The organism is Inquilinus sp. CA228 (assembly GCF_052078665.1).
Lineage (GTDB): Bacteria > Pseudomonadota > Alphaproteobacteria > DSM-16000 > Inquilinaceae > Inquilinus.
Genome location: NZ_JBQJIK010000024.1, coordinates 1 through 54,552, shown reverse-complemented (window position 1 = coordinate 54,552; position 54,552 = coordinate 1). Strand labels below are relative to the sequence as shown.

Here is a 54,552-nt window from a genome sequence, read left to right as displayed (position 1 = left end):
GGGCCCGAGGCCGGGAACAGCGTCGCCCCGTCATGCAGCGAGTCGAGATACTCGCAGATCACCGGGCTGTCGTAGAGCGGGCCGAACTCCGTCTCCAGCACCGGGATCTTGTTCAGCGGGTTGCGTGCCGACAGGCCGCTGGCCGAGTCCTCGGTGCTGGTCGGCACCACCTCGATCCGGTCCTGCAGGCCGGTCTCGATGGCGGCGATGCGGACCTTGCGGGCGAAGGGCGAGAACGGGCTGTAGAGGAGCTTCATGATCGTCCTGGTTGGAAATCGGCCGGCGAGGCGGTCAGGGCCTGTGACCATAGGTCAAGCCGCGGCTCCCGGCAAAACCATAGGACATCCGGAGGCAGGCCTCGGCGCGGCCGGGGACAGCAGGTCGAGATAAATTCGGCACGAAATGTCCCCTTAACCGAAACGTCACATGCTGCCTCTACAGTGCATTTTTTCGCCATCCAATCGAGGGGGAGGTGGCGTGCCTGCTTTCAGCCGCATTCGCCGGCCCGGTGTCACGCGCCGTCTCGCCATCATGGCATCGGCCGTCATCGCCGCCGCCGCCGTGATGACACTGGCTTCGACCCATGACGCGGCGGCGCAGCGCGTGCAGGGGTCGGGCTCGACCTTCGCCTTTCCGGTGATCAGTGCCTGGGCGAAGGGATTCCTGGAGTTCCGCTCCGGCGACGGCGATTTCCTGGTCGACGACCGCGGCATCGACTACGAGCCGATCGGCTCGCTCGGCGGGATCATGCGCCTGGCGCAGCCGGAGGTCGACTTCGCCGCCTCGGACGCGCCCCTTCCACCCGCGGACCTGGCCGCGCGCGGCTTGGCGCAGTTTCCGGTTGTCATCGGCGGGCTCGCCGCCGTGGTCAACCTGGACGGCATCCGGGCCGGCGAGCTGAAGCTCGGAGGGGATGTGCTCGCCGGGATCTATCTCGGCAGGATCACCCGTTGGAACGATCCGGCGATCGCCGCCCTCAATGACGGGGTTGCCCTGCCCGACCAGGCGATCGCGGTGCTGCACCGCGCCGACGGATCGGGGTCGACGCTGGTCTGGACGCGCTATCTGTCGGCCTCCAGCCCCGAATGGAAGGACCGCGTCGGCAGCGACACGCTGATCCGGTGGCCGGCCGGCGCCGGCGCCGAGGGCAGTTCGGGCATGCTCGACGCCGTCAAGCGGACCAAGGGTGCGATCGGCTATGTCGAGTTCGGCCAGGTCGGACGGGCCGGGCTGATCTTCGCGCAGCTCGGCAATGCCGGCGGCCGCTTCATCACGCCCAGCCCCGAGGCGTTCGCCGCGACGGCGGCCCGCGCCGCATGGGACCCGGCCAAGGGCTTCTACCTGCATCTGACCGACGCCGCCGAGCCGGATGCGTATCCGCTCACGGCCGCCACCTTCGTGCTGATGCACAAGACCCAGCGGTCGGCCGCGCGCACCCGGCGGACGCTCGCCTTCCTGGACTACGCGCTCGGACAAGGCGGCCCCCAGGCGACCGCCCTCGGCTATGTGGCGCTGCCGCCCGAGCTGGTCGACCGGGTCAAGGACTACTGGCGCGCCAACCTCCCCGGGGCGGAGGCTTTTTGAAACACCGGGCCGAAGAGGGAACAGGACGATGAACATCGATTATTTCCGCGAGATCATCGTCCCGGTGATCGGGGGCCTCGGCATATTCCTGCTCGGCCTCGAGTTCATGTCGAACGGCATCCAGGCGCTGGCCGTCAACCGGATGCGCGAATTGCTGGCCAAGTTCGCCGGAACGCCGGTGAAGGGTGTGCTGGCGGGCACGGTGATCACCGGCGTCCTGCAATCCTCGACGGCGATGACCGTCATGGTGGTCGGGCTGGTCAATGCGGGCGTCGTCGCCCTGCGTCCCGCCATCAGCGTGATCATGGGCGCCAATATCGGCACCACGCTCGGCAACGGGCTGATCGCCCTGCCGCTCGGCCCCCTCGGCCTGTTGTTCGCGGGCGTATCGGCCCTGATCTACGTGTTCGCGAAGGATGAGCGGGTCCGGAACATCGCGCTCGCCTGCATGGGGTTCGGCCTGATCTTCTACGGCCTGAACCTGATGACCGGCGGCCTCAAGCCCCTGCGCAACATGCCCGAGATCATGTCGCTGATCTCGAGCCTCAATGCGGAGGGCTTCCTGGGCCTGATCAGCTGCGTGCTGGTGGCCGCCCTGATCACGGCGCTGATCCACTCGTCATCCGCCACGATCGGCATCGTCATGGGCCTCGGCGCGGCCGGCATCCTCGAATGGCAGACGGCCGTCGCCTTCTCGCTCGGCGCCGATCTCGGCACCACGATCACGTCCTGGATGGCCTCGCTCAACCTCTCCAAGAACGCCAAGCGCGCGGCCTACGCCCACATCTCGTTCAACTTCCTGGGCGTCGCGGTGATGCTGCCGCTGTTCTTCCTCTCGATGCAGCTGCTCGAAGTCGCGATGCAGTGGTTCGGCGGCGATCCCGGCATCCCCGTCATCGTCGACGGCAAGGAGACCTTCCCGCTGGTGCCGGTGGCCATCGGCCTCTATTCGACGGCGTTCAACATCTTCAACACCCTGCTGCTGTTCCCCTTCACCGGGGCGTTCGAGAAATACCTGTCCCGTGTCGGCCATACCGAAGCCGACGACATCGAGGACTATTCGACGCCGAAATATCTCGATCGCGCCTTCTCGGGCGACCTGTTGAAGGCCGTCCCGGCCGTGCAGCAGGAGACGCTGCGCGACCTCGAGGCCGGCGCCGTGTTCCTCGACATCGCGCGCGGCGCCAAATCCGCCCCGAAGGACCCCGGCGAGCACTTCATCGCGGTCGACATCCTCAACCGCGATATCCGCGCCTATTCGGCCTCGCTGTTCCGGGAGGACATGCCCTACGACCAGCTCGACCTGGTGGCGAGCCTGATCGAGGAGGCCGATTTCACCGCCAGCCTCGCCGAATCGCTGCATCAGGTCGCGCGGCGCGTGAAGCGCGAGACCTTCGGCAAGCAGGCCCGGGAGATCGTCGACGCCGCGCTGCTGAAGCTCGACCACGCGATGCGGCAGATCATGCCGAACGGCGGCGTGAAGCCCCCCAGCATGCCGGCCGGCCATGTCACCATCCCCGCCGTCGAGGATCTGCGGACGCGGGTCCTGAACGCCGGCGCCGGCATCGGCGCGGTCGAGCGCGGCGCCCTGCTGGCCATCCTCGGCAGCGTCGAGCGGGCGGACCTCCTGATCAACCGGATCGACGCCGAGCGCAAATCGGTGAATCGCGCCGATGTGCTGGCCCGGATCACCTCGGCGGCGACGAGGGGGCAGGGCCGCTCCGGCTATGCCGAGCCTGAAGCGGTGCCGGCGCAGTAGCCTTTCAAAACCGGTCCTTGCGGCCGCGGATCTCGGCGAAGACGGCGACGGGATCTGCCCCGGCCATGCCGATCGCGGCCTGCAGCTCCGGCTTGTCGGCGCGCAGGAAGGGGTTGGCCAGCTTCTCGCGGCCGAGCTGGGCCGGAATGGTGGCGGCGCCGCTCTCGCGCGCGTCGTCGACATCCTCGGCATAGGCCTGCAGCACCGGGTTGGCGCTGTCGACCGTCAGCGCGAAGCGGGCGTTCGACTGGGTGTATTCATGGCCGCAATAGATCCGGGTGGTGTCCGGCAGCGCCCGCAGCTTCAGCAGGCTGGACCACATCTGCTCGGGCGTGCCCTCGAGCAGCCGGCCGCAGCCGAGGGCGAACAGGGTGTCGCCGCAGAACAGCACGCCGGCATCCTCGAACCAGAAGGCGATGTGGCCGGCGGTGTGGCCGGGCACATCGATCACGGAACCCCGGGCGGCGCCGACCATGACGTGGTCGCCCTCGGCCACGCCGCGGTCGAGGTCGGGGATGCGCGCCGATTCCGCCGCCGGCCCGACGATCGAGGCGCCGTAGCGCTTCGCCAACTCGTGGTTGCCGCCGACATGGTCGCCGTGATGGTGGGTGTTCAGGATCCAGTCCAGCCGGCCGCCCTTGGCCTCCAGCTTCGCGGCCACCGGGTCGGCCTCACCGGGATCGACCACCCCGATCATGCCGGTCGAATCATCCTCCAGCAGATAGGCGTAGTTGTCCTTCAGGACGGGAATCAGCGTGACGCGAAGCGAGGCCATGCGTCCTCCTGGATCAGCGGGATCGGGTCGGGGCAGCATAGCCGCTCCCGACCATGTCCGCGACCCAATCCCAATCAGAGCTCGATATCGGCCAGCGTTTCGATCAGCGTCACCCGCGGCAGGGCCTCGGCCACGCCGCGGCGGCCGCGCGCCGGGCGGACGGGCGCCGCCCGGTCGTCGGCCGCCTTGAGGTCGCCGAAATCGAGCCCGGTGCGGCTTTCCAGCTCCGCGATCGGCAGCTGGTACAGCCGGAACGGCTCCAGCCCCAGCACCTCGATCCGGTTCAAGAGGTCCTCCTGGGTCAGCAGGAAGGCCTTGGCCTTGAGCGCCCCGGCCTCGACATAGGCCACGATCTTCCAGAAGTCGCGCGGGATGGCGGTGTCGCGATAGACCGGGTCGTCGTCGCGGAACACCGGGCCGCCCAGCACCGAGACGCGGAGCTGCTCGACCTCCACCTCCTCCAGGATCGCGTTCTCCAGCAGGCCCCAGAGCCCGTTCAGCCCAGACTGGTTGTAGGCCTCGTGCTGCGGCGCGATGTTGGTGAAGTAGAAGGAGTCGCGGTTGGCCCGCGCCGCCTCTTCCGGCGGTCCCCAGACTAGGTCCTGGCGCCGAGCGATATGGCCGCGGTCGAGACGGTTGGAGGCGTAGAGCGCGTCGCCGGTCTGCCATTTCGCATCGACCAGCGGGTCGACCGTGAACTTCAGCCCGTTGCGGCTGAGCAGCCGGATCTGGCCGCCATCGACGTTCCAGGCCACCCAGCGGGCCAGGCGGCGCGACTTGCTGAGCACCAGCGAGAAATGGGTGTGGCGGATGATCGGAGAGCCGCCGGCCTTGGCGGCATCCGTCTCCTGCGCCTTCGACATCGTCGGCAGCGGCACGGGCTTGCCGGCCAGGAACTGCGGGTCGAAGCCGCCGCCGGTGGCGGCCGGCGCGGCCTGCGCCAGCTCCGGCGGGGTCGGCTCGATCTCCAGCTTCTTGAACACGGCGTCGGCGGTGCAGGCCAGCGCGAAGTCGCCCTCGCCGGCGTCGGCGCCATCGGCCTCGCCGCCGAAATGCAGGCCGAGCATGACGTCGGTCGGGTTGCCCTTGCCGTCGAGGCCGAGCCAGACCGAGCCGGAATCGCCGCCCTTGCTGATCTCGTTCTCCGCCGCCGGGCGGTCCGGGTCGGGGCCGATCTCGAAGCCGCCGATGCGCTTGGTGCCGACCCCGTCGCCATAGGACAGCTTCACCGTGGTCTCGATCCGGGTGACGATGCCCCAGGTGACGCCGGTGGTGCGGCCGGACTTCACCGCCCGGTCGCCGAGCTCCGGCCGGCCGAGCCGGGCGACCTGGACGCCGAGGTCGAGGATCTTCGGATCGATGCCGCGGCCCTCGATCCGGGCGATGGCGCAGTCGCCGGCGAGGCCGAGATGGCTGCGCACCAGCACGCCGCAACCGTTGCTCTCGACCCGGTTGTCGTCGAACGGCCCGGGCTGGACGATGGTGTCGCCCAGCCGGCCCTGCTCGCCCTGCAGCACGTGCCAGTTCGACAGGATGTGCGCCCGCCCCTCCTGCCGGTCATAGACGATGCAGCCGAGCGTGCCGGCCGTGCCCGCGGGATGGCTGACGCTGATGCCGGGCAGCAGCGGGTCATGCCGCAGCTTGCGCTCGTCCTTCACCACCTGCGGCACCAGTTGCCAGGACGGCTTGTAGCGGCGCTCGACCACGTCGGTCGGGATCGTGACGCCGTCGACGGTGATGCTGTTCGGCAGCGGCGGGATGCCCTCCTCCACCAGCCCGTGGGGCGCGATCTTGCGGCCGACGGTGAACTGGATGCACAGCTCGCCGGTCGGCTTGCCGCCTTCGATCTTCCGGCCGATGCCGACCGAGGTCACGTTGGGGTGGTCGAGATAGAGGTCCGCGGCCTCGCGGGCGGCCTGCTTCAGGCGTTCCGGGTCGATTCCACGAGGCTCGGTCTTGCGGGCCATGAAGCGACTCCTGAAATATCCTGTTGTGTGGCAGCCGGATTCGCGATGGCTCAAACCTGCCATCGATGCGTTATCCTATCGTGACTTTGCCCATAGGACGACGGGCGCCCATAGGACAACGGGCGGATGTACAGCGACGTCATCGATCTGCGCGAATTCTACGAGACCAGCCTGGGCCTGGTGGTGCGCCGCATGGTGCGCCGCCAGATCCGCATGCTGTGGCCGGACACGCAGGGCCAGATCATCCTCGGCCTGGGCTACGCCACGCCGTTCCTGCGGCCGTTCCTGGGCGAGGCCGAGCGGGTGATCGCCTGCATGCCGGCCGAGCAGGGCGTGGCCCATTGGCCGCCGGACGGCCGCGGCCTGGTGGCGCTGAGCGAGGAGACCGAGCTGCCGCTGCCCGACATGTCGGTCGACCGGGTGCTGCTGGTGCACGGGCTGGAGGCCACCGAGCAGCTGGGCGAGCTGATGCGCGAGATCTGGCGCGTCCTGAACGGCAGCGGCCGGCTGCTGGTGGTGGTGCCGAACCGGCGCAGCCTGTGGGCGCGGTCCGACCGCACCCCGTTCGGCCACGGCAAGCCCTATTCCTCGAACCAGCTGAACCAGATGCTGCGCCAGCACCAGTTCGTGCCGGAGCGGGTGGCCCGCGCCCTGTGGCTGCCGCCGACCCGGTCGCGCTTCCTGCTGTCCACCGCCCCGGTGTGGGAGGAGGTCGGCGCCCGCTGGTTCCAGCGCGTCGCCGGCACGGTGATGGTCGAGGCGTCGAAGCAGATCTACCAGCTGTCGCGCGGCAAGAAGCTGCGCGCCCGGCGGCCGGTGCTGGTGCCGGTCGGAGCGGCGCAGCCGGCCCTGGGCGTACGGCGCGAGGGCGAGGAGCAGCCGGGCTAGGCGGGCTGGGAAATCGGGACGGACATGTGCGGTCCGGGGTTGCGGCGTGTCGATCCCGGATAAGCGAAAGCCCACGTCCGAGATGCGTAAAACCCCAGATGTTTCCTTTGCTTTCGCCCCCTGCCCGTTCTACATCTGATCGCCCTCGACCCGGCAGGTTCCAGCCCGCTCCAGACGATGCCAGACACCCCCCAGACGCTCGACTCGTTGCGCCGGCAGATCGACGAGATCGACGAGGCGATTCATGACCTGATCATGCAGCGGGCCGGGGTGGTGCAGGACGTTGCCGTCGCCAAGAACGGCGACCCGCTGGCGATGCGGCCGGGCCGCGAGGCCGCGATCCTGCGCCGGCTGGCGGAACGGCACAGCGGCAGCTTCCCGCTGCCGGAGCTGACCCGGATCTGGCGCGAGCTGATCGCCGGCTGCACCCGCATGCAGGCCCCCTTCGCCGTCGCCGTGCACGCGCCCGAGGCCCGGGGCGAGCTGTGGGACCTGGCGCGCGACCATTACGGCAGCCACACCCCGACCACCGCGGTGGCCGGGCCGATGCAGGCGATCCGCGCCGTCTATGACGGCAGCGCCGCCGTGGCCGTGGTGCCGTGGCCGGTCGAGTCCGACGCCGACCCCTGGTGGCAGACGCTGCTGTCGGACGACCCGCGCACGCCGCGGATCGTCGGCAGCCTGCCCTTCGTGGTCACCGAGCGGCACCGCGACGAGCCGCTGGCCCTGGCGGTCGCCCATCTCGACCCCGAGCCGACCGGCGACGACCACGCCCTGGTCGCGGTCGAGGTCACCGGCGACATCAGCCGCAGCCGGCTGAAGCAGATCTTCGAGGCCGCCGGGCTGCCGCCGGTGGCGTTCTGGACCCGGCCGGCCCGCAGCGCCGAGGATTCCGCCGTCCATCTGGTCGACGTGGCCGGCTTCGTCGCCGTCGGCGACGCCAGGCTCGGCACCCTGGGCGGGCGGCTGGACGAGCTGGCCCCCCGCATCCGCCTGATCGGCGGCTTCGCCACCCCGATCGCCATCGGCCGCCGGAGCTGACAAGAGCCATGACGACCATCCAAGCCCCGCGCCCGCGTCCGGGCCTGCTCGACATCGACCCCTATGTCGGCGGCGAGGCCAAGGCGGTGCCGCATCCGCAGCTGGGCCGGCCGATCCGGCTGGCCTCGAACGAAGGCGCCTTCGGCCCGAGCCCGATGGCGACCGCGGCCTATCGCGAGCTGGGCGGCGAGATCCACCGCTATCCGGACGGCGGCTGCAGCGCCCTGCGCGAGGCGCTGGCCGCCCGCTTCGGCCTGGATGCGGAGCGCATCGTCGCCGGCGCCGGGTCGGACGAGCTGATCGCCCTTCTGGCCAAGAGCTATGCCGGGCCGGGCGACGAGGTGCTGTACAGCCGGCACGGCTTCCTGATGTACCCGATCGCGGCCAAGACGGTCGGCGCCACACCGATCGCGGCGCCCGAGGCGGACCTCAAGACCGATGTCGACGCGCTGCTGGCGCGGGTGACGCCGCGCACCCGCATCCTGTTCCTTGCCAACCCGAACAACCCGACCGGCTACCTGCTGCCGCAGGCCGAGGTCGAGCGGCTGCACGCCGCCCTGCCGCCGGATGTGATCCTGGCGCTGGACGCCGCCTATGCCGAATACATCGACGACCCGGAGTACAGCGCCGGCGCCGAGCTGGTCGACCGGGCCGGGAACGTCGTCATGCTGCGCACCTTCTCGAAGATCTACGGCCTGGGCGCGCTGCGGCTCGGCTGGGCCTATGCCTCGGCCGGCATCACCGACATCCTGCATCGCGCCCGCGGGCCGTTCAACGTCAGCGCCGCGGCGCAGGCGGCGGGCGTGGCCGCGCTGGCGGACGAGGCGTTCATCGAGAAGAGCCGCGCCCACAACGCCGAATGGCGGCGCTGGACCGCGGCGGAAGTGGAAAAGCTCGGCCTGTCGCCGCTGCCCTCGTCCGGCAACTTCCTGCTGGTCGATTTCGGTGATCGCGACGCCGAGGCGGCGCGGCTGCACCTGAAGGACAGCGGCATCCTGGTGCGCCAGATGAGCGGCTACGGCCTGCCCGGCTGCCTGCGCATCACCATCGGCACCGAGGAGGAGATGCGGGCGGTGGTCGCGGCACTGGCCGAGCATCTGCGCAGCCGATGAGCGCGCCGGCGACCGACACGGGCGCGCCGATTTTCCGGCGCCTGGCCCTGCTGGGCATCGGCCTGATCGGCTCCTCCGTCGCGCGCGCCGCCCGCAAGCACGGGCTGGCGGGCGAGATCGTCGGCCACGCCCGGCGCCAGGAGACCCGCGACGAGGCGATGGCGCTGGGCTTCCTCGACCGGGTCGAGGCCGACCCGGCCGCCGCCGTGGCCGGCGCAGACGCGGTGATGATCTGCGCCCCGATGGGCGCCTATGAGCAGCTGGCCAAGGCCATCGCCCCGGCCCTGGCGCCGGGCGCGGTGGTCACCGATGTCGGCTCGGTCAAGGGCATGGTGGCGAAGACCATCGCCCCCTATCTGCCGGCCGGGGTGCATCTGGTGCCCGGCCACCCGATCGCCGGCACCGAGCATTCCGGCCCCTCCGCCGGCTTCGCCGAGCTGTTCATCGACCGCTGGTGCGTGCTGACGCCGGAGCCGGGCGTCGACCCTGCCGCCGTTGCCAAGGTCGAGGCGCTGTGGCGCGGCATGGGCATGATGGTCGAGAAGATGACCGCCGAGCACCATGACCGGGTGCTGGCCATCACCTCGCACATCCCGCATCTGATCGCCTACACCATCGTCGGCACCGCCTCGGACATGGAAGAGGCGACCCAGGCCGAGGTGATCCGCTTCTCGGCCGGCGGCTTCCGGGATTTCACCCGCATCGCCGGCTCCGACCCGGTGATGTGGCGCGACGTGTTCCTGACCAACAAGGGCGCGGTGCTGGAGGTGCTGCAGCAGTTCACCGAGGATCTGGTGCGGCTGCAGCGCGCCATCCGCCGCGGCGAGGGCGACAAACTCGAGTCCTGGTTCACCCGCACCCGCGCCATCCGCCGCGGCGTCGTCGACGCCCATCAGGAGGAGATGGAGCCGGAGAAGGCGGCGCGGCTGACCAAGGAAGAGGACTGACCGGCCCTGCCGGCTACTGCTGCCACCGGATCTCCGGCAGCTTGGCCACCTGCAGCGGGCCGAAGGAGACCTTGCCCTTCTGGATCGTGATCGGGGCGGTGACGGTGCGGGTGCCGTCCGCCGCCGGCTGGCCCGCCATCAGGTCAAGCCCGACCTTGGCGAAGCCGGCGTCGCGCTCCTTCACCGCACCGGCCTTCTGCAGATCCTCGATCACCGGGCCGTAGCCGCGAATCTTCGCCGTCAGCGTGCCCTGCGGCTGCAGCTTGTCGTCGAGGTCGAGGGTGCCGTCGGCATCGATCACCAGCGGCCCCCAGCGCAGCGACAGCTTGTCGACCCGGAGCTTGCCGCCGGCGGCGCGCCAGGCGGTCAGCTCGGGCGCGGTCGCGGCCTTCGGCAGCGGGCCCAGCACGGTCAGCCGCGCCGCCACCATGTCGACCCGCCGGCCCATCGCCTGCAGGCCGAGATCCGGCGTCTCCAGCCCCTCGATGTCGAGCGACGCGGCGGCGCCGGCCCCGGCCTCCTCCGGCGCCCGGTCGACCGAGCCGTTGACCCGGGCGATCGGCAGCGGCGCCTGCAGCAGCCCGCCGGAGAGCTCGACCTGGGACAGGGTCAGCAGCACCCGATTCGGCTTGCCGTCGCTGCCGATCCGGGCGCTGCCGCTGCCCGAGCCCTTGACCTCGGCGATCAGGGCCGGGCTGCCCGGCAGGGTGATGCGCTGCGGCGGCGCGATGGTGAAGCCGACCTCCGGCAGGGTCCAGGGCCTGGCGGTGGCGACCACCCCGGCGGCGTTCCAGGTCAGCCCGTCGATCCGGCGCAGGCTGGGCGCCTGCGATTCGACGGTGAAGGCCAGCGGGAAGCCCTCGACGCTCAGCGTGCCGGGATCGACCGTGACGCCCGGCGGCGGGTTGGCGGCGAAGGCCTGCGCCTGGGCCTCGACCTTCCCCGCGGCCCAGTACCAGCCGCCGGTCCAGCCGGCGGCGAGCAGGGCGACGAGGGTGGTGGGAACGACGACGATACGGCGGCGGCGACGCATGGCGGTCCCGGATGGTGGCGCGAGCAGGGCACGTGGCCGCGACCGGGCCCCGGAGTCAAGCCGAAGCAGCAAAACGCGACACGACGCCCCTCCCTTTCGCATCTGCAACACGCTACATGGTGTGGATGGCCGATGGTCATCACGATTGGAAGACGCCGAACCTGCCGCTGATCCCGGGCGAGCCACTCTGGGTGTTCGGCTACGGTTCGCTGATGTGGAATCCGGGCTTCCCGCATCTCGAGCGGCAGCCGGCGGTGCTGCACGGCTATCACCGCCGCTTCTGCGTCCTCTCCCACCGCTACCGCGGCACGCCGGAACGGCCGGGGCTGGTGCTGGGCCTGGACCGCGGCGGCTCCTGCCGCGGCATGGCCTTCAAGGTGGCGCCGGAGCATGTGCAGGAGGTGGTCGCCTATCTCTGGGAGCGCGAGATGGTGACCGGTGTCTACCGCCCGAGCCTGAAGCAGATCCGGCTCCCCTCTGGCCCCGCCACCGCCTGCTGCTTCCTGGCCGACCGCCGCCACCACCAGTACCGTGGCGCGCTGGGGCCGGAGGAGACACTGGCGATGATCCGCACCGGCATCGGCAGCAGCGGGCCGAACCGCGACTATCTGCTGAACACGGTCGAGCATCTGCGCGAGCTGGGCATCCGCGACGGTGCCCTGTTCGCCCTGGCCAAGCGCGTGGCCGAGGCCGCGGAGCCGGCCTAGCCGCAGCGCGAATAGCCGCAGTTCAGGCAGGTGTCGCAACCCTCCTGCCGGATCAGGGTCGGGTGGCCGCATTTCGGGCAGGACCGGCCCGGCGGCCGGACCGGTGCCCCGACCGCCTCCGCCGTCACCTCGACCGCCACCTCCGGCACGATGCCCTCCGGCTTCGCCAGGAAGCCCGTCGCCACCATGTGCCGCTCGATCGTCTCGCCGATCGCGGCCAGCAGCGAGGGCACGTAGCGGCCGCCCATCCACTGCCCGCCGCGCGGGTCGAACACCGCCTTCAGCTCCTCGACCACGAAGACGACGTCGCCGCCGCGGCGGAACACGGCGCTGATCATCCGGGTCAGCGCCACGGTCCAGGCGTAATGCTCCATGTTCTTCGAGTTGATGAAGATCTCGAACGGCCGGCGCTGGCCGTCGACCACGGTGTCGTTGAGGGTGACGTAGATGGCGTGATCGCTGTCCGGCCAGCGCAGCTTGTAGGTCTCGCCCGGCAGCACCTCCGGCCGGGCCGCGGGCAGGCTGAGGCCGGGGGCGTCGGCCAGACGCTTCTGCGCCGGCCCCCTGTTCGCCGTTTGGGCCTCCAGCACCGCGCCGGTGATCGCATTCGGCCGGTAGGTGGTGCAGCCCTTGCAGCCCAGCGCATAGGCCTGGGCGTAGATGTCCTTGAAGGCGTCGAAGGACAGGTCCTCGGGGCAGTTGATGGTCTTGCTGATGGAGCTGTCGATGTGCTTCTGCGCCGCCGCCTGGATCACCAGGTGGTCGGCCGGCTCCAGCGTCTGGGCGTCGACGAAATAGTCCGGCAGCGGCGCGTCGGCGCCGTGGATCTCGCGGAACAGGCGGTAGGCGTAATTCTCCACCGTCTCCGCCCGCCGGCTGCCGTCGGGCAGCAGCACGTTGCGGGTGTGGGTCCAGGCGAAGACCGGCTCGATCCCCGAGGCGACATTGCCGGCGAACAGCGAGATGGTGCCGGTCGGCGCGATCGAGGTCAGCAGCGCGTTGCGGATGCCGTGCCGGGCGATCAGGCCGCGGATCTCATCCGGCAGCTCGGCGACGCCCGGCGCGGCCAGGAACTTGTCGCGGTCGAACAGCGGGAAGGTCCCTTTCTCCGCCGCGATCTCGGCCGAGGCACGGTAGGAATGGCGCTTGATCGCCCCCAGCCAGTCCTCGACCAGGGCCGCCGATTCGGGCGAGCCGTAGCGCACCCCCAGCATCAGGAAGGCGTCGGCCAGGCCGGTGACGCCGAGGCCGATGCGCCGCTTGGCCTTGGCCTCGGCCGCCTGCTCCGGCAGCGGGAAGCGCGAGACGTCGACGACATTGTCCATCAGCCGGATGGCGACCGGCACGATCTCCGCCAGCGCCTCGTGGTCGAAGCGGGCCTCGGGCGTGAACGGATCGACCACCAGCTTCGCCAGGTTGACCGAGCCGAGCAGGCAGGCGCCATACGGAGGAAGTGGCTGTTCGCCACACGGGTTAGTGCTTTGAATTTGCTCGCAATATTGAAGATTGTTCTGCGCGTTGATGCGGTCGATGAAGATCACGCCGGGCTCGGCCGAATCATAGGTCGAGCGCATGATCCGGTCCCACAGCTCGCGCGCCGGCAGGGTGCGGAAGATACGGCCGCCGAACGCCAGGTCCCAGGGCGCGTCGTCGGCCACCGCCTGCATGAACGGGTCGGTGACCAGGACCGAGAGGTTGAACATGCGCAGTCGGCCGGGGGTGCGCTTGGCCTCGATGAAGTCGACCACGTCCGGATGGTCGCAGCGCAAAGTCGCCATCATCGCGCCGCGGCGGGAGCCGGCGGACATGATGGTGCGGCACATCGCGTCCCACACATCCATGAAGGACAGCGGGCCGGAGGCGTCGGCCGCGACGCCGGCGACCGGCGCGCCCTTCGGCCGGATGGTGGAGAAGTCGTAGCCGATGCCGCCGCCCTGCTGCAGCGTCAGCGCCGCCTCGCGCAGATGGGCGAAGATGCCGGCCATGCTGTCCGGCACCGTGCCCATGACGAAGCAGTTGAACAGGGTGACGTCGCGCCCGGTGCCGGCGCCGGCCAGGATGCGGCCGGCCGGCAAATAGCGGTGGTCGCGCAGGATGCCGAGGAAGCGCTCGGCCCAGAGAGCCGGGTCCGATTCGGCGGCGGCCACGGCGGTCGCGACCCGGCGCCAGCTGTCCTCGACCGACTGGTCGACAGGCGTGCCGTCCGGCTGCTTCAGCCGGTACTTCATGTTCCAGATCTGGGTCGCGATATCGCCCGGCTCGGCCACCATGGACCTCCCGCAGACAGACGCACCCCCAAAGGATGGGGGTGCGGTCAGGCCCGGTCAACCAGGGACAGTGGCCGCCCCCAGGATCCCGCTATTCCAGCCCGACATAGATCGCGGCGCGCAGATCGGCGACGAACCGACCGTTCATGCCCTCGAACGCGGTGTTGGTGAGGCCGACGACGCTCAGCCGCCGCGCCGGGTCGACGAACCAGGAATGGCCGTAGACGCCGCCCCAGCGCCAGGTCCCGGCGGTCATCGGCACCCCGGCCGCCGCCGGATCGGTCACCAGCGCGAAGCCGTAGCCGAAGGTGGTGCCCGGCGACTCCGGCATCGCCAGCCCCGGGATCTGCCCGGTGGCCATGGCCTGCACCGTCTCCGGCCGCAGGATCGGCGCGCCGCCCTGGCGCAGGGCTTCGAGGAACACCAGGAAGTCGCCCGCCGTGCCCGCCATGCCGGCGCCGCCGGAGGGGTAGGAGGCCGGGTCGAAGATGCGGTCGGGGGCGAAGCTGAGCCCGGCGAAGGGCTGCGGTGCCGGGATGACGTAGCTGTCGCCCATCCGCAGCGGTTCCGGCACCGCATCGGCATAGGCGCTCGCCAGGCGCGACCGATCCGGCGGGAAGAAGCCGGTGTCCTGCAGCCCGAGCGGTCCCGTGACGCGGCTTCGCACCAGCTCAGCCAGGCTTTCCCCGGCCGCCTGCTCCAGCGCGGCGCCGAGCACGTCGAGCGCCAGCGAATAGGCCCAGGCCGAGCCCGGCGCGACGGCCAGCGGCGCCGAGGCGATGCGGCGCAGATTCTCGGCGAAGGACCGGCCCGGCGCGTCGAGCCCGTCGGAGACGCCGGCGCGGTGATAGGGGCCGTCCGCCGGCTCGGCGAAGCCGTAGATCAGGCCCGCGGTGTGGGTCAGCAGGTGATGGATGGTGATGACGGGCTCGGTGCCGTCGGCCAGCTTCGGCCGGAAGTCGGGCAGGAACTTCGTCACCGGGTCGGCCCGGGCGATCCGTCCCTCCTCCACCAGCCGCAGGGCGGCGGCGGTGACGATCGGCTTGGTCAGCGAGGCGTAGAGGAACACCGAGTCCTCGCGCACCGGCCGCCCGGCCTCGCGGTCGGCCAGGCCGGCCGCGCGGCGGTACACCAGCCGGCCGTCCTGCGCCGCCAGCACCACCGTGCCGACGATGCGCTTCTCCGCCAGCGCCCGGTCGATCGCGGCGTCGATCCGCGGCGACAGGGCGGGATCGGCGGCCGGCGCGGCATCGAACAGGGCGGTCGTCATCGGGAGACTCCGGTTTCGGATGGATCGTGATGAACGGCGTGTCCCCCGACCATAGCCGAGGCTCCCGCCGCAGACGACCGGGCGATCAGTCCGGCAGCGTGACCGGCACGGCGGCGGCCAGGGGGCCGCGCAGCCGGTCGGGGTCGTCATAGCGCCACAGCGGGATGCCGGCGCAGCGCTCGACCCGGTCCGGCATGCCGTAGCGGGCGATCACGGCGCGGGGGTTCAGCCCGTCCATCAGGATGAAGCCGAAGGGCGGGGCGCCGGCGCCGCCGGCCCAGTCGCGGCGGGCCCAGTCCTGGTTGACGATCCAGTGATAGGGGGCGCCGTTGCGGGCCACCTGGACGATCTGGACGCGGCGTTCGGAATGCAGCATCAGCGGCTTGGCCCACCAGTAGCCGGCGAGGCCGGCGACCGGACCCTGGAAGCAGGCGAGCGTCCGCGGCAGCTCGATCCGCGCCGCCAGTTGGTCCGGCCGGGCCCAGAGCGCGGCGGCCACAGCCAGCAGCACCGCCAGGACCGCCCCCACCGGCCAGGCCGGCACCCGCAGCCGATCGGCGGCGAGATGGGCGAGCCAGACCGCGGTCAGGAACAGCCAGGGCTGGAAATAGCGCAGGAAGGACTCGTCGCGGAAAATGCCGAACAGCACCACCGCCAGCAGCGTGGCCAGCGAGGACGCGGCTGCGAAGACCGCGATCCGGTCCGACGGTGCGATCTCGCGCTCCCCGGCCGCCAGGCCGCGCAGCACCGCGAGCGTGCGGGCAACCGGCAGCAGGGCGAAGGCGATCAGGCCGAGATTGACCGCCAGCTCCGCCGGATCCGCCGGCCAGAGCACGCTGCCGAGGCGGAACAGGCCGTAGCCGATGCCGAGGTCGAGCTGGTCTCGATAGACCTCGTTCAGCGGGTTGATCCAGCCCTGCAGCAGGAAGGCGGCGAGCGACGCAGTGCCGACCACCGCCGCGGCCGCCAGGGCCGCGCCGCGGATGCGCGGCGTCGGGGCGCAGAGCAGCGACAGCGCCAGGGCCGGGGCGGCGGCATAGGGCAGGACGAAGCTGTCCGACAGCACTCCGGCCAGGATCAGCCCGGCCAGCCCGACCAGCGGCCATGGGCCCGGCCGGTCGAGCTGGCGCAGCACCAGCAGCAGCACCGCGGCCGCGACCAGGATGGCGCCGAAATGGAAGGTGACGACGAAGGGGTAGATCAGCCAGTTCAGCGCATAGGCCCCGGCCAGCCCCCAGCCGAAGGCGAAGAGCAGCGCCAGCACGACCGCGAAGGCGGCCACGGCCATGGCGGCGGAGCGGCCGCCGGCGGCGCGGTGCACGGCGCCGCCGAGCAGCAGCAGCAGGCCGAGCTGCAGCGCCGCGGCCAGCGGCAGGGCCTGGCGGAAATCGCCGGTCGCGAGGTCGGCCAGGCCGTAGACCAGCATGTCCGGAAAGACATAGGGGCCGGGCGTCAGGTGCCAGCCGCGCAGCGCGTCGAGGCCGCGATGCAGGTCGTCGAACAGCGCCGGCAGATAGAGGACATCGGCATTGCCGGTCAGCGCGGCGGCGCCGGGCAGGCGCAGCACCAGCGCCACGGCGAGCAGCGACAGGCCGGCGACCGCGACGAAAAGCAGGATCGGACGGAGACTGCGCAACCCGCGGTCAGACCGTGGCCGTCGCCCCGGCCGGGCGCGGCGTCGGCGGGCCGCCGGCGGCGACCGACAGGCGCTCGGACGCCGTCTCCAGCTCGTCCTCCAGCCGCCGCATCATCTCCTCGCGCGGCAGGCCGGGCGGGATCGGCGGCAGGAACTCGACCGTGATCGTGCCGGGCCGCTTGCGGAAGGCGCGGCGGCCCCAGAACACGCCGGAGTTCAGCGCCATCGGCACCACCGGCACGCCCAGCCCCTCATAGAGCGCGCCGACGCCGATACGATAGGGCCGCCAGGTGCCGGGCGCGGTGCGGGTGCCCTGCGGGAAGATCGCGATCGGCCGGCCCTCCGCGGCCCGGACCTTGGCGTGGTCGACCATGTCGCGGACCGCCCGGCTGCCGGCGCCGCGGTCGACCGGGATCATGCCGGTCTTCAGCAGGTACTTGCCCCAGACCGGGACCTTCAGCAGCTCGGACTTCAGCACGATCGCCGGGTCGGGCAGCAGCAGGTGCAGCTTCAGCGTCTCCCAGGCCGACTGGTGCTTGGCGGCGACGATGCAGGCGCCGGCCGGCAGGTTCTCGCGCCCGACCACGCGATAGTCGATGCCGAGGATGGTCTTCTCCAGCCAATGCACGCCACGCAGCCAGACGAAGATCCAGGCCATCGTCACGCGATGCGGCAGGAACAGCGCCGGCAGCAGGGCGAGGCAGCACAGCGCGGTCCAGCCGAAGAACAGCAGGTTGAAGAGGGCTGAGCGCAGGATGGTCATGACGCCCTATATCCTGCCCAGGGTGACACGCGCCAGCGCAACCAGGAATTTGTTGTATTCGGAGACGATCAGCCGCGCCGTGCCGGGCCAGGCCCACCAGCGGTCGAGATGCACCGTCCCGGGATCGACCGGCTGGCGCTTGATCTCGATCTCCGGCATCGCGGCCCGGAACTCCAGCATGCTGCGCGGCATGTGGTAGTTCGAGGTGACCAGGCGCAGGCTGTGGAAGCCATGCGCCCGCATCCAGGCCGCCGCCTCCTGCGCGTTGCCGATGGTGTCGCTGGCGGCGTAGCCGAGGTCGACGCAGCAGCGCAGTGAATCATCGGTCGGCGACAGGGCGAACAGCTCCTCCAGCCTGACGTCGCGATGCACGCCGCTGACCAGCAGCCGCTCGGCCACGCCGCGGGCCAGCAGGTCGAGCCCGGCGCGCAGCCGCTCGCTGCCGCCGGTCAGCACGACGATGGCGTCGGTGTGGTCGGGGTCGACCTCGCCGCCGCGCCCGGCCTGGGCCACGAACCAAGCCAGACCCAGCCCCCAGGCCACCGCCAGCACGATCAGCAGCAGCAGTATCCGGCGCAGGCGGCGGCGCCAGGGCCGGGGCTTGGGGGAAGGGTCAACGGTGATCGACATACAAACAGAACGCTGTTGCGCCGCGGCCGCGGTCACGGCGCCCGGACAGGAAAGGGGCGGATCGTGGCAAGATTATGCGGCCGCGTCACGGCCCCCGGAGCGACATCCTTCGGCCTGGTTCCGCAACTCCTTCGCGCCATTCACAAAATTGCCTCGGATGATATAGGCAGCGGCAAGGCGGCATGCGATAACGCGCCATGATCGTCACCTGCCCCAGCTGTTCGACCCGTTACCTCGTCGATCCGGCGGCGATCGGCCCCGACGGCCGGCGCGTCAAATGCGCCCGCTGCGGCCATCTGTGGCGCGAATCGGCGGTCGAGCAGGTGACGGCGGCGGCGCCGGCCCCCGAGCCGCAGCCGGTGCTGGTCGGCCCGGCGGCGCGGGCGGCGACTCCGCCCTCGGCCGCGGGGCATATCACCAACCTGCCGGTGGTGATCACGCCGCGCCGGCGCGACGGGCCGGCGGTCAGCCTGGCACTGGCGGTGCTGCTGGTCGGCGGCCTGGCCGGGGTGGGCTATTTCGCGCGCGATTCGATCGTCCGCTTCTGGCCGCCGGCGATCCGCCTATACGACACCATCGGCGTGCCGGTGGCGCAGCCGGTCGAGACCGGCGCACTGGGCCGCGGGCTTGTGCTGCGGGAGCTGGAGGTGCGGCGCGTCGCCGGCAGCGGCGTGGAGCAGGTTGTGGTCACCGGGCGGGTCGAGAACCGGGCCATGGTCACCCGCCCGGTGCCGCCGATCGAGGTGCGCCTGCTGGACGCCCGCCGCACCGTGGTGGCGCGCACACCGCTGGTGGTGACCACCGAATCGCTGGCGCCTGACGAGTCGGTGCAGGTGGCGGTAACGGTCGAGGCCACGCCCGACGCCGCCACCCGGCTGGAGATCGGGGCGCAGACCGGCAGCGCACCGTAGCCAGCACCCGGGTGTCGGGTCGGGGATCGCCCCTCAGCCCCGGATGAAGCCCAGCAGGTCGCGGCTGAAGCGTTCCTTCTCGGTCAGGAACAGGCCGTGCGGCGCGCCCGGATAGATCTCGATCCGGCTGCCGGGGATCGCCTCGGCGACGGCACGGCCGCAGAGATCGGCCGGCGCCAGGCGGTCGCCGTCGCCCTGCAGGACCAGTGTCGGGACGGTGACGGCTTGGAGGTCGGCCCGAAAATCCGCGGTGGCGTTGGCGCGCTGGCAGCCGATCGCGGCCCACAGCGCGGTCTGCAGCGCCAGGTCGAGGCCCCAGCGCACCAGCTCCGGCGAGCAGCCGGGGCCGAACAGCGCCTCGCCATTGGCGGCGTAATAGGCCGGCCGGTCGGCGCGCAGGCCCTCGATGGCGTGGTCGAAGACGGTCCGGCCACCGACGTCCGGCGGGAAGGCCAGGGCCGGGCACGGCGGCAGCGGCGCCGCCAGGACGATCCGCGCCACCCGGCCCGCGCCGTGGCGCGACAGAGTGCGGGCGATCTCGCCGATCGCCATCGAGTGCCCGACCAGGGTGACCTCACGCAGGTCGAGCGCCGCAATCACCGCCGCGAGGTCGTCGGCCAGGGTGTCGAAATCATAGCCGTCGCCGGGATGGTCCGACCGGCCGTGGCCGCGCCGGTCATAGGCCAGGCAGCGCAACCCGGCCGCGGCCAGCTCCGTCATCTGCCATTCCCAGATCTCGGCGCAGAGGGTGAAACCGTGCAGGAACAGGATCGGGCGCCCCCGCCCGATGTCCTTGACGCGAAGCAGGGTGCCGTCGCGGGTCTCGATCATGGGTCTCTCTCTCCGCTGGTGTGGGCGGATGAGAGCGCAGGCGGGGGCGTGGAAGCGATTACCTGGGAGGTAGGCGTGCTGGATCAGCTGATGCCGAAGCGGGCGCGCCAGCGTTCGATGTCGGCCAGCGAGACGTTGCCGCCGCACAGGATCAGCGCCAACCGTGCGTCGCGCGGCAGCCGGTCCTTCAGGCGCAGCGCCGCGGCCAGGGTGCAGCCGGCGGCGGGCTCGGTCACCACCTTGGCCTGCTCGGCCAGGACCTGGACGCCGCGCACCGCCTCGGCGTCCGGCACCACCAGCACCTCCTCCACCGCATCACGCACGATGGCCAGCGTGCGCTCGGAGACCGAGGGCGCGCCCAGCGTGGTGGAGATCGAGGTGATGGCCGGCAGGCGCACCGGCTTGCCGGCGGCCAGGGCCTGGCTCATGGCGTCGGCGCCCTCGGTCTCGACGCCCCAGATCCGGATCTCCGGCCGCAGCGCCTTCACCGCGGTGATGACGCCCGAGATCATGCCGCCGCCGCCGATCGACGCGATGATGTCGGTGGTGTCCGGCGCGTCCTCCAACAGCTCCAGCCCCATCGTGCCCTGGCCGGAGATCACCCGCGGGTCGTCGAAGGGGTGGATCAGGGTGCGGCCGGCGGCGGCCTGGCGCTCGGCCTCGGTGAAGGCGGCGGCGATGTCGGCGACCAGCACCACCTCCGCCCCTTCGGCGCGGGTGCCGGCGACGTAGTTTTCCGGCGTCGCATTCGGCATGATCAGCGTGGCGTCCAGCCCCAGCACGCGGGCGGCATAGGCGACGCCGAGCGCGTGGTTGCCGCCGGAGACCGCGACCACCCCGGCCGCCCGCTCGGCCTCGCCCAGGCTGAGCATGGCGTTGAAGGCGCCGCGCGCCTTGAACGAGCCGCCATGCTGCAGCAGCTCCAGCTTCGTCACCACCGGCAGGCCGAGCAGGCTGCTGAGCAGCTCGCGCGGCAGGGTCGGGGTGCGCAGCACATAGGGGGCGATGCGGGCGCGCGCCGCGCGGATCGTCTCGAGCGTGATCGCCGTCACGTTGGTCCTCGTCCTGGCGGAAATGGCCGCGCTCAGAATTGGCGCAGCAGCCTCTCGATATAATCCCGTTCCGGCGGCGGGCGCGAGCGATCGTTCAGCCGCTGGCGCAGCTCGTCGAGGATGGCGCGGGCGCGTTCGGTGTCGAATTTGGTCGGCAGGCCGACATCGCCGTCGGTGGTGCCGCCGCTGTTGGTCATCGGCCGGCCCAGCGGATCCTGGTTCTCGAACATCTGCCCGTTCTGGGCCCGGCCGACCATGCCCGGCTGGGCGCCCATGGCCTCCATCATCTGCTGCGCCATGCCCTGCAGCCCCTGCTGCAGCTGGTCCAGCGCCTCGGTCTGCGACGGCACGGCGCCGCCGGGGTCGCCCTGGCCCAGGGCGTCGCCCGCCTGCTTCATCGCCCGCTCGGCCCGGCCGAGCGGCATCGGGATGTCGCCGCCCATCTCGCCGAGCTCGCGCATCAGCTCGCCCAGCGCCCGGCGCAGAGCCTCCTGGGTCTGGGCGTTCTGCTCCGGCGTGCCCTGCTGCGACGGGTCGCCCTCCTCGCCGCCCTCCTGGGCCTGCTGCTGGCGATAGGTCTGGTCGAGCAGCTGACGCTGCGCATTGGTCAGCTTCTGCAGGTCCTTCAGCAGGTTCATGGCGCGCTGCTGCGCCTCGGCCTGCTGCTGGCTCATCTGCCCCATCTGCAGGTTTTCCATCATGTTCTGCATCTGGGACAGCAGCTCGCGCGCCTGATCCTTGGCGCCGGATTCGGACAGCTGCTGCATCCGGTCGATCATGTCCTGGAACTGCTTCCGGTCCATGATCTGCGCGTCCGGCGGCAGCGGCATCTCCTTCAGCTCGCCGCGCTGCATCTTGTCCCGCATCTGCTCGGCCATCGCCTGCAGGTAGCGGTCCATCGCCCGGCGCAGCTCGTCGGTCAGCTGCTTGATCTCCTCGTCGCTGGCATTGCGCTCCAGCGCGTCGGCCAGGCGCTGCTGCGCGTCGCGCAGCGACCGCTCGGCCAGCGACATGTCGCCGTCCTCGATCCGGAGCGCGGTATCCCACAACAGGTCGCGCAGCGGCGCGACATGCGGCTTCGGGTCGTCCCGGGCGAAGAACAGCCGCCGGGCGGCGGTGCGCAGCGCCAGGAACACCACCCGGTCGTCATAGTAGCGGTCCGGCCGCTGCGACAGCATGTCGAGCGTCTCGGCCACGGTCTCCGACTGCTCCGGCTGCAGGGTCAGGATCCGGCGCTGCTCGATGATGGCGCGGGCCACCGGGTGGTGGAACTCGCGCTCCGGCAGCGTCACCCGCTCCGGCCCGGTCTTGGTGCTCTGGCCTGCCGCGTCGGTCGCGGTCAGCACGATGTCGGCCGCCTGCCCGGCCCAGGCATGCGGCGTCAGGTCCTGGTAGGAGGTGGTCTTGACCTCGCGCGGCCAGCGGCCCGGCACCGACAGCGGGATGGTCATCGGCGTCTGGTCCAGCACCGCCGGCGCGCCGGGGGCCAGGGTGACGGTCGCGGTCAGGGTGGCGATGCCGTAATCGTCGGTCGCGGTGGCGTCGAGCCGCAGCGCCTGGCGCTCGGTCGGCTTCGGCTTGTCGGTGAAGGCGACGGTCGGCGGCGCATCGGGCAGCACCTTCACCGGCCAGTCGCCCAGCACCGTGCCGTCCTGGCTGACCGACAGCCGGTCGCCGCCGGTGACCTTGGCCTGGAGCTCGTAATTGCCACCTTCGATCGGGGTGAAGGCGGTGTCGCTGCCGGCGAGGCTGAGAGTCGGGGCCTCATCGCCGCCGGCGACCCGGCCGACCAGGGCGCTGCCGATCGGGATCTCGACCGGCCCCGGCGCCGGCTGGCCGGGCGCGGCCACTTGGCCGGCGGTAAGGTAGATCGGCGGCCGTCCGGTGTAGGAGGGCGGGGTGACGAACAGGTCGAGCCGCGGCGCGGTGGCGGCGGAGGCGCCGAACAGCCCGGGCGAGAATGCGCGGCCGAGCCGCCCGCGCCAGTCGTCGCCGGCGGCGACCACGGCCAGGATCAGCCCGATCACCACCAGGCCGCGCAGGGCGAAGCGGTCGGCCTCGGCGTTGCGCGGCCGCGGCAGGCGGGGCTTGAGCAGGCGCAGCTGGGCGGCGCGCTGGGCCAGGTGGCGCTGCCACAGCACGCGGCTGAGCGGGTCGGAGGTGCCGGTGGCCTGGGTGTCGTGCAGGGCGGTCAGCGGCCGGTGCTCGAGGCCGCTGTCGCGCTCCAGCCGGCGCCGTGCCGCGAGGCCATCGGGCAGGCGCAGCCGCCACAGCGGCCGGCTGGCGACGACCAGCGCCGCGGCGAAGGCGACCAGGATCAGGGCATGCAGCCAGCCCGGCAGGTCGGGCAGCAGGTCGAAGCCGGCGAGGACGAGGAAGGCGCCGAGCACGGTGGCGACAGGCCAGGCGGCGCGCCATGCCGCCTCCCAGGCCGCAGCCAGCCACGCCAGCGCGATCTTTACGCGCGGCTCGGCCGGCTCCGTCGACCTAGGGGCCTCCGTCGGGCTGCGGGCCACCTCTCCTCCTACGCCTTCGTAGTCAGTCCATCCCGGGCCAGCCAGGGCGGCAGGCTCTCCCCGGCGACCATCTCTTCAAATGTGGGCCGTTTTCTGACGAGTGCAAACCGATCTTTGTCGACCAGCACCTCCGGCACCAGCGGCCGGGTGTTGTAGGTCGACGCCATCACCGCGCCATAGGCCCCGGCGCCGGTGAAGGCGACCAGGTCGCCGGCGGCCAGCGGCGGCAGGGACCGCGCCTTGGCGAAGGTGTCGCTGCTCTCGCAGACCGGGCCGACCACGTCGAATTCGGCCTCGGCCGCGCCTTCCGCCGGCTGGCGCAGCGGCACGATGCCGTGCCAGGCGTCGTACATCGCCGGCCGGATCAGGTCGTTCATCGCCGCGTCGAGGATGACGAAGTTACGCGTCCGCCCCGGCTTGATGAAGATCACCCGCGACAATAGGACGCCGGCATCGCCGCAGATCGACCGGCCGGGTTCCACCATCAGATGGCAGCCCAGGTCGCCCACCGTCTCGCGCACGATGCGGGCATAGTCGGCCAGCGCCGGCGCCGGGTCGCCCTTGTAGGAGATGCCGATGCCGCCGCCGAGATCGAGCCGCTCGACCACATGGCCGGCGGCGCGCAGCTCGCGCACCAGCTCGGCCAGGCGGCGATAGGCGTCGCGATAAGGCGACAGGTCGAGCAGCTGGCTGCCGATATGGGCGGCGATGCCGACCGGGCGGATTCCGGGCAGGACCCGCGCCCGCTCATAGGCCACCGGCGCGTCCTCGAGCTCGATGCCGAACTTGTCGCCCTTGCGGCCGGTCGAGATCTTGGTGTGGGTCTTGGCGTCGACATCCGGATTCACCCGGAAGGCGACGACCGCGTCGCGCCGCAGCCGGACAGCCACCTGCGACAGCAGCTCCAGCTCCTGCAGCGACTCCACGTTGATCTGGTGGATGCCGGCCAAGAGGGCCGCCTCCAGATCCTCCACGGTCTTGCCGATGCCGGAGAAGACGATGCGGTCGGCCGGGCAGCCGGCGGCGAGCGCCCGCTTCATCTCGCCGGTCGAGACCACGTCGATGCCGGCGCCCTGCTGCACCAGGGTGCGCAGCACCGCGAGGTTGGAATTGGCCTTGGCGGCGAAGCAGACTGCGATCGGCAGCCCGGCCAGCGCGTCAACATAGGCGCGATAGTTCGCGACCAGCGCCGCGGTCGAGTAGACATAGGCCGGCGTGCCGACCTGCGCGGCCACGGCGGCGAGGTCGACATCCTCGGCGAAGAGGGCGCCGTTCTGGTAAGCGAAAGCGGTCATGTGCTCGGGTAGCTCCGCGGATAGGCCGAGGTCTTGCTGTCGGGGGCGCTGACCGACGCCGCCTTCTTGCCGCAGGCGACGAGGCCGCACCCGAGGGTGACGGCGAGGAGCAGCCTCAGGATGACGGCAGATCTCATAGGAAACGCTCCTTTGCGGCTTGGACGGCCTCGCGCACCCGGTCGGGCGCGGTGCCGCCATGGCTCTTGCGGCTGGCGACCGAGGCCTCGGCGGTCAGCACGGCGTAGACGGCGTCGGTGATGCCGGCATGGACCGCCTGCATCTCGGCGAGCGGCAGGTCGGACAGGCGGCAGCCCTTGTCCTCCGCCCGTTTCACCAGGTGGCCGGTGATGTGGTGGGCGTCGCGGAACGGCACGCCGAGCGTGCGCACCAGCCAGTCGGCCAGGTCGGTCGCGGTCGGGAAGCCGGCCTCGGTGGCCCGGCGCATCGCCTCGGCATTGACGGTCCAGCTCTCGACCATGCCGGTCATGGCGGCCAGGCACAGCATCAGCGTGTCGTCGGCGTCGAACACCGGCTCCTTATCCTCCTGCATGTCCTTCTGGTAGGTCAGGGGCAGGCCCTTCATCACGGTCAGCAGCGCGGCCAGGCTGCCGAACACCCGGCCGGCCTTGCCGCGCACCAGCTCCGCCGCGTCCGGGTTGCGCTTCTGCGGCATGATCGACGACCCGGTCGAGAAGCCGTCGGACAGGCGGACGAAGCGGAACTGCGGCGTCGACCAGAACACGATCTCCTCCGCCAGCCGCGACAGGTGCATGGCGCAGATGCCGGCGGTGGCGAGGTAGTCGAGCGCGAAGTCGCGGTCAGAGACGCTGTCGAGCGAATTGGCGGTCGGCCGGTCGAAGCCGAGCGCCTGCGCCGTCATGTGCCGGTCGATCGGATAGGGCGTGCCGGCCAGGGCCGCGGCGCCGAGCGGACATTCATTGGCCCGGGCGCGGGCGTCGGCGACGCGGCTGCGGTCGCGGCCCAGCATCTCGACATAGGCCAGCAGGTGATGGCCGAAGGTGACCGGCTGTGCCACCTGCAGATGGGTGAAGCCGGGCAGGATGGTGTCGACATGCCGCTCGGCCTGGCCGATCAGCGCCGCCTGCAGCGCCTGCAGCCCCTGCTCCAGCCGGTCGAAGGCGTCGCGCACCCACAGGCGGAAATCGGTCGCCACCTGGTCGTTGCGGCTGCGCGCCGTGTGCAGGCGCCCGGCGGCCGGGCCGATGATCTCGGTCAGCCGCGACTCCACGTTGAAGTGGATGTCCTCGAGCGAGGTCTTGAACTCGAAGCGGCCCTCGGCGATCTCGCCGGCGATCTGCGCGAGGCCGCGGTCGATCGCGGCGGCGTCCGCGGCGGACACGATGCCCTGAACGGCAAGCATTGCGACATGAGCGCGCGACCCGGCGATGTCCTGCGCCCAGAGCTTGCGGTCGAAGCCGATCGAGGCGTTGATCCGCTCCATGATCGCGGCCGGGCCGGCGGCGAAGCGGCCGCCCCACATCGGATTGGTGCCTTTATCGGGCACGACGGGGGTGGCAAGCTGGGTCGGATCGGACATGGGGTGCGGACCGGATGAGGAAGAGAGCAACGATCGCCGCGGGCGCGGCCGGCCTGGCGCTGCTGCTGGCGGCGGGTGCGGCCTGGTGGACGCTGCGGACCCCGGAGGGCCGGCCGCCCTTGGGCGGCACCGTCGCCAGCTTCGTCCTGGCCGACCGGCCTGAGCCGGCACCGGAGATTACCTTCTCCGACGCCGCGGGCAACACCCTTCGTCTCGCCGACTTCAAGGGCAAGGTGGTGCTGGTCAATCTGTGGGCGACCTGGTGCGCCCCTTGCGTCAAGGAGATGCCGGCGCTGGACCGGCTGCAGGCGAAGCTGGGCGGCGCCGACTTCGCCGTGCTGGCGCTGTCGATCGACCGCGAGGGGCTGGCCAAGGTGCAGCCCTTCTTCGACGCCCACAAGATCGCGGCGCTGGCGCCCTATCTCGACCCCGGCGGCCGGTCGCCGGCGCAGTTCGGCGCCCGCGGCCTGCCGACGACGCTGCTGATCGACCGTGACGGCACCGTGGTCGGCCGCCAGGAAGGCGCCGCCGAGTGGGATGACGACAGCTCGATCGCGCTGCTGCGCTACTATCTTGATCGCGGGAAGGCCGGGTCGGCCTGAGAGAGGCGGGTCAGAGCGGCGCTGCGCCCGTATAGAGGCCCAGCAGCACCATCACGCCGTAGCCCCACAGCACCGTCCGCAGCACCATCGTCCCCTCCCTCGCGCCGCCGGCGGCGGCATCCGATGCAGGGGAAGATTAGGTGCGGACTGTATCCGGGGGATGTCGACGGGACGGCCGAATTGTATCGTCCGTGTCGCGGCGGCTCAGATGGGCATCGAGCCCATGTAGAAGCCGACCAGCAGAAGAACACCGTAAACCCAGATGATCGTGCGAAGCATCATGACCTTGTCCTCGGGCTCAAGGCCCGAGATCATGTCTACGCCGCCTTCCGTGAATGAGATGTGACGGCGGTCACGGGGGCGATTCACGGTCTCGGGTTGGCGGCCGGCGCACCACATGATATACAAGTATCAACGTATATCATGGTGATGGCATGCGCGTGGCGAAGTGGGGCAACAGCCTGGCGGTGCGGCTGCCTTCGACCGTCGTCGAGGCGCTGGATCTGAAGGAAGGCGACGAGATCGAGATCCGCATCGCGGCCGACCGCGCCTTCCTGGTCGATCGCGACCACAGCCGGCAGCAGGCACTGGACCGGTTGCGCCGGCTGCAGCGCCCGCTGCCGCCCGGCTTCCGCTTCGATCGCGACGAAGCGAATGAACGCTGAAGCCTTCCTCGACACCAATATCCTGCTCTACGCCATCGCCCGCGATGATCCGCGGACCGCGACCGCCGAGGCGCTGCTCACGGCCGGCGGCGTGATCAGCGTGCAGGTGCTGAACGAGTTCGCGGCGGTCGCCCGCCGCAAGCTCGGCCTGTCATGGGACGAGATCACCGAGGCGCTGTCCGCCATCCGCGCCCTCTGCGGGCCGGTCGAGCCGGTCACGGTCGAGATCCATGACGCGGCGCTGCGGATCGCGGAGCGCCACGGCTATCATGTCTACGACGCGTCGATCATCGCCGCGGCGCTCCAGGCGCAGTGCCGGACTCTCTATTCCGAGGACATGCAGGACGGCCAGACGATCGACGGCCTGACCATTCGGAACCCCTTCGTCGGCGGTCTTGGACTGCCCGGCCATGACAGGTAGCGAGGTGCCATGACCATCCGCCCCCGCCGCTCGCTGCTCTATGTCCCCGGCTCGAACCCGCGGGCGCTGGACAAGGCGCGCACCCTGGACGCCGACGGGCTGATCCTGGACCTGGAGGACGCGGTGGCGCCGGACGCCAAGGTCGCGGCGCGCGAGCGGGTGGTGGCCGCCGTCCGGGCCGGCGGCTGGGGGCCGCGCGAGCTGCTGGTCCGCGCCAACGCCGCCGACACGCCCTGGGGCGCCGACGATCTGGCCGCCCTGGCCGGCAGCGGCGCCGACGGCATCGTCCTGTCCAAGGTCGAGCGGCCGGAGACGGTGAAGGCGGCCGAGGCCGCGCTGACCGCCGCCGGCGCGCCGGACAGCCTGGCGCTGTGGTGCATGGTCGAGACGCCGCTCGGCGTGCTGAATTCCGCTGCCGTCGCCGGGTCCTCGTCGCGCCAAGCTGGGGGCCGCCTGGCCGGGCTGATCCTCGGCACCTCGGACCTGGCCAAGGACCTGCGGGCGGCGCATGAGCCGGGGCGGCAGCCGCTGCTGACCGCGCTGGGCCTGTGCCTGCTGGCCGGCCGCGCCCATGGCCTGGCAGTGATCGACGGCGTCCATCTCGACCTCGAGGACGCGCCCGGCTTCGCCGAATCATGCCGCCAGGGCGCGGCGCTGGGCTTCGACGGCAAGTCGCTGATCCATCCGAAGACCCTTGCCGCCGCCAATGCCGCCTTCGCCCCGAGCACGGAGGCGGTGGAGACCGCGCTGCGCGTGATCGCCGCCCATGCCGCGGCGCTGGCCGCCGGCCAGGGCGTCACCGTCGTCGACGGCCGGCTGGTCGAGGCGCTGCATGTCAGCGATGCGGAGCGGGTGGTGGCGATGCACCGCGCCATCGCCGAACGCAGCGGCCTGTAGCGGTTGCGGGCATTCCAAGGCCCGGCCGGCCCCAGTTGCGAATGGCTCGCATCTGCTTGAAACTATTGGCCTGTTCGTTGACTTGCTGCAGTGCGGCGCGTAAGTCACTGACGACCCGTTCAGGCTCGATCGCGACAGGCCGCGCCCGCGCCTGATGCCCAATTTGCGCATCGGAGTAGATCCGCATGTCCGCCTCCGAGGCAGTTCCTCAGAAACGGCCGAGGCCCCTGTCGCCCCATCTGCAGATCTACCGTCCGCAGATGAGCAGCGCGCTCTCGATCTTCCATCGCGGCACCGGCATCGCCCTGGCCATCGGCACCCTGCTGCTGGCCTGGTGGGTGATCGCGGCGGCCGCCGGCCCCGAGGCCTTCGCGGCGGCGCAGTGGTTCATCGGCTCCTGGCTCGGCCTCCTGATGCTGTTCGGCTGGACGGCGGCGCTGTTCTACCATCTCTGTGCCGGCATCCGGCACCTGGCCTGGGACGCCGGCTGGGGCTACGACCTGCCGACCATGCACAAGACCGGCTATGCCGTGCTGATCGCCACCGCGGTGCTGACCGTGCTGGCCTGGATCATCGGCCTGGTGGTGTGGTGATGACGACCAAGCACGTTTCCCTGCGCAACCCGCTGGCCCATGCCCGCGGCCTCGGCTCCGCCAAGTCCGGCTTCGCCCATTGGCGCGGCCTGCGCGTCACCGCGCTGGCGCTGATCCCGCTGACCATCTGGTTCGTGATCGCGGTGATCGCCCATCTCGGTGCGCCGCTGCCGGTGGTCCGGGCCTGGCTGGCCCATCCGGTCAACGCCGCCCTGTTCATCCTGTTCATCGCCATCGGCCTGCATCACGCCGCCAATGGCCTGACCGAGGTCTATGAGGACTACGTCCACGGCCACTACACCAAGCTGGTCGCCGACCTGGCGACCAAGGGCCTGGCCGTGTTCCTGGCGGCGGCGATGACCGTCTCCGTCCTCAAGATCGCCATCCTGGGATAACCCGATGCCCGCGTCCTACAGCTTCATCGATCACACCTACGACGTCGTCGTGGTGGGCGGCGGCGGCGCCGGCCTGCGCGCCACCTTCGGCATGGCCGAGAAGGGGCTGAAGACCGCCTGCATCACCAAGGTCTTCCCGACCCGCAGCCACACCGTCGCGGCCCAGGGCGGCGTCTCCGCCGCGCTCGGCAACATGGGGCCGGACGACTGGCGCTGGCACATGTACGACACCGTCAAGGGCTCCGACTGGCTCGGCGACCAGGACGCGATCGAGTACATGTGCCGCGAGGCGATCCCGGCGATCATCGAGCTCGAGCATTACGGCATGCCCTTCAGCCGCACGGAGGAGGGCAAGATCTACCAGCGCGCCTTCGGCGGCATGACCACCGAATACGGCAAGGGCCGCGCCTACCGCACCTGCGCCGCGGCCGACCGCACCGGCCATGCCATGCTGCACACCCTGTACCAGCAGGCGCTGAAGCACGAGGCGGAGTTCTTCGTCGAGTACTTCGCCATCGACCTGATCATGGACGAGGAAGGCGCCTGCCGCGGCGTGGTCGCCTGGAACCTGGACGACGGCACGATCCACCGCTTCTTCGGCCACCAGACGGTGCTGGCGACCGGCGGCTACGGCCGGGCCTACTTCTCCTGCACCTCGGCCCACACCTGCACCGGGGACGGCGGCGCCATGGCGGCGCGGGCCGGCCTGCCGCTGCAGGACATGGAGTTCGTGCAGTTCCACCCGACCGGGATCTACGGCGCCGGCTGCCTGATCACCGAGGGCGTGCGCGGCGAAGGCGGGTACCTGACCAATTCCGAGGGTGAGCGCTTCATGGAGCGCTACGCCCCCTCGGCCAAGGACCTGGCGTCGCGCGACGTGGTCAGCCGGTCGATGACGATCGAGATCCGCGAAGGCCGCGGCGTCGGCCCGAACAAGGACCACATCCACCTGCATGTCGAGCATCTCGACGCCGACATCATCCACCACCGCCTGCCCGGCATCGCCGAGAGCGCCAAGATCTTCGCCGGCGTCGACGTGACCAAGGAGCCGATCCCGGTCCTGCCGACGGTGCACTACAACATGGGCGGCGTGCCGACCAACGTGCATTGCGAGGTGGTCAACCCGACCGCCGCCGATCCGAACCGCGTGGTGCCGGGGCTGATGGCGATCGGCGAGGCCGCCTGCGTCTCGGTGCACGGCGCCAACCGGCTGGGCTCGAACTCGCTGCTCGACCTCGTGGTGTTCGGCCGCGCCGCCGCGATCCGCTGCGCCGAGCTGATCAAGCCCGGCCAGACGCACAAGCCGGTGCCGGCCGATGCCGGCCAGTTCGCGCTGAACCGGCTGGACCGGCTGCGCCACGCCAAGCAGGAGGTCCGCACCTCCGATCTGCGGCTGGAGATGCAGCGGACGATGCAGAACGACGCCGCCGTGTTCCGCACCGGCCAGACCCTGGCCGAGGGCTGCGAGAAGATGGACGTCACCTGGGGCAAGCAGCCGGGCCTGGGCGTCGACGACAAGTCGCTGATCTGGAACTCGGACCTGGTGGAGACGCTGGAGCTCGAGAACCTGATGATCAACGCCGTGACCACCATCCGGTCCGGCGTCAATCGCGAGGAGAGCCGCGGCGCCCATGCCCGCGAGGACTTCCCGGACCGCAACGACGTCGACTGGATGAAGCACAGCGTCGTCTGGATCGACGAGGCCGGCAAGACCCGCATCGACTACCGCCCGGTCCATCTCCAGCCGATGACCAACGAGGTCCAGAGCTTCCCGCCCAAGGCGCGGGTGTACTGAGGACGACATGGCCGAATTCACCCTGCCCCGCAATTCCAAGGTCCAGCCCGGCAAGACCGTGCGGGTCCCCGGCGAGATCAAGAAGCCGCGGACCTTCAAGATCTATCGTTGGAACCCGGACACCGATGAGAATCCGCGGCTCGACACCTACGAGATCGACCTGGCGCGCTGCGGGCCGATGGTCCTGGACGCCATCATCCACATCAAGAACGACATCGACTCGACCCTGACCTTCCGGCGGTCCTGCCGCGAGGGCATCTGCGGGTCCTGCGCGATGAACATCGACGGCACCAACACCCTGGCCTGCCTCAAGCCGATCGAAGAGGTCCAGGGCGACGTCAAGATCTACCCGCTGCCGCACATGCCGGTGGTGAAGGACCTGGTGCCGGAACTGACCCACATCTACGCGCAATACGCGTCGATCAAGCCCTGGCTGCAGGCCGAGAGCCCGCCGCCGCCCGACCGCGAGCGCCGGCAGAGCCCGGAGGAGCGCGAGAAGCTGGACGGCCTGTACGAGTGCATCCTGTGCTTCTGCTGCACCACCAGCTGCCCGAGCTACTGGTGGAACGGCGACAAGTACCTCGGCCCGGCCGTGTTGCTGCAGGCCTATCGCTGGATCGCCGACAGCCGGGACGAGATGACCGGCGAGCGGCTGGACGCGCTGGAGGACCCGTTCCGCCTCTACCGCTGCCACACCATCATGAACTGCACCAAGACCTGCCCAAAGGGGCTGAACCCCGCCAAGGCGATCGGCGAAATCAAGAAGCTGATGCTGGAACGCGCCGGCTGACCTGCGTCCGACCGCAGTAAAACGTCACAAAAAAGCGCTGGTGACCCCAGCGCTTTTTCCATATCAACCGCCCAGTCACCCCACGGTCTGCCCACCTCACGGAGCGATCCTGCACGCAACACACTCGAGGAGTGTCCTTCTAAATGGCGAAACCCGCACGCACACCCTTCACCGGCCGCATTCTCATGGTCGGTTTCGGCTCGATCGGCCAGGGCGTGCTGCCGCTGCTGCTGCGGCACCTGACCCTGACCCCCGACCGCGTCACCATCGTGACGGCGGAGGCGAGAGGCCAGAAGGAGGCGGAACTCTACGGCGTCCGCTTCATCCATGAACCGGTGACACGCAGCAATTATCGGACACTGCTCGAACCGCTGCTCGGCCCGGGCGACGCCCTGGTCAACCTCTCGGTGGACGTCTCCTCGGTGGCGCTGATCGAGCTGGCGCGGCAGCGCGGCGCGCTCTACATCGACACCTGCATCGAGCCCTGGCTGGGCGGCTACACCGACCCCAATCTCGGCCCGGCCGACCGGTCGAACTATGCGCTGCGCGAGGCCGCTCTGGCGCTGGGCCGCGCCCCCGGCACGCCGACCGCGGTGGTGACCCATGGCGCCAATCCCGGCCTGGTCTCGCATTTCGTCAAGCGGGCGCTGCTCGACGTCGCCGCCGCGACCGGCTTCGAGCCGCCGGTGCCGGCCGACCGCGCCGGCTGGGCCAGCCTGGCGCAGACCCTGGGCGTCAAGGTGATCCATGTCGCCGAGCGCGACACCCAGGTCGCCCGCTTCCCGAAGAAGCCGGGCGAATTCGTCAACACCTGGTCGATCGACGGCTTCGTCGGCGAGGGCTGCCAGCCGGCCGAGCTGGGCTGGGGCAGCCATGAGCGGCACTTCCCGGCCGATGGCCGGCGCCACGAAAAGGGCTCACAGGCTGCGATCTGGCTGGCCCGCCCCGGCGCCGCGACCCGGGTGCGGACCTGGACCCCGCTGGCCGGGCCGATCCACGGCTTCCTGATCACCCACAACGAGGCGATCTCGCTGGCCGACTACCTGACCATCGGGTCGGGCGCCCAGCCGGAGTACCGGCCGACCGTGCACTACGCCTACCACCCGTCCGACGACGCGGTGCTGTCGGTGCATGAATTCGCCGGCCGCAACTACGAGCTGCAGCCGAACAAGCGGCTGATGATGGACGAGATCATCGAGGGCATGGACGAGCTCGGCGTGCTGCTGGCCGGCCACGCCAAGGGCGCCTACTGGTATGGCTCGCGCCTGACCATCGGCGAGGCGCGCGAGCTGGCGCCGCACAACAACGCCACCAGCCTGCAGGTGACGGCGGCGGTGCTGGGCGGGCTGGTCTGGGCGATCGAGAACCCGGACCGCGGCCTGGTCGAGCCCGAGGAGATGGATCACGAGCGGGTGCTGCAGGTGGCGGCGCCCTATCTCGGCGAACTGGCCGGCGCCTTCACCGACTGGAATCCGCTGCAGGGCCGCGGCCAGCTGTTCCCCGAGGACATCGACCCCGAGGACCCCTGGCAGTTCCAGAACATCCGGGTGGTGTGACCGGCTTCCGCCCGGTCGCCGACCTGTCCCGCGAGGAGCGGGCGAAGGTCGGCGCCCTGGTGGCCGGGCATCCGGTCTTCGCCCTGTACTGGGCTGCGGCGCTCGACGCTGCAGCCGCACGCGACCGCAGCCGCTCGGCACGGCTGGAGCCGGAGGGCGTGATCCTTGGCATCGATTTCGACGGGCTTTCGATCTACACCCCGATCGGCGCCATCCGCGACGCCGCCCTCCTGTCCCTGACGGCCGATCCCCGGCCGCTGGAGCTGCATCTGACGCCGGATCAGGCGGAGCGGTTGCGCCCCGCCTGCGGCGATCGGCTGGCGCTGGAGGACGGGCTGCGCTTTTACGCCCGGCCGCTGGACGATCTTCCAGAGCCCGACCTCGCCTGTCGGCGGATGGGGGCGGCCGAGCTGGAGCCGCTGCGCCGCTTCTACACCGCGCATTACCCGGCGACGGTGTTCTCCGCCTGGATGCTGGCGCTGCCCTTCGTCGCCATCGTCGAGGATGGCAGCCCGGTCGCCGCCGGCGGCGCCATTGCCCGATCCGGAAGCCGGGCGATGGTCGGCAATTTCCTGGTCGACCCCGCCCGCCGCGGCGAAGGCTTGGCCGGACGGGTACTGGCCGGCCTGCTGGCAGTGCTGCGGGCCGAGGGTGTGACCACGGCGCTGCTGGCCACCAATGACCTCAACCCGGCGGCCTGCCGGGTCTATGAACGCGCCGGCTTCGCCCTGGTCGAGCGCCGGGTTCAGTTGGACCTGCGCGCGGCCTGACTCGCCGCCGGTTCACTCGCCGCTATCGAAGCGCCATGTTAACTTTGATCGGCGTCAGGACGGAGAGCCTCATGGGACAGCTGGACCGCATTACCCAACAGCCCGAGGTGATGGGCGGGCGGGCCTGCATTCGCGGGATGAGGGTCACTGTCGGCATGATCGCCGGCCAGATCGGTGCCGGTCACAGCATCGACGAGGTCCTCGCCAATTATCCCTATCTGGATCGTGAGGATGTGATGCAGGCCCTGCACTATGCCGCGTGGCTGGAGAAGTCCAAGGAGGAATAAGTGGCCCAAGACGAAGTGGAAAATCTAGCTGATAAACTCAAAGAATATGCTGGAGAAGGTGACTTAGAATCGCTCTGTCTAATCTACAAATCAAAATTGGAAGGCCGTCCAGAGAAATTTCGCGTCGTCGGCCCCTTAATTCCAGGAATAATTCACAGCTACTATTTTGCAAATCTTCCAGGATTTGACTATGAAAAATTCAAGAAGTGGGCGGAGGTCAGGAATTCAGACTGGGCAAAGCTAATGAAAATAAATTTTGCGGATGAAGGCCGTTTGCGTGCGGCCATTGCGCATGTCAAACAAGCGGTAGCAGATTTTAACCCAGGCGAAGCGCGCACATAGTGACGCCCCTGAGCGCGGTGCGGGTTTGCGGTCGCGAACCTTACTCACCTTCGCCCGAAGCGCCGCCGGTTCAGGCCAGGAATGCGCCGCCTTGTCTGGCATTTCGCCGAGGCTTGCGGTAAGCACCCTCGCCATGCCCGATGTTGCAGCGCAAGACGAGCCGCTTGCCCTCTACCGCCGCCGGATCGCCGAGGGCGTGCTGCGGCCCGACCCGGCCCAGGCCGCCGCGGTCGAGAAGCTGCAACGGCTGCACCGGCAGCTCCGCAGCTACACCCCGCCCGAGCCCGAGAGCGGCAACGGCCTGCTGTCCCGCCTCGGCTTCGGCAAGAAGAAACCGGTGATCGACCCGCCGCGGGGTCTGTACTTCTGGGGCGGCGTCGGGCGCGGCAAGTCCATGCTGATGGACCTGTTCTTCGAGACCACGCCGGTGCCGCGGAAGCGCCGGGTGCATTTCAACGCCTTCATGCTCGAGGTGCATCAGCGCATCCATGAATGGCGCCAGTCGGGCGCCGCGGCCGAGGGCGACAGCGCGGACCCGATCCCGCCGCTGGCCCGCCGCATCGCCGACGAAGCCTGGCTGCTGTGCTTCGACGAGTTCCATGTCGTCGACATCGCCGATGCCATGATCCTGGGCCGGCTGTTCCAGGCGCTGTTCGGGCTCGGCGTGATCGTCGTCGCGACCTCGAACTGGCCGCCGGACGAGCTGTACAAGGACGGGCTGCAGCGCGACCGCTTCCTGCCCTTCATCGCCATGATCAAGAAGAAGCTGGAGGTGGTGCAGCTGGACGGCGGCCGGGACTATCGCCTCGACCGGCTGCGCGGCCGCCCGGTCTACCACTCGCCGCTGGGCGGCCTGGCACACAAGGCGCTGGCCGACCTGTTCGCCGATTTGACCGATGGCGCCGAGGGCGCGCCGGTCACCCTGCCCGTCCCCGGCAAACGCACGCTGGAGGTGCCGCGCGCCGCCCGGGGCGTGGCCTGGTGCGACTTCGACGCGCTGTGCGCCCGGCCGCTAGGCGCCGCCGACTACCTGACGCTCGCCGATGCCTTCCACACCGTGATCATCGAGGGCGTGCCGCGCTTCACCGAGGCCAAGCGCCACGAGATGAAGCGCTTCATCGTCTTGATCGACAGCCTGTACGAGGCCCGCCGCCGGGTGGTGATCGCGGCCGAGGTGCCGGTCACCCAGCTCTATGCCGGCGACAGCCAGGCGCTGGAATTCGCCCGGACCGAGAGCCGGCTGATGGAGATGCAGTCGGTCGACTACATCGAGGCGAAGAATGCGGCTTGACGACCGCCTGCCTCCCGCCCTGCCGCCGGATCTCAGGCCGGCTCGGCCGCCGGGAAATCGGTGCTGCGGGTCACCTCTTCCCAGCGATTCATCTCCTCGATCAGGGCATCGAGCTTGGTCTGGGCGCGCTGCAGGGCATCGCTTCCCAGCAGCAGGTGGAGCGGCGGGTTGTCCGAACGGACGGCCGCGAGGATGGCCTGCGCGGCCCGGTCGGGATCGCCGAGCTGCTTCCCGGCCATGGTGTCGAACGCGGCCGCGCTGCGCCCGACGCTCGCCGCATAGGCCGCGCCCTCCGCCTCGCTCTTGCGGATCGAATGCTTCGAGAGGAAGTCGGTCCGGAAGGCGCCCGGCGCCACCGCGGTCACCTTGATGCCAAGCGGCGCGACCTCCTGCGCCAGGCCCACCGTCAGCCCTTCCAGGGCATGTTTCGCCGCGCCGTAGAGGGAGGAGCCGGGACCGGGCGCCCGGCCCGCGATCGAGGTGATGTTGACGATGTGGCCCGAGCCCTGGGCCCGCAGGTGAGGCAGCGCCGCGCGGATGATGCGGAACGGCGAGAACACGTCGACATCGAACAGCCGGGCGACATCGGCATCGCTCGCCTTCTCGACGGCGCCGAGCAGGCCATAGCCCGCATTGTTGACGGTCACATCCACGCGGCCGGCCAGGGCGAAGGCCCGTTCGACGGCCGCCTCCGCCGCTGCGCCGTCGGCGAGGTCGAGGGTCAGGACGTGCAGCGTCCCCGCCCCGGCCGACAGGTCGGGCGCGCCGCTTCTGACGGTGCCGATGACGGTGTCGCCGTCCGCCAGCGCCGCCTTGGCCAGCGCCAGTCCGAGGCCGCGGGAAATGCCGGTGATGAACCAGGTCTTCATGGAAGGTCTCCTGTTGCGACCTTCGAAATAGGCCCGGCCACCGGCCTTCAGAATGCACGGCATCCTGACAGCGCTTGTAAGCTGGACTTAAAAGCGGTTCATTGGGCCATGGATTCCCTGTTGTCGGGCAGCGACTACAACCAGCTGCGGGCCTTCGTCGCCGTCGGCGATCTGCTGAGCTTCAGCCGGGCGGCGGAGATGCTCGGCGTCTCGCCCTCGGCCCTGAGCCAGATGGTGCGCGGCTTCGAGGAGCGCGTCGGGGTGCGGCTGCTCAACCGGACCACGCGCAGCGTGGCGCTGACCGATGCCGGCGAAAACCTGCTGCGCCGGGTGCGGCCGGTGGTGTCGGAGCTGAGCCAGGCGATCGGCCAGGTGCGGCGCTATCGCGAGCGCCCGGCCGGCACGGTGCGCATCCACGCCTTCCGCTCGGCCGCGGAGGCCTTCATCCAGCCGATCCTGGCCGCCTTCGCCCGATCCTATCCGGACGTCGTGCTCGACATCACCCTCGGCGACGAGGTGATCGACATCGTCGCCGGCGGCTTCGATGCCGCGATCCGCATCGGCGAGGTGATCGAGCGGGACATGGTCGCGGTCCGCCTGGGCCCGGCGATGCGCCAGATCGCGGTGGCGTCCCCCGCCTATCTGGCCGCCCAGGGCCGGCCGGAGCATCCGCGCGACCTGGTGCATCATCGCTGCATCCGCTGGCGCTGGCCGGGACGTGCCACGCCCTATGCCTGGGAGTTCTTCGAGGATGGCGGCTGGTTTTCGGTCGCGGTCGACGGCCCCTTGATCGTCAACGACAAGGAGATGGCGCGGCGCGCGGCCCTGCAGGGCATCGGCATCGCCTTCCCGGTCGAGCAGACCGTGGCCGGCGACATTGCCGCGGGCCGGCTGATGCCGATGCTGGAACGCTGGTCCGCGACGTTCCCCGGACTGTTCCTGTGCTATCCGCAGCAGCGCCAGATGGCACCCGCCCTCCGCGCGTTCATCGATGCGGTGAAAGCCGCAGATGCCGGAACAGCCCTGTCAGCGAGCGCGCCGGAGCCCTGATCGTTGCGAAATGCAGGCTGCAACAGGCAACGGGTCTCGCCTGCTAGTAAATATACAAAATCAGAGAGGTGAATAAATCGACTCCGGGTCAGCTCCAAACAGACGGCCATAGAATTGGATAGCGTACCTATCAGTCATTCCAGCGATAAAATCACAAACCACTCTTTTCTTTTCATTCCGATCTTTGATCCCTATATACAGATCCCGGAAATCATCCGGCATGAGCAAATTTCTTTTTTTCCTCTGTAAGCGTATCGAAGATTTTCTTAACTATATCCTTACCTCTATGCTCAGATACCTTGAGCATTGGAGACATAATTAGTGATTGATATACATAATTTTTAAGAACCTCAACTCTCTTGAATGTTTCTACTTCTAGATATACCTTTGTCAGCGCGAGGTTTTCCGAATTTACGTCGACGACGATGCTTCTGATGAACGACCCTACGAGATCCGACGTAAATCTTGATCTGTGATAGCCTATACTGGCTATTCTTGTTGATATCTGTTGAATCTGACTTGCGCTTTCCAAATATTCAGCAGGTTCGTGATTCTCTGAAATATGGTCCATATCACCGGCCATTTTTTCGAATATTTTTAAAAGCGTTTTTTTTCGTCACCAGCTTCAAATTTTTGTTCACTTGCGGGAATCGATGGGTATTTCGTTTTCAGACGTTTTGTAATAGTCTCAGCGACCGATATCGCGAGAGGATCCGGGCACGAAAGCATTGAAAGAGGGGTAAGAAATTTCGCCTTAAAGGCGTCTTCCAAATCGTAAGTCGAATATGCGATGTCATCAGCGACATCCATAATCGAACATTCGATCGTTTTAAACTCCTGTCCTTTGAGAGCGCCGACGTTCTTTTTAATATTTGCAACTATATCTGATTCTGTGTAATAATATCCTTTTACTGGACCGTTATCATCCTTTCTTCTCTCGCTATCTCTCGGAATCTCCTGATCATACTTAAGTACCGATGCCAACGTTCTATATGTTAAGTTCAGTCCAGCCCTATTATCCAGCTCATCTTTAACAGAAACAGAGTCAAGGCCAACGCCTTTAGTTTGACGTTTTTCTAGCTTGGACAGGATTCTTAAAGTTTGTGCATTCCCTTCGAAGCCGCCATACTTCTTCATGCACTCATCGAGAGCATACTCGCCATTGTGACCAAATGGAGGATGCCCCAAATCGTGCGCAAGCGCCGCTGTCTCGACTAAGTCAAGATCGATTGCGTTGCTACCGGAAAACTTCGGCTCGGTAGCGTTAATCCGGATGGCGATAGACTTCGCGATCTGGGCCACCTCCAGGGAATGAGTGAGCCGATTGCGAAAAAAATCGCTCTCATCACTCGGAAAGAGTTGAGTCTTGCCTTGAAGGCGCCTGAACGCTGCGCAATGTGGAAGCCTCGCGTAATCACGACGCCACGCGCTGCGATATGGCTCTTCGGCATCCGCCGCAAGATTTATGTTGACGACCCGTTTCTGATCGGGCGCCTTATACAATTTAGTCAAATAGCAACCTCAGACGTTACCTTTTGTTTCCAGAATGTGCCTTTGGCTGGCTTGGCCGCTTGGCCAAACCTGCTTCCTTCAAAACGAGGCTTAGACCGGCTTTCAGCGCTTTCTGATCACGACGAACCTCGTTCGCTGCCGCACGAAATGCCGGCGTATCGAACGCTGCGAGAGTCTTGCTTGCCATGTCAATGCTCCGCCGAATGTTGCGGCACGACGCGATGCGCTGGTTCACGCCGAATCATGTAAGACTGATCATACGCATTCAAACGCCAAAATTCACGTTACAACATGTTTGCCACTTTGATGCGCCGACGTGCGACGTAACGTCCTTACCAATCTCGACGCACACTGTGTGCGACCAATTCGGCAAGATGATGACCACAACTGCGTGCCTGTGCGCCATCAAAAAATTCTGCTGAGCAGGATGTCGATCCTGCTTTGCACGCTACCGGTTGCCGGTCGAACCCACCACGGCGCCATCGGCGACGAAGACATGGTTCATCCTGTCGAGATCGGCCGTAATGCCTGGATCGGTCGTGTTCCCTGCGAAGATCGATATCACCGGATCAAGATCAGTCAAGGTCATGTCATCCTCTCGCGCCCGGAGTTCGATCGCGGCATGCCATCACGGATCGCGGCGCGTCGTGTGAACGGATGACGGTGCGTCAGGCCGGAGAGGAGAATGCAGGCCCGGCTACGCCTTCAGCACCACCAGGCGCTCGAAGGCGGCCAGGGTCTCGGCGCTGACATGGTGCTCGATGCCCTCGGCGTCGATCTCCGCCGCCTCGTCGCTGACCCCGATCGACTTCAGGAACTCGACCACGATGCGGTGGCGCCGGCGGCAGGCAGCGGCCATCTCGCGCCCGGCATCGGTCAGGAAGATCGAGCGGTAGGGCCGGGCGCTGACCAGCCCCTCGCGCTGCAGCCGGGCGATGGTCTTGTTCACCGTGGCATGGGCCACGCCGAACCGCTCCGCCAGCTCGACGATCCGCGCCTCGCCCTGGCTGTCGATCAGCTCGGCGATCATCTCGACATAGTCCTCCGCCGTCTCGGTCTGCCGGGCCTGGCGCACCCGGCTGAACCCCGCGGCCTGGAGCTCGGTGTCGATGGGGCGGTCCTGTTCCGTCATCTCGTCTGTCCTCGGAGCCGAATGCCTTCCGGCTCCATTGCTGAATCGGGGCCGCGGTGCTTGCGGTCGTGGTGTGCGGTCCCTGGGGCCGGCGCGGTTGCGGCGCATCATACCGGCAGATCGGAAAATGACAAGGTGATGACGCTTGCCAAGAATTTAGCCATGGCTACATTATACAGGAGAAGGGGAAATCGATCGAACACCGATCCGGCCGCTGCGCGGCAGCGGAGATGAGCGAGCGTGCATGATGAGAAGCGACATCGCTGCCCAGGACATCGCCCAGCAGGGCAGCCCCACCGGCTCCGGCTGGCGCACTGAGCCCGCGGCCCCGAGCCTGCCCGAGGTGCACCGCACCATCGCGGTGCCGGTCGGCGTCGGCTGGCTGCGCAAACTGTTCGCCTTCGTCGGCCCCGGCTACCTCGTCGCCGTCGGCTACATGGACCCGGGCAACTGGGCGACCGACCTGGCCGGCGGCTCGGCCTTCGGCTACACGCTGCTCTCGGTCATCCTGCTGTCGAACATGATGGCGATCGTGCTGCAGGCGCTGTCCGCCAAGCTGGGCATCGTCACCGGGCGCGACCTGGCCCAGGCCTGCCGCGATCATTATTCGAAGCCGGTCGCCGTGGCCCTGTGGCTGCTGTGCGAGATCGCCATCATCGCCTGCGACCTGGCCGAGGTGATCGGCACCGCGATCGCGCTGCAGTTGCTGTTCGGCATCCCGCTCTTGTGGGGCGTGGTGCTGACCGCGCTCGACGTCATGGTGGTGCTGTACCTGCAGAACCGCGGCTTCCGGCATCTCGAGGCGTTCATCATCGGCCTCATGCTGATCATCGGCGGCTGCTTCCTGGTCGAGCTGATCCTGGCCCAGCCGGCGATCGCCGAGATCGCCCGCGGCTTCATCCCCTCGCCCGAGATCGTGACCAACCCGGAGATGCTGTACATCGCCATCGGCATCATCGGTGCGACGGTGATGCCGCATAACCTGTACCTGCACTCCTCGATCGTGCAGACCCGGGCCTTCGACCGGACCGAGCCCGGCAAGCGCGAGGCGATCCGCTACGCCACCATCGATTCGACCGTGGCGCTGATGGTCGCGCTGTTCATCAACGCCGCGATCCTGATCCTGGCCGCCGCCACCTTCCACACCGCCGGCCGGACCGACGTGGCCGAGATCCAGGACGCCTACCAGCTGCTGGCGCCGATGCTGGGCGTCGGCATCGCCAGCACCCTGTTCGCGGTGGCGCTGCTGGCCTCCGGCCAGAACTCGACCCTCACGGCGACCCTGGCCGGGCAGATCGTGATGGAGGGCTTCCTCTCGATCCGGCTGAGGCCCTGGCTGCGGCGGCTGATCACCCGCGGCATCGCCATCGTGCCGACGGTGATCGTCACCGCCCTCTACGGCGAGAGCGGTACCGCCCAGCTGCTGGTGCTGAGCCAGGTGATCCTGAGCCTGCAACTGCCCTTCGCCGTGGTGCCGCTGGTCGCCTTCACCAGCGACCGCGCCAAGATGGGCCGCTTCGCCAACCCGGCCTGGCTGAAATGGACCGCCTGGCTGGTCTCGGCGGTGATCATCGTGCTGAACGTCAAGCTGCTGTTCGACTGGGTCACCGGGGTGTAGCCGGCGGGAACAGCCGCGCCAGGGCCTGGTCGAGCCCGTCCGGCAAGGTCAGGCCGAACACTCCCGCCAGCACCGATTTCACCTCGGCGGCGTCCGCAAGGGTCCGCCGCTCGGTGCCGCCGTCCAGCCGGTGCACGGCGTAGTCCGCATTGCGCAGGGCGTGGCGGCTGCCGGGCTGCGGTCGGGCGGCGATCAGGCCGGTGACGAAATGCGAGGCGGGGTGGGTGGCGAGGTACCAGTTGGCCGCCTCGTAATCGACCGGCCACTGCTCCTGCAGGTCGAAGCGGTACAGCGACCGCCACTCCTCCCCCGTCTTCGCCTGCAGCTTGAGGCCGCGGTCGACCGGCAGCAGCCGAAACGGCTCGTGCGGGGTCGGCTGCTCGATGCCGGGCTCGAGGCGCAGCACGCCGGTCAGGGTCTGGCCGCCGAAGCCGACATCGACGATCCGCGGCCCGTCGTCGAGATCGACCCGCAGCAGCATGTGGCTGCGGGCGCCGACATGGTCCTCCGGCTGGCCCCACAGCACCCGGGCGGTGTGGGCGGTGACGCGGAAGCCGATCGCCAGCAGCGCCTGGCGCAGCAGCAGGTTCTGCTCGAAGCAGTAGCCGCCGCGGCCGCCCTGCACCAGCTTGCGCTGCAGCGAAGCGGGATCGAGCAGCGGCGGCCGCCCCAGGACCGGGTCGAGATTCTCGAACGGAATGGTGCAGGCGTGGCGGAAGACCAGCGCCTGCAGTGTCGCCAGATCCGGCGCCACCGACCCCTCATGGCCGATTCGGCGCAGATAGGCGTCGAGATCGAAGCTGTCGGTCATGGCGGCTCCCCCCGCAGCCTGCGGGAGAAGCCTAACCCGAAGTGGTCAGATCACGAAGTCGATGCCGGGCGGAACCGGGATCGAGTGATCCATGGTCAAAGCGGGCAGCGGCTCCGAACACGAGCCGACGATGCGGGCGGGGACGCCCACCGCGGTCCGGTGCGGCGGGACGGCGGTCAGCACCACGCTGCCGGCGCCGATCTTGGCGCCCTCGCCGATCTCGATGTTGCCGAGGATCTTGGCGCCGGCGCCGATCAGCACGCCGTCGCGCACCTTGGGATGGCGGTCGCCGCTTTCCTTGCCGGTGCCGCCGAGGGTGACGCCGTGCAGGATCGAGACGTCGTTGCCGACCACCGCGGTCTCGCCGATGACGACGCCGGTGCCGTGGTCGATCAGCAGCCCCCAGCCGATCCGGGCGGCGGGATGGATGTCGACCGCAAGGCTCTCCGACACCCGGCTCTGCAGGAAGCTGGCGAGGGCATGGCGCCCCTGGCCGAGCAGCCAGTGGCCGACCCGGTACCATTGCAGCGCGTGGAAGCCCTTGAAGAACAGGAACGGCGTCAGGTGGTTGCGCGCCGCCGGGTCGCGGTCCTTGATCGCATCGAGGTCCAGCACGGCATGGGCGGCGATCGCCGGATCGGCACGCATCGCCTCGGTCGCCAGCGCCAGCAGCCGGTCATGGCAGGCGGTGTCGCATTCCAGCTTGGTGGCCAGCAGGCGGGCGAGCGCGTCGCTGAAATCGGCGGCGCCGAGCACGATGCGTTCGACGACCGGCGCCAGGATCGGCTCCTGCCGCGCCAGGACGGTGGCGGAGTCGCGCATCAACGCGAAGACCTCGGCGTTCCGGTCGAACACGATCGGGCCGGCAGCGTCGGCCTTCCGCGCCAGGGCGGTGTCGGGCATGACCTCTTCCCCTTTGCCGGGCCGGGCGGCGGGGAGCTGCGCCCGGCAACAATGACCATTGAAATCAGATAGGACTTCCCCGGCCGCTTGTCATCAGCGGAGATAAATTCTTTATTATATACAAGAAATTTGCGATTATATTTTTATTTTAACAATAATAATCCGTCGTCACAAGGCGTTTCGAGGCTCGCAATGACGGGTTGGGATTTCGTAGGGTCGGCCTGAACGCTGATCTCGGAGAGCCGCCAAATGCCCGTCGCCGTTTTCGCTTCGGCCACCGACGACCCCGCCCAGTGGCTGCCGGCGCTGCGCGCGGCGATGCCGGCGCTGGAGGTCCGGGTCTGGCCCGAGATCGGCGACCCGGCCGAGATCGACTACGCCATCGTCTGGAAGCCGCCGGCCGGGATGCTGGCGGGGCTGCCCAACCTCAAGGTGATCTACTCGCTCGGCGCCGGCATCGACGCCATGCTGCGCGACCCGACCCTGCCGGCCGATGTGCCGCTGGTCCGGATGATCGATCTCAGCCTGACCGAGGGCATGGTCGAGTTCGTGGCCGAGCAGGTGCTGGCGATCCACCGCCAGGCCCGGACCTACCGCACCCAGCAGGCGGCGGGGGTGTGGGAGCAGCACGACCAGAGGCTGGCCCGCGACGTCACAATCGGCATCCTCGGCCTCGGCACGTTGGGCGGGGCCACGGCGCGGGCGCTGCAGGCGCTGAACTTCCGGGTGGCGGGCTGGAGCCGCACGCCGAAGGCGGTCGAGGGAGTCGAGGGCTTCGCCGGCGCGGCCCGGCTCGACGCCTTCCTGGCGCAGTCCGAGATCCTGGTCTGCCTGCTGCCGCTGACGGCGGAGACCGAGGACATCCTCGACCGCCGGCTGTTCGCCGCCCTGCCACGCGGCGCCTGGGTGATCAATGCCGGGCGCGGCCATCACCTGGTCGATGCCGACCTGATCGCGGCGCTCGATTCCGGCCATCTCGCCGGCGCGGTGCTGGACGTGTTCCGGACCGAGCCACTGCCGCCGGACCACCCGTTCTGGACCCATCCGAAGGTGGTGCTGACGCCACATGTCGCCGCCAACAACAACGCAAAGTATGCGACGCTGCGCCTGGCCGAGCAGATCGCCCGCTTCGAGCGGGGCGAGCCGATGCAGGATGTGGTCGACCGATCACGGGGGTATTAGGGTGCTGGAGAAGGTCTGAGATATAGCCAAAAGAGTATCGACATGGTATATACCTTGTTGATACTCGGGAGATCTCGATGTCGAAAGAGGCGATGTTCACACTCAAGCTGGAGCCGGAACTGCGCGAGCAGTTCATGGCCGAGGCTGCTGCTACAGATCGGCCCGCGTCCCAGATCGTGCGCGAATTCATGCGCGACTTCGTCCGGCAGCAACGCGCGGCGCGAGAGCATGACGCCTGGTTCCGTGCCGAGGTTGAGCGGGGCATGCGCGAAGCCGATGATCCCGGCGTGAAGCGCATCCCGCATGAGGAGATCTCCGCCGAATGGCGCCAGCAACGGGCCGAACTGGTAAAGCGAGCCGGTGAGCGGACCGAGTGAAGATCGAATGGTTGCCCACGGCGAAGGAGGACCGGGGTAGCCAGTTGACCTATGTCGCCGAGAGAAATCCTCGGGCGGCGGTCGACATGGGCGACGCCATCGAGGCGTCCGTACAACGTCTGGCTGAACACCCGCACATCGGCCGACCTGGCCGGGGCAGAGGCACACGCGAACTGGTGGTCGTCGGCACACCCTATGTGATCGCCTACCGCGTCGAGGCGGCCACCGTGGTGATTCTGCGGCTGCTGCACGGGGCTCAGAGGTGGCCACGCCAATTCTGAAACCGGGACGAGCCTAAGGCCGCCCGAACCGCCGCACCGCGACGATGCCCTTGCCCTCGTCCGCCGCGGCGCGGGCCGCGACCTCATGCAGCGGGTCGAGCGAGACAGAGGCGGCCCGGACATTGGCGTGGATCAGGGTCTCGCCGTCGACCATCAGCCCGACATGGCCGGGGAAATAGACCAGGTCGCCACGCCGCAAGCCGACGCTGTTATCGGTCCCCACCAGCGTCGCGGCGGTCTGCGCCTGGCGGTAGGTGTCGCGCTCGATGGCATGGCCGGCGGCGGCACAGGCGAGCTGGGCCAGGCCGGAGCAGTCGATGCCGAGGCTGGAGCGGCCGCCCCAGAGATAGGGCACGCCGAGAAAGCGCTGCGCCGTCGCCACCGCATCGGGCTCGACCGCGTCGAGCGGCCCCAGCGCCACCTCCGGCAGCCAGCCGCCGGGCTCTCCCGCCTCGCGGATCCGGGCGTAGCCCTTCTCGACCTCGACCACCTCGACCGGGCTGCGGAAGCTCAGCGCGCGGATCGGCGGGCGCTTGAAGTCCGGCGCCGGATAGAGGAAGGCGCGGAACGCCCGCACCCGGTGGGTCGGCACGGCGATCCGGTCGGACAGGCCCGCCGCCTCGACATAGCCGACATAGCCGTCCGCCGTGAGCTGGCCCCAGGCCCAGCCGTCCCTGACCTCATAGACCGTGATGGTCTCGCCATGCAGCATCTCGGTCGCCTGGCCGCGCGACGCGTCGGGTGCCGAGCGCATCGGCACGATGCCGCGGATGGCCTGGTGCAGCGTGCCGGCGGCGTAACGCTCCGCCGCATGGACGCCGCGCAGGCTTTCGGCCGCGAGGTCCGGCCGCCAGGGCACCAGGTTGCGGTCCGGGTCGGTCACGCCGCGGCCCCGATCATGCTGGCCGCCTGGCGCACGAGGTCGGCAAAGCCGTCGAGATAGGCCTGGCCGGCCTCGGTCCGCTCGATCAGCACGTTGCGCCGATCGGCCGCGTCGACCGTGCGGCGGGTCAGGCCGAGCTCGCCGAGCCGGTCGAGCGCGCGGGTCACCGCCGGCTTGGAGATGTGCAGGGTCGAGGACAGGCCGCGCACGGTGTGCGGCGCCGGGGTCAGGTAGATGGTGAGCAGGAGCGCGATCTGCCGCGACGACAGGTCCGGCGCCTCGCGCCGGACCGCAGCGGTCAGGGCATGGCGCCACAGCTCCAGCGCCTGAAGCGAGGTCAGGGCGACGGTCATGCCGCACTCGTCCTCGGCGACGGCGATACGGTCGATCGAATCAGCGCCGGCCTCCAAACCGCTCCTCCAGCAGGGCGTAGACGGCCCGCATCGTCATCGCCTCGCCGCCCTTCGGCCGGCCCGGACGGTCGGCGCCGTTCCAGGCATAGAGGTCGATATGCACCCAGGGCACGCCCGGGGCCACGAAACGCTCGAGGAACAGGGCCGCGGTGATGGCCCCGCCGAAGCGCGTGTCGGGTGCGTTGTTGATGTCGGCGATGCCGGATTTCAGCAGCCGGTTGTAGGGCTGCCACAGCGGCAGGCGCCACAGCGGGTCCTCCGCCCGGCGCGACGCCGCGGCCAGCGCATCGGCGGTGGCGTCGTCGTTCGAGAACATCGCCGGCACGTCGGTGCCCAGCGCGACCCGGGCGGCGCCGGTCAGGGTGGCGAAGTCGACGATGATCTCGGGCTTCTCCGACGACGCCTCCTCCAGCGCATCGCACAGCACCAGCCGCCCCTCGGCGTCGGTGTTGCCGATCTCGACCGTCAGCCCCTTGCGGCTGCGGTAGACGTCCATCGGCCGGAAGGCGTCGCCGGACACCGCGTTCTCGACCGCCGGCACCAGCACGCGCAGCCGCACCGGCAACTGCGCCATCATCACCATGCGGGCGACGCCGAGAGCATGGGCGGCGCCGCCCATGTCCTTCTTCATCAGCAGCATGCCGCCGGCATCCTTGAGGTCGAGGCCGCCCGAATCGAAGACGACGCCCTTGCCGACCAGGGTCACCTTCGGCGCCGACGGGTCGCCCCATTCGATGTCGATCAGCCGTGGCGCCCGGCTGGAAGCGCGGCCGACGGCGTGGATCATCGGATAGTTGCGGGTCAGCAGCTCGTCGCCGGTGATGACGCTGAAGCGGGCGCCGAACTCCTTGGCCAGCGCCTCGGCCGCCGCGGCCAGCTCGGCCGGGCCGAGGTCGTTGGCCGGGGTGTTGACCAGGTCGCGCACCAGCGTGGTGGCGCTGGCCGCGCGCTCGACCGCGGCGCGGTCGGCGGCCTGCGGCCAGACCAGCTTCGCCGAGACCCGGTCCGGCCCCTTGTAGCGGCCGTAATGGTAGCCGCCGAGCGCCCAGCCGAAGGCGGCAGCCGTGGCGGTCGCCGGCTCGACCGAATCATCCAGCGCGTAGCTGCCCGCGGGCAGTCCGGTCGGCAGCCCGGCGAAGGCCCAGGGGTCGGAGGCGGAGTCGATCCCGACCAGGATCGCGTCGACCCGGCCGCCTTCGCCCGGCAGCGCCAGGGTGCGGCCCGACTCCGCGGCGAAGCCGTTGGCCTCGGCCCAGGCCCGCCGGGCCGGCGTGGCGGCGGATCGCCAGCTGTCCAGCGCAGCCTTGCTGAGCGGGATCAGAGAGACGGTCTCTCCCTCGGCGGCATCGACCAGATTCGGCAGCACGGCGCAGGCCTTCTTGCGTTCGGGAACTCGGGGCGGCACACCATGCTCCAGCCCGTTTGCCTTGCCAACCCCTCAGCCGGACCGAACCGCCATGCGCCTCGTCATCGGCAACAAGCGCTACTCCTCCTGGTCGCTGCGGCCCTGGCTGGCCCTGGCGCATCACGGCCTCCCGTTCGAGGAAATCCTGATCCCGCTCTATCGCGACGGGTCGAAGGAAGCGATCCTGCGCCATTCGCCGAGCGGCAAGGTGCCGACCCTGATCGACGGCGGCACGACGGTCTGGGACAGCCTGGCGATCCTCGAATATCTGGCCGAGCGCTTTCCGGACCTCGCCCTGTGGCCGCGCGACGCGGCGCGCCGGGCGCTGGCGCGGTCGATCGCGGCGGAGATCCACAGCGGCTTCACCGCCCTGCGCAACGAGCTGCCGATGGACCTGGCACCGCCGACTCCCGGCCAGGCCCGCAGCGCTGCGGCCGAGGCCGACATCGCCCGCGTCACTGCGATCTGGCGGCAGTGCCGCGAGGCGGCCGGCGCCGAAGGCCCGTTCCTGTTCGGCGCCTTCGGCGCGGCCGACTGCATGTATGCCCCGGTCGTCATCCGCCTCGACCGCTACCGGGTGCCGCTCGACCCCGCCTGCCGGGCCTATGCCGACGCGGTCCTGGGCCTGCCGGCGATGCGGCGCTGGGTCGAGGCGGGGTTGGCCGAGCCCTGGGTGCTGACGTTCTAATCCCGGCCGATGTCGCCGACCTCGTACGGCGTGGTCTGGTAGATCTGGTTGATCCAGTTGCCGAACAGCAGATGGGCGTGGCTGCGCCACCGGTTCTGGGGCCGGCGATCGGGGTCGTTCCCCGGGAAGTAGTCGTGCGGCAGGGCGATCGCCTTGCCGGCGGCGACGTCGCGGAAATACTCGTCGCCGAGCGTGTCGGTGTCGTACTCGACATGGTTGAACATGTGCAGCGACCGGCGGCTGGCATCTTCCAGCAGGCACAACCCGGCCTCGTCCGACTCCATCAGCACCTTCATGCCGCTGCCGGCCGGGATGTCCTCGCGCCGGTTCTCGGTCCAGCGCGACACCGGGATGGTGAAATCGTCCGAGAAGCCGCGCAGATAGGGCGAGGCCGCCTCGATGATGCGGTGGCGGTACACGCCGAACTTCTTCTGGGGCAACGCGTATTTGGGGACGCCGTGGAAATGATGCACGGCCGCCTGGGCGCCCCAGCAGATGTTGAAGCAGCCATGGACGTTGGTCTGCGTCCAGTCGAAGACGCGGCGCAGCTCGTCCCAGTAGGTCACCTGCTCGAACGCCATCGTCTCGACCGGCGCGCCGGTGACGATGAAGCCGTCGAACTTCTCGGTCCGGATGTCCTCCCAGTCGCGGTAGAAGGACAGGATGTGGTCGCTGGGCGTGTTGCGCGGGACGTGGTTGGTCATCTTGACCAGCGTCAGCTCGACCTGCAGCGGCGAGGCGCCGAGCAGCCGGGCGAACTGGGTCTCGGTCTTGACCTTGTTCGGCATCAGGTTCAGCAGGCCGATCCGCATCGGCCGGATGTCCTGCCGCACCGCCTGCGCCTCGAGCATCACCATGACCCCTTCCGCTTCGAGGACGGACCGGGCGGGCAGGTCGTTCGGAATCTTGATCGGCATTTCGCTTCGGTTCTGTTCCGCGTGTCGTGGGCAGGACCGATTGTGGATGGACCCGTTTGGTTGTCGGTTCGACCACATCCCCCCTCGCGGGGGCGCCACCTTGCTCGGGAAGCAGGTTGGCGTCGGGCAATGCCCAACTCCTGATGTGCCGCCAGTTCTACGGGGTCCGCCGCGATATTTCAACTGGATGAATGCGGGATATCGTCCGGCCCGCCGGGCTTCGGCTCAGGGCGTCGCCCGGGTCGGCAGGCTGAGCATCGCATGCTCGGCATAGTAGCGGGCGGCGCCGGGATGCAGCGGCACGCCGAGGCCGCGCGTGGCGCCTTCGAGCGCGACCTCCTTGCCGCGCGCATGGCCGGCCGCCAGCAGGTCCAGGGTCGATTTCTGCCACAGGGCGCGGGTGATCTCGTAGACCGTGGCCTCCTCGATCCGCTCCGCCACCAGCCAGATCGCCCCGACCGACAGGGCCGGGACCTCCGCGGCGACGCCGTCATAGAGGCCGGCGGGGATCGGCTCCAGGGCGAAGAACGGCACCTTGGCGATCAGCGCCTCGGTCTCGGGCCCCGTGATCGGCAGCAGCCGGATCGGCCGCCGCCGCGCCAGGTCGGCGATCACCCCGAGCGGCGGCCCGCCGGTCATCACCATGGCGTCGAGGCCGCCTTCGGCCAGCAGGTCGGCCGAGGGCTCCGGCCGTTCATAGACCTCGGTCACATCCGTCTGCTTGAGGCCGTAGGCGGCCAGGATCAGACGGATGTCGTAGATCGTGCCGGAGCCTTCGGCGCCGACCGAGACGCGCTTGCCCTTGAGGTCGGCCACCGACTGGATCGGGCTATCCGCCGGCACCACGACATGGACGAATTCGGAGAACAGATGGGCGATGGCGCGCAGGCTGGTCACCGGCGGCTGGCCGGCGAAGGGCCCCTCGCCGGCATAGGCGGCGAAGGCGACGTCGGCCTGGGACAGGCCGGAATCGAACTCGCCGTCGCGGATCCGCCGGATGTTGTCGATCGAGCCGGCGCTGGCCTGGGCCACCGCGATCAGGCCGGCGACGCCGCAGCTGCCGCCGGCGCTGCCGCAGGGCGGCAGGCCCGGCGGGCCGGAGATGGCGCCGGCGATGATGCCGCCGATCGGGAAATAGGTGCCGCCGGTGGTGCCGGTGCCGATGCGGAAGAACAGCGGGTCCTGCGTCTGCGCCCACGCCGGCCGCACCCCGCCGAGCCCCGCCGCGGCCATCCCGGCGGCGGGAAGCACCGAGGTCAGCAGGCGGCGGCGGGTGAGCGGCATGGCGGTTCCCTTCAGGCGGCGTCGCGCATGGTCGGCGGCGTCTCGTCCGGCCCGCGCGGATCGAGTTCGGCGGCCACCGGCGTGGTGGTCGGCGCCACCGAGACGAAGCTGCCCTGCTCCTCGTTCGGCTTCGCCGCGCGCCGGGTCATGCGGTAGACGGTGAACAGTGCCAGCAGCGCCGCGACCGAGCCGGTCCAGACGAACAGTCCGTCCGGGCCCAGCAGCTGCATCACCTGCGACGCCACGATCGGCCCGAACACCGCGCCGCTGCCGTAGCACAGCAGCAGGCCGGCGGCGGCCGGCACCAGCTGCTCCGGCGTCATGAAGTCGTTGGCGTGGCTGAGGCTCAGCGGATAGATGGTGTAGGACAGCCCGCCGAAGGCCGCGAGCAGCACCAGCAGCAGCGTTATCGAGGTGCCGCCGAACAGTGCCAGCGCGGCGCTGATCAGGGCCAGCGCGATGGCGATGCCGAGGAACACCTGGCGCCGGTCGAAGCGGTCGGACAGCCGGCCGACCGGGTATTGCAGCAGGAAGCCGGCGAAGATCGCCGTCATCATGAAGCTGGCGATCCAGTTCGGCGCCGGGTCGATGGTGCGGGCATAGACCGGTCCCATGCCGGAGAAGGCGGCGCTGATCAGCCCGACCGAGAAGCAGCCGGCGACGCCGAGCGGCGAGATCGCGATCAGGGTGCGCAGGCCGAAGCGCTTGACCTTGATCACCGGCGGCGTCTCGACCGGGGTCAGCGACAGCGGCACCAGCGACAGCGACACCAGCATCGCCACCACCGAGAACAGGGCGAAGCCGGCCGGATCCATCACCGTCAGCCAGGGCTGCGACAGGCCGAAGGCGGTGTAGTTCACCGCCATGTAGGAGGACATCACCCGGCCGCGCACGGCGTTCACGGCGCGGGCGTTCAGCCAGCTTTCGATGATGGTGAACAGCACCGCCATGCTGATGCCGGTGACCAGGCGCAGCGCCGCCCAGACGATCGGGTCGACCCAGAGGGCGTGGAACAGCGCCGCGGCGGAGGCGATGGCGGCGAAGGCGGCGAAGGTGCGGATATGGCCGACCAGCAGCACGATCCGCGGGCAGATCAGCGTGCCGAGGGCGAAACCGCCGGAATAGAAGGCCAGCACCAGCCCGATGGTGCCGACATCGAAGCCGTCGAGATCCATCCGCACCGCGATCAGCGTGCCGAACAGCCCGTTGCCCATGATCATGATCGCGGCGCTGAACAGCAGCGGCGCCACGGCCAGGAGGACCGAACCGAGCGAAGGTGTCGCAGAAGCGGGGGTGGTGGCAGCCATCACGTCCGTTCTAGGTCGGCCGAAAGGCCGGGGCCAGGGAAGATTCGTGACGATTTCAGGGCAAGCCGCCCGATGGTCCCGGCCCGCAGATAAGGTGGGTCGGACAGCCGGGCGGACCAGCCCCTCGCCGCCCCGGACGGTCGGCGGGACGGCTCCGGGTCAGCCGCCGCGCTTCGGCCGGTAGAACAAATGGTCGCCGATCGAGGCGGTGCGGCGGAAGCGGTTGGTCCAGGCCGGCATGCCGCGGCCAAGCGCCCGCATCGCCGCCGGGGCGAGGAAGTACTGGGCGCCTTCGGTCGGGTCATCGGCGAAATAGCCGTCCAGCATCTGCCAGACCACGAGGCGCGCGGTGCGCTGCAGGATCTCGTCCTGGGCGCTCAGCGGCTGCGGGAACTGCGGCATGGCGCCGGCGCGCACGGCCTTGGCGAAGGCGCGGAAGCGCGGGCGCGACAGCGGCTCGAACTGGCCCGGATCGGCCAGCACCTCACAGGGCGAATCGCCGAAATCGTCGTCCACGGCGATGCGGTTCATCACCACCCAGACCACGGCCGCCATGCCGCGCGTGCCCTGGTTGCCGGCCTCGGTGTAGGCGGTGAAGGCGAGGCAGCGCAGCGCGCGCTCCGCCTGGGCCGGCTCGGCCGGCAGGGCCACGCCGCCGATGCTCATCGGCGCCGAGCCGTACTGCCGCAGCAGCGGCGAGGGCTGGTCGAGCGCGCTGCCGCGGGCGGAGACGAAGATGGTGCAGGCCAGGTCGCCAGGGCCGCAGCCGGTCAGGCGGCGGCCGGCGCCGTCGGCCTCGGCGTCGCGCAGCCAAGGGGCGCCCGCCGGCTCGATCAGCGACACGGCGCGGGCCAGGGCGACATCGAGCCGCTCGGTCTCTTCCGGCTCGGGTCGGTCGACCCGCAGCAGCGAGGAGCGCGACCGGGCCCAGACCGGCGCCGCCCCGGGCGCGGCGGGCTGCACCACGGCAACGG

General features: G+C 69.6%; 56 protein-coding genes and 1 riboswitch (1 of these 57 only partly in view). Of the genes, 28 read left to right on the top strand and 28 right to left on the bottom strand.

Features of this window, described 5'->3' with window-relative positions:
* Positions 1-257: the beginning of a glutathione S-transferase gene (locus tag ACTOWL_RS14045; RefSeq protein ID WP_441321859.1), read on the bottom strand. The gene continues 346 nt to the left of window position 1, outside the view; the window shows 257 of its 603 coding nt (coding positions 1-257); the start codon lies at positions 255-257; the stop codon falls past the left edge of the window.
* A 220-nt stretch (positions 258-477) separates the two neighbouring features.
* Here ACTOWL_RS14045 and pstS point away from each other — a divergent pair, with 220 nt between their 5' ends.
* Positions 478-1,584: a phosphate ABC transporter substrate-binding protein PstS gene (pstS, locus tag ACTOWL_RS14040; RefSeq protein WP_441321858.1), complete on the top strand. Its 1,107-nt coding sequence runs from the start codon at positions 478-480 to the stop codon at positions 1,582-1,584.
* Between the two features lie 28 nt (positions 1,585-1,612).
* Positions 1,613-3,343, top strand: a complete 1,731-nt coding sequence (locus ACTOWL_RS14035; protein WP_441321857.1) for a Na/Pi cotransporter family protein — start codon at positions 1,613-1,615, stop codon at positions 3,341-3,343.
* 4 nt (positions 3,344-3,347) lie between these two features.
* Here ACTOWL_RS14035 and gloB read toward each other — a convergent pair whose 3' ends face one another.
* A complete protein-coding gene (gene gloB, locus ACTOWL_RS14030) occupies positions 3,348-4,118 on the bottom strand; it encodes a hydroxyacylglutathione hydrolase (RefSeq protein WP_441321856.1) in 771 nt (256 codons plus the stop codon).
* A 74-nt stretch (positions 4,119-4,192) separates the two neighbouring features.
* Positions 4,193-6,085 (bottom strand): DNA/RNA non-specific endonuclease, encoded by a 1,893-nt coding sequence (locus ACTOWL_RS14025; RefSeq protein WP_441321855.1) that lies wholly within the window; start codon positions 6,083-6,085, stop codon positions 4,193-4,195.
* Positions 6,086-6,211: 126 nt separating this feature from the next.
* Here ACTOWL_RS14025 and ACTOWL_RS14020 point away from each other — a divergent pair, with 126 nt between their 5' ends.
* The 4 genes from ACTOWL_RS14020 to ACTOWL_RS14005 all read left to right on the top strand — a co-directional run bounded on the left by ACTOWL_RS14020 (position 6,212) and on the right by ACTOWL_RS14005 (position 10,073).
* Positions 6,212-6,973 (top strand): class I SAM-dependent methyltransferase, encoded by a 762-nt coding sequence (locus ACTOWL_RS14020; RefSeq protein ID WP_441321854.1) that lies wholly within the window; start codon positions 6,212-6,214, stop codon positions 6,971-6,973.
* Between the two features lie 177 nt (positions 6,974-7,150).
* Positions 7,151-8,014, top strand: a complete 864-nt coding sequence (locus ACTOWL_RS14015) for a chorismate mutase (protein WP_441321853.1) — start codon at positions 7,151-7,153, stop codon at positions 8,012-8,014.
* Between the two features lie 8 nt (positions 8,015-8,022).
* A complete protein-coding gene (gene hisC, locus ACTOWL_RS14010; RefSeq protein WP_441321852.1) occupies positions 8,023-9,126 on the top strand; it encodes a histidinol-phosphate transaminase in 1,104 nt (367 codons plus the stop codon).
* Positions 9,123-10,073, top strand: a complete 951-nt coding sequence (locus ACTOWL_RS14005; RefSeq protein WP_441321851.1) for a prephenate/arogenate dehydrogenase family protein — start codon at positions 9,123-9,125, stop codon at positions 10,071-10,073. The genes hisC and ACTOWL_RS14005 overlap by 4 nt, the downstream gene beginning before the upstream one ends.
* A gap of 13 nt (positions 10,074-10,086) precedes the next feature.
* Here ACTOWL_RS14005 and ACTOWL_RS14000 read toward each other — a convergent pair whose 3' ends face one another.
* Positions 10,087-11,106 carry a DUF2125 domain-containing protein gene (locus ACTOWL_RS14000; RefSeq protein ID WP_441321850.1) on the bottom strand — a complete coding sequence of 340 codons (1,020 nt, stop codon included), beginning with the start codon at positions 11,104-11,106 and terminating at the stop codon, positions 10,087-10,089.
* Positions 11,107-11,222: 116 nt separating this feature from the next.
* Between ACTOWL_RS14000 and ACTOWL_RS13995 the strand changes: the two genes are divergently transcribed.
* Entirely contained in the window at positions 11,223-11,813 is a 591-nt protein-coding gene (locus ACTOWL_RS13995; RefSeq protein WP_441321849.1) for a gamma-glutamylcyclotransferase, read from the top strand.
* Here the strand turns inward: ACTOWL_RS13995 and ACTOWL_RS13990 are convergent.
* The 5 genes from ACTOWL_RS13990 to ACTOWL_RS13970 form a co-directional block, all read right to left on the bottom strand.
* The gene (locus tag ACTOWL_RS13990) at positions 11,810-14,083 is read right to left on the bottom strand and encodes an adenosylcobalamin-dependent ribonucleoside-diphosphate reductase (protein ID WP_441321848.1); all 2,274 of its coding nucleotides are present in this window, start codon (positions 14,081-14,083) and stop codon (positions 11,810-11,812) included. The two genes, ACTOWL_RS13995 and ACTOWL_RS13990, sit on opposite strands and share 4 nt — an antisense overlap.
* A gap of 88 nt (positions 14,084-14,171) precedes the next feature.
* A complete protein-coding gene (locus ACTOWL_RS13985; RefSeq protein WP_441321847.1) occupies positions 14,172-15,350 on the bottom strand; it encodes a serine hydrolase domain-containing protein in 1,179 nt (392 codons plus the stop codon).
* Between the two features lie 85 nt (positions 15,351-15,435).
* The gene (locus tag ACTOWL_RS13980; protein WP_441321846.1) at positions 15,436-16,986 is read right to left on the bottom strand and encodes a hypothetical protein; all 1,551 of its coding nucleotides are present in this window, start codon (positions 16,984-16,986) and stop codon (positions 15,436-15,438) included.
* 7 nt (positions 16,987-16,993) lie between these two features.
* A complete protein-coding gene (locus ACTOWL_RS13975) occupies positions 16,994-17,749 on the bottom strand; it encodes a lysophospholipid acyltransferase family protein (RefSeq protein WP_441321845.1) in 756 nt (251 codons plus the stop codon).
* A 6-nt stretch (positions 17,750-17,755) separates the two neighbouring features.
* A complete protein-coding gene (locus tag ACTOWL_RS13970) occupies positions 17,756-18,379 on the bottom strand; it encodes a YdcF family protein (protein ID WP_441321844.1) in 624 nt (207 codons plus the stop codon).
* A 197-nt stretch (positions 18,380-18,576) separates the two neighbouring features.
* Between ACTOWL_RS13970 and ACTOWL_RS13965 the strand changes: the two genes are divergently transcribed.
* The gene (locus tag ACTOWL_RS13965; protein ID WP_441321843.1) at positions 18,577-19,290 is read left to right on the top strand and encodes a DUF3426 domain-containing protein; all 714 of its coding nucleotides are present in this window, start codon (positions 18,577-18,579) and stop codon (positions 19,288-19,290) included.
* 33 nt (positions 19,291-19,323) lie between these two features.
* Here the strand turns inward: ACTOWL_RS13965 and ACTOWL_RS13960 are convergent, their stop codons facing one another.
* From ACTOWL_RS13960 to argH, 6 genes are all read right to left on the bottom strand, one after another.
* A complete protein-coding gene (locus tag ACTOWL_RS13960; RefSeq protein ID WP_441321842.1) occupies positions 19,324-20,121 on the bottom strand; it encodes an alpha/beta fold hydrolase in 798 nt (265 codons plus the stop codon).
* An 83-nt stretch (positions 20,122-20,204) separates the two neighbouring features.
* Complete coding sequence (locus ACTOWL_RS13955) at positions 20,205-21,173, bottom strand: threonine ammonia-lyase (RefSeq protein ID WP_441321841.1); 969 nt, start codon at positions 21,171-21,173, stop codon at positions 20,205-20,207.
* A gap of 32 nt (positions 21,174-21,205) precedes the next feature.
* A complete protein-coding gene (locus tag ACTOWL_RS13950) occupies positions 21,206-23,689 on the bottom strand; it encodes a TIGR02302 family protein (protein ID WP_441321840.1) in 2,484 nt (827 codons plus the stop codon).
* Between the two features lie 8 nt (positions 23,690-23,697).
* Positions 23,698-24,984, bottom strand: a complete 1,287-nt coding sequence (lysA, locus tag ACTOWL_RS13945; protein WP_441321839.1) for a diaminopimelate decarboxylase — start codon at positions 24,982-24,984, stop codon at positions 23,698-23,700.
* Positions 24,981-25,121 carry a hypothetical protein gene (locus ACTOWL_RS13940; protein ID WP_441321838.1) on the bottom strand — a complete coding sequence of 47 codons (141 nt, stop codon included), beginning with the start codon at positions 25,119-25,121 and terminating at the stop codon, positions 24,981-24,983. Before ACTOWL_RS13940 ends, lysA begins: the two co-directional genes overlap by 4 nt.
* Positions 25,118-26,542 carry an argininosuccinate lyase gene (gene argH / locus ACTOWL_RS13935; protein WP_441321837.1) on the bottom strand — a complete coding sequence of 475 codons (1,425 nt, stop codon included), beginning with the start codon at positions 26,540-26,542 and terminating at the stop codon, positions 25,118-25,120. Before argH ends, ACTOWL_RS13940 begins: the two co-directional genes overlap by 4 nt.
* 14 nt (positions 26,543-26,556) lie before the next feature.
* On the opposite strand from argH, the gene ACTOWL_RS13930 reads away from it, so the two are divergent.
* The 13 genes from ACTOWL_RS13930 (at position 26,557) to zapE (ending at position 36,946) form a co-directional block, all read left to right on the top strand.
* The gene (locus tag ACTOWL_RS13930) at positions 26,557-27,144 is read left to right on the top strand and encodes a TlpA family protein disulfide reductase (RefSeq protein ID WP_441321836.1); all 588 of its coding nucleotides are present in this window, start codon (positions 26,557-26,559) and stop codon (positions 27,142-27,144) included.
* A 434-nt stretch (positions 27,145-27,578) separates the two neighbouring features.
* Positions 27,579-27,809: an AbrB/MazE/SpoVT family DNA-binding domain-containing protein gene (locus tag ACTOWL_RS13925; RefSeq protein ID WP_441321835.1), complete on the top strand. Its 231-nt coding sequence runs from the start codon at positions 27,579-27,581 to the stop codon at positions 27,807-27,809.
* A complete protein-coding gene (locus ACTOWL_RS13920) occupies positions 27,799-28,230 on the top strand; it encodes a PIN domain-containing protein (RefSeq protein WP_441321834.1) in 432 nt (143 codons plus the stop codon). The genes ACTOWL_RS13925 and ACTOWL_RS13920 overlap by 11 nt, the downstream gene beginning before the upstream one ends.
* A gap of 9 nt (positions 28,231-28,239) precedes the next feature.
* Positions 28,240-29,127 (top strand): HpcH/HpaI aldolase/citrate lyase family protein, encoded by an 888-nt coding sequence (locus ACTOWL_RS13915; RefSeq protein ID WP_441321833.1) that lies wholly within the window; start codon positions 28,240-28,242, stop codon positions 29,125-29,127.
* Between the two features lie 260 nt (positions 29,128-29,387).
* The gene (gene sdhC, locus ACTOWL_RS13910; RefSeq protein WP_441321832.1) at positions 29,388-29,720 is read left to right on the top strand and encodes a succinate dehydrogenase, cytochrome b556 subunit; all 333 of its coding nucleotides are present in this window, start codon (positions 29,388-29,390) and stop codon (positions 29,718-29,720) included.
* Entirely contained in the window at positions 29,720-30,115 is a 396-nt protein-coding gene (gene sdhD, locus ACTOWL_RS13905) for a succinate dehydrogenase, hydrophobic membrane anchor protein (protein WP_441321831.1), read from the top strand. Before sdhC ends, sdhD begins: the two co-directional genes overlap by 1 nt.
* Positions 30,116-30,119: 4 nt before the next feature.
* A complete protein-coding gene (gene sdhA / locus ACTOWL_RS13900; protein WP_441321830.1) occupies positions 30,120-31,910 on the top strand; it encodes a succinate dehydrogenase flavoprotein subunit in 1,791 nt (596 codons plus the stop codon).
* Positions 31,911-31,917: 7 nt separating this feature from the next.
* Entirely contained in the window at positions 31,918-32,700 is a 783-nt protein-coding gene (locus tag ACTOWL_RS13895) for a succinate dehydrogenase iron-sulfur subunit (protein WP_441321829.1), read from the top strand.
* Between the two features lie 143 nt (positions 32,701-32,843).
* Positions 32,844-34,256, top strand: coding sequence for a homospermidine synthase (locus ACTOWL_RS13890; protein WP_441321828.1), 1,413 nt, complete (start codon positions 32,844-32,846; stop codon positions 34,254-34,256).
* Positions 34,253-35,026: a GNAT family N-acetyltransferase gene (locus ACTOWL_RS13885; protein ID WP_441321827.1), complete on the top strand. Its 774-nt coding sequence runs from the start codon at positions 34,253-34,255 to the stop codon at positions 35,024-35,026. Before ACTOWL_RS13890 ends, ACTOWL_RS13885 begins: the two co-directional genes overlap by 4 nt.
* A 71-nt stretch (positions 35,027-35,097) precedes the next feature.
* On the top strand, positions 35,098-35,313 hold the full coding sequence (locus ACTOWL_RS13880; protein WP_441321826.1) for a DUF433 domain-containing protein: 216 nt from the start codon (positions 35,098-35,100) through the stop codon (positions 35,311-35,313).
* Complete coding sequence (locus ACTOWL_RS13875) at positions 35,314-35,655, top strand: hypothetical protein (RefSeq protein ID WP_441321825.1); 342 nt, start codon at positions 35,314-35,316, stop codon at positions 35,653-35,655. It abuts the gene before it with no gap.
* 133 nt (positions 35,656-35,788) lie between these two features.
* Positions 35,789-36,946, top strand: a complete 1,158-nt coding sequence (gene zapE / locus ACTOWL_RS13870; RefSeq protein ID WP_441321824.1) for a cell division protein ZapE — start codon at positions 35,789-35,791, stop codon at positions 36,944-36,946.
* A gap of 32 nt (positions 36,947-36,978) precedes the next feature.
* On the opposite strand, the gene ACTOWL_RS13865 is transcribed toward zapE, so the two are convergent.
* Entirely contained in the window at positions 36,979-37,815 is an 837-nt protein-coding gene (locus ACTOWL_RS13865; protein WP_441321823.1) for an oxidoreductase, read from the bottom strand.
* 108 nt (positions 37,816-37,923) lie between these two features.
* On the opposite strand from ACTOWL_RS13865, the gene ACTOWL_RS13860 reads away from it, so the two are divergent.
* The gene (locus tag ACTOWL_RS13860) at positions 37,924-38,865 is read left to right on the top strand and encodes a LysR family transcriptional regulator (protein WP_441321822.1); all 942 of its coding nucleotides are present in this window, start codon (positions 37,924-37,926) and stop codon (positions 38,863-38,865) included.
* Positions 38,866-38,925: 60 nt separating this feature from the next.
* Here ACTOWL_RS13860 and ACTOWL_RS13855 read toward each other — a convergent pair whose 3' ends face one another.
* Together ACTOWL_RS13855 and dgt are read right to left on the bottom strand one after the other, a co-directional pair.
* On the bottom strand, positions 38,926-39,087 hold the full coding sequence (locus ACTOWL_RS13855; RefSeq protein WP_441321821.1) for a hypothetical protein: 162 nt from the start codon (positions 39,085-39,087) through the stop codon (positions 38,926-38,928).
* A gap of 375 nt (positions 39,088-39,462) precedes the next feature.
* Positions 39,463-40,377 (bottom strand): dGTP triphosphohydrolase, encoded by a 915-nt coding sequence (gene dgt / locus ACTOWL_RS13850; RefSeq protein WP_441321820.1) that lies wholly within the window; start codon positions 40,375-40,377, stop codon positions 39,463-39,465.
* Positions 40,378-40,804: 427 nt separating this feature from the next.
* Here dgt and ACTOWL_RS13845 point away from each other — a divergent pair, with 427 nt between their 5' ends.
* Positions 40,805-41,038 (top strand): hypothetical protein, encoded by a 234-nt coding sequence (locus ACTOWL_RS13845; protein ID WP_441321819.1) that lies wholly within the window; start codon positions 40,805-40,807, stop codon positions 41,036-41,038.
* 36 nt (positions 41,039-41,074) lie between these two features.
* Here the strand turns inward: ACTOWL_RS13845 and mntR are convergent, their stop codons facing one another.
* Positions 41,075-41,509: a manganese-binding transcriptional regulator MntR gene (mntR, locus tag ACTOWL_RS13840; RefSeq protein ID WP_441321818.1), complete on the bottom strand. Its 435-nt coding sequence runs from the start codon at positions 41,507-41,509 to the stop codon at positions 41,075-41,077.
* A gap of 247 nt (positions 41,510-41,756) precedes the next feature.
* Here mntR and ACTOWL_RS13835 point away from each other — a divergent pair, with 247 nt between their 5' ends.
* Entirely contained in the window at positions 41,757-43,127 is a 1,371-nt protein-coding gene (locus ACTOWL_RS13835) for an Nramp family divalent metal transporter (protein WP_441321817.1), read from the top strand.
* Here the strand turns inward: ACTOWL_RS13835 and ACTOWL_RS13830 are convergent.
* Positions 43,114-43,938: an arylamine N-acetyltransferase family protein gene (locus ACTOWL_RS13830; RefSeq protein WP_441321816.1), complete on the bottom strand. Its 825-nt coding sequence runs from the start codon at positions 43,936-43,938 to the stop codon at positions 43,114-43,116. The genes ACTOWL_RS13835 and ACTOWL_RS13830 overlap by 14 nt on opposite strands.
* A 45-nt stretch (positions 43,939-43,983) precedes the next feature.
* Positions 43,984-44,841 (bottom strand): serine O-acetyltransferase, encoded by an 858-nt coding sequence (gene cysE / locus ACTOWL_RS13825; protein ID WP_441321815.1) that lies wholly within the window; start codon positions 44,839-44,841, stop codon positions 43,984-43,986.
* 249 nt (positions 44,842-45,090) lie between these two features.
* Between cysE and ACTOWL_RS13820 the strand changes: the two genes are divergently transcribed.
* From ACTOWL_RS13820 to ACTOWL_RS13810, 3 genes are all read left to right on the top strand, one after another.
* Positions 45,091-46,023 carry a 2-hydroxyacid dehydrogenase gene (locus tag ACTOWL_RS13820; protein ID WP_441321814.1) on the top strand — a complete coding sequence of 311 codons (933 nt, stop codon included), beginning with the start codon at positions 45,091-45,093 and terminating at the stop codon, positions 46,021-46,023.
* Between the two features lie 77 nt (positions 46,024-46,100).
* Positions 46,101-46,400 (top strand): hypothetical protein, encoded by a 300-nt coding sequence (locus ACTOWL_RS13815; RefSeq protein WP_441321813.1) that lies wholly within the window; start codon positions 46,101-46,103, stop codon positions 46,398-46,400.
* Positions 46,397-46,681: a type II toxin-antitoxin system RelE/ParE family toxin gene (locus ACTOWL_RS13810; RefSeq protein ID WP_441321812.1), complete on the top strand. Its 285-nt coding sequence runs from the start codon at positions 46,397-46,399 to the stop codon at positions 46,679-46,681. The genes ACTOWL_RS13815 and ACTOWL_RS13810 overlap by 4 nt, the downstream gene beginning before the upstream one ends.
* Positions 46,682-46,694: 13 nt before the next feature.
* Here the strand turns inward: ACTOWL_RS13810 and ACTOWL_RS13805 are convergent, their stop codons facing one another.
* Genes ACTOWL_RS13805 through ACTOWL_RS13795 form a run of 3 tightly spaced genes read right to left on the bottom strand, consistent with a single transcriptional unit; the run spans position 46,695 to position 49,343 of the window.
* Positions 46,695-47,564 (bottom strand): C40 family peptidase, encoded by an 870-nt coding sequence (locus ACTOWL_RS13805; protein WP_441321811.1) that lies wholly within the window; start codon positions 47,562-47,564, stop codon positions 46,695-46,697.
* The gene (locus tag ACTOWL_RS13800; RefSeq protein ID WP_441321810.1) at positions 47,561-47,974 is read right to left on the bottom strand and encodes a MarR family winged helix-turn-helix transcriptional regulator; all 414 of its coding nucleotides are present in this window, start codon (positions 47,972-47,974) and stop codon (positions 47,561-47,563) included. The genes ACTOWL_RS13805 and ACTOWL_RS13800 overlap by 4 nt, the downstream gene beginning before the upstream one ends.
* The gene (locus ACTOWL_RS13795) at positions 47,958-49,343 is read right to left on the bottom strand and encodes a leucyl aminopeptidase family protein (RefSeq protein ID WP_441321809.1); all 1,386 of its coding nucleotides are present in this window, start codon (positions 49,341-49,343) and stop codon (positions 47,958-47,960) included. Before ACTOWL_RS13795 ends, ACTOWL_RS13800 begins: the two co-directional genes overlap by 17 nt.
* Before the next feature lie 91 nt (positions 49,344-49,434).
* Here ACTOWL_RS13795 and ACTOWL_RS13790 point away from each other — a divergent pair, with 91 nt between their 5' ends.
* Complete coding sequence (locus tag ACTOWL_RS13790) at positions 49,435-50,070, top strand: glutathione S-transferase family protein (protein WP_441321808.1); 636 nt, start codon at positions 49,435-49,437, stop codon at positions 50,068-50,070.
* On the opposite strand, the gene metA is transcribed toward ACTOWL_RS13790, so the two are convergent.
* From metA to ACTOWL_RS13770, 4 genes are all read right to left on the bottom strand, one after another.
* Positions 50,067-50,987: a homoserine O-acetyltransferase MetA gene (gene metA / locus ACTOWL_RS13785; RefSeq protein WP_441321807.1), complete on the bottom strand. Its 921-nt coding sequence runs from the start codon at positions 50,985-50,987 to the stop codon at positions 50,067-50,069. The two genes, ACTOWL_RS13790 and metA, sit on opposite strands and share 4 nt — an antisense overlap.
* Positions 50,988-51,033: 46 nt before the next feature.
* Positions 51,034-51,139: riboswitch (SAM-I-IV-variant riboswitch) on the bottom strand.
* A gap of 73 nt (positions 51,140-51,212) precedes the next feature.
* Complete coding sequence (locus tag ACTOWL_RS13780; protein WP_441321806.1) at positions 51,213-52,271, bottom strand: TAXI family TRAP transporter solute-binding subunit; 1,059 nt, start codon at positions 52,269-52,271, stop codon at positions 51,213-51,215.
* Between the two features lie 11 nt (positions 52,272-52,282).
* The gene (locus tag ACTOWL_RS13775) at positions 52,283-53,578 is read right to left on the bottom strand and encodes an MFS transporter (protein ID WP_441321805.1); all 1,296 of its coding nucleotides are present in this window, start codon (positions 53,576-53,578) and stop codon (positions 52,283-52,285) included.
* A gap of 159 nt (positions 53,579-53,737) precedes the next feature.
* Positions 53,738-54,552 (bottom strand): cell wall hydrolase (locus ACTOWL_RS13770; RefSeq protein ID WP_441321804.1); only part of this gene is annotated, 815 nt, incomplete at its 5' end.

What these genes read in the sequence shown, in the direction of transcription:
- sdhD (WP_441321831.1), top strand. Translation starts at nt 29,720, where the DNA reads ATGACGACCAAGCACGTTTCCCTGCGCAACCCGCTGGCCCATGCCCGC.
- ACTOWL_RS13940 (WP_441321838.1), bottom strand. Translation starts at nt 25,121, where the DNA reads ATGAGATCTGCCGTCATCCTGAGGCTGCTCCTCGCCGTCACCCTCGGG.
- ACTOWL_RS13775 (WP_441321805.1), bottom strand. Translation starts at nt 53,578, where the DNA reads ATGGCTGCCACCACCCCCGCTTCTGCGACACCTTCGCTCGGTTCGGTC.
- mntR (WP_441321818.1), bottom strand. Translation starts at nt 41,509, where the DNA reads ATGACGGAACAGGACCGCCCCATCGACACCGAGCTCCAGGCCGCGGGG.
- ACTOWL_RS13790 (WP_441321808.1), top strand. Translation starts at nt 49,435, where the DNA reads ATGCGCCTCGTCATCGGCAACAAGCGCTACTCCTCCTGGTCGCTGCGG.
- ACTOWL_RS13915 (WP_441321833.1), top strand. Translation starts at nt 28,240, where the DNA reads ATGACCATCCGCCCCCGCCGCTCGCTGCTCTATGTCCCCGGCTCGAAC.
- ACTOWL_RS13920 (WP_441321834.1), top strand. Translation starts at nt 27,799, where the DNA reads ATGAACGCTGAAGCCTTCCTCGACACCAATATCCTGCTCTACGCCATC.
- ACTOWL_RS13890 (WP_441321828.1), top strand. Translation starts at nt 32,844, where the DNA reads ATGGCGAAACCCGCACGCACACCCTTCACCGGCCGCATTCTCATGGTC.
- ACTOWL_RS13855 (WP_441321821.1), bottom strand. Translation starts at nt 39,087, where the DNA reads ATGCCGGATGATTTCCGGGATCTGTATATAGGGATCAAAGATCGGAAT.
- ACTOWL_RS13880 (WP_441321826.1), top strand. Translation starts at nt 35,098, where the DNA reads ATGGGACAGCTGGACCGCATTACCCAACAGCCCGAGGTGATGGGCGGG.
- ACTOWL_RS13860 (WP_441321822.1), top strand. Translation starts at nt 37,924, where the DNA reads ATGGATTCCCTGTTGTCGGGCAGCGACTACAACCAGCTGCGGGCCTTC.
- ACTOWL_RS13780 (WP_441321806.1), bottom strand. Translation starts at nt 52,271, where the DNA reads ATGCCGCTCACCCGCCGCCGCCTGCTGACCTCGGTGCTTCCCGCCGCC.
- ACTOWL_RS13990 (WP_441321848.1), bottom strand. Translation starts at nt 14,083, where the DNA reads ATGGTGGCCGAGCCGGGCGATATCGCGACCCAGATCTGGAACATGAAG.
- hisC (WP_441321852.1), top strand. Translation starts at nt 8,023, where the DNA reads ATGACGACCATCCAAGCCCCGCGCCCGCGTCCGGGCCTGCTCGACATC.
- ACTOWL_RS13925 (WP_441321835.1), top strand. Translation starts at nt 27,579, where the DNA reads ATGCGCGTGGCGAAGTGGGGCAACAGCCTGGCGGTGCGGCTGCCTTCG.
- ACTOWL_RS14000 (WP_441321850.1), bottom strand. Translation starts at nt 11,106, where the DNA reads ATGCGTCGCCGCCGCCGTATCGTCGTCGTTCCCACCACCCTCGTCGCC.
- ACTOWL_RS14020 (WP_441321854.1), top strand. Translation starts at nt 6,212, where the DNA reads ATGTACAGCGACGTCATCGATCTGCGCGAATTCTACGAGACCAGCCTG.
- sdhC (WP_441321832.1), top strand. Translation starts at nt 29,388, where the DNA reads ATGAGCAGCGCGCTCTCGATCTTCCATCGCGGCACCGGCATCGCCCTG.
- ACTOWL_RS13835 (WP_441321817.1), top strand. Translation starts at nt 41,757, where the DNA reads ATGAGAAGCGACATCGCTGCCCAGGACATCGCCCAGCAGGGCAGCCCC.
- ACTOWL_RS14005 (WP_441321851.1), top strand. Translation starts at nt 9,123, where the DNA reads ATGAGCGCGCCGGCGACCGACACGGGCGCGCCGATTTTCCGGCGCCTG.
- lysA (WP_441321839.1), bottom strand. Translation starts at nt 24,984, where the DNA reads ATGACCGCTTTCGCTTACCAGAACGGCGCCCTCTTCGCCGAGGATGTC.
- ACTOWL_RS13820 (WP_441321814.1), top strand. Translation starts at nt 45,091, where the DNA reads ATGCCCGTCGCCGTTTTCGCTTCGGCCACCGACGACCCCGCCCAGTGG.
- sdhA (WP_441321830.1), top strand. Translation starts at nt 30,120, where the DNA reads ATGCCCGCGTCCTACAGCTTCATCGATCACACCTACGACGTCGTCGTG.
- ACTOWL_RS14035 (WP_441321857.1), top strand. Translation starts at nt 1,613, where the DNA reads ATGAACATCGATTATTTCCGCGAGATCATCGTCCCGGTGATCGGGGGC.
- ACTOWL_RS13985 (WP_441321847.1), bottom strand. Translation starts at nt 15,350, where the DNA reads ATGACGACCGCCCTGTTCGATGCCGCGCCGGCCGCCGATCCCGCCCTG.
- ACTOWL_RS13830 (WP_441321816.1), bottom strand. Translation starts at nt 43,938, where the DNA reads ATGACCGACAGCTTCGATCTCGACGCCTATCTGCGCCGAATCGGCCAT.
- ACTOWL_RS13970 (WP_441321844.1), bottom strand. Translation starts at nt 18,379, where the DNA reads ATGTCGATCACCGTTGACCCTTCCCCCAAGCCCCGGCCCTGGCGCCGC.
- ACTOWL_RS14015 (WP_441321853.1), top strand. Translation starts at nt 7,151, where the DNA reads ATGCCAGACACCCCCCAGACGCTCGACTCGTTGCGCCGGCAGATCGAC.
- argH (WP_441321837.1), bottom strand. Translation starts at nt 26,542, where the DNA reads ATGTCCGATCCGACCCAGCTTGCCACCCCCGTCGTGCCCGATAAAGGC.
- zapE (WP_441321824.1), top strand. Translation starts at nt 35,789, where the DNA reads ATGCCCGATGTTGCAGCGCAAGACGAGCCGCTTGCCCTCTACCGCCGC.
- ACTOWL_RS13815 (WP_441321813.1), top strand. Translation starts at nt 46,101, where the DNA reads ATGTCGAAAGAGGCGATGTTCACACTCAAGCTGGAGCCGGAACTGCGC.
- ACTOWL_RS13845 (WP_441321819.1), top strand. Translation starts at nt 40,805, where the DNA reads ATGTCGATCCTGCTTTGCACGCTACCGGTTGCCGGTCGAACCCACCAC.
- ACTOWL_RS13895 (WP_441321829.1), top strand. Translation starts at nt 31,918, where the DNA reads ATGGCCGAATTCACCCTGCCCCGCAATTCCAAGGTCCAGCCCGGCAAG.
- ACTOWL_RS13930 (WP_441321836.1), top strand. Translation starts at nt 26,557, where the DNA reads ATGAGGAAGAGAGCAACGATCGCCGCGGGCGCGGCCGGCCTGGCGCTG.
- ACTOWL_RS13975 (WP_441321845.1), bottom strand. Translation starts at nt 17,749, where the DNA reads ATGACCATCCTGCGCTCAGCCCTCTTCAACCTGCTGTTCTTCGGCTGG.
- cysE (WP_441321815.1), bottom strand. Translation starts at nt 44,841, where the DNA reads ATGCCCGACACCGCCCTGGCGCGGAAGGCCGACGCTGCCGGCCCGATC.
- ACTOWL_RS13960 (WP_441321842.1), bottom strand. Translation starts at nt 20,121, where the DNA reads ATGATCGAGACCCGCGACGGCACCCTGCTTCGCGTCAAGGACATCGGG.
- metA (WP_441321807.1), bottom strand. Translation starts at nt 50,987, where the DNA reads ATGCCGATCAAGATTCCGAACGACCTGCCCGCCCGGTCCGTCCTCGAA.
- gloB (WP_441321856.1), bottom strand. Translation starts at nt 4,118, where the DNA reads ATGGCCTCGCTTCGCGTCACGCTGATTCCCGTCCTGAAGGACAACTAC.
- ACTOWL_RS13995 (WP_441321849.1), top strand. Translation starts at nt 11,223, where the DNA reads ATGGTGTGGATGGCCGATGGTCATCACGATTGGAAGACGCCGAACCTG.
- ACTOWL_RS13965 (WP_441321843.1), top strand. Translation starts at nt 18,577, where the DNA reads ATGATCGTCACCTGCCCCAGCTGTTCGACCCGTTACCTCGTCGATCCG.
- ACTOWL_RS13865 (WP_441321823.1), bottom strand. Translation starts at nt 37,815, where the DNA reads ATGAAGACCTGGTTCATCACCGGCATTTCCCGCGGCCTCGGACTGGCG.
- ACTOWL_RS14025 (WP_441321855.1), bottom strand. Translation starts at nt 6,085, where the DNA reads ATGGCCCGCAAGACCGAGCCTCGTGGAATCGACCCGGAACGCCTGAAG.